The following is a 55,331-nucleotide window of genomic DNA, read 5'->3' on the forward strand; positions in this document are numbered from 1 at the left end:
CAGGACATGCGCGAGCAGGTGCTGGCGCTGTTGCAGCAACTGGGCATCCCGCTGATGCTGATCTCGCACGACGAGCGCGACCACCAGGCCTTCGACGCTCAACTGCTGCGCCTGGCCCAGGCCGATGACGGCCGCACCGTGCTGCTGCCTTCAGACTCTGAATGAACGCCCTGCTGAACGCCCAGCCGAACACCCAACGCCTGTAATGGCGCTGGGCTGTGGGCAGGCGCTGCGGCCCGCCCCCAGGCACTCATCCCCGCTGGCCAAGCGGGGCGATGGGCGAGAGCGGGGGCAAAGGCCTGCAAAGGCCTTGAGCAGGCGCTCAGGCCGTGGGCAGCTTGTAGTCGACCAACAGCTCGCGGATCTTGGTCTTGAGCATCTTGCCGGTGGCGCCCAGCGGGATGCTGTCGACGAACACCACGTCATCGGGGATCTGCCACTTGGCCAGCTTGCCTTCGTAGAACTTCAGCAGCTCTTCCTTGCTCACTTGCTGCTCGGGCTTGAGGGCCACGACGACGATGGGGCGCTCGTCCCACTTGGGGTGCGGCATGCCGATGGAGGCGGCCATGGCCACGGCCGGGTGGGCCATGGCGATGTTCTCGATGTCGATGGAGCTGATCCACTCGCCGCCGGACTTGATCACGTCCTTGCTGCGGTCGGTGATCTGCATGAAGCCATCGGCGTCGATGGTGGCCACGTCCCCGGTGGGGAACCAGCCCTGGCCCTGCTCGTCGTAGATCAGCGGGTCGTTGCCCTCGAGCTTGTAGTACTTGGACAGAATCCAGGGCCCGCGCACCAGCAGGTCGCCATAGGTCTTGCCGTCCCAGGGCAGCTCCTCGCCTTTTTCGTTGACGATCTTCATGTCCACGCCGAACACCGCGCGGCCCTGCTTTTGCAGCACCTTGAACTGCTCCTCTTGCGGCAGCTGCAGGTGCTTGTTCTTGAGCTTGCCCAGCGTGCCCAGCGGGCTCATCTCCGTCATGCCCCAGGCGTGCAGCACCTGCACGTCCAGCTGCTTCTCGAAGGTCTCGATCATGGCCGGCGGGCAAGCCGAGCCGCCGATGATGGTGCGCGTGAGCGTGCTGAACTTGAGCTGGTTGGGCAGCATGTGGCCCAGCAGCATCTGCCAGACGGTGGGCACGCCGGCGGCCATGGTCACGCCTTCGCTCTCGATGAGCTCATAGACGGATTTGCCGTCCAGCGCCGGGCCTGGGAAGACGATCTTGCAGCCGGTGGCCGCCGCCGCGTAGGGCGTGCCCCAGGCATTGACGTGGAACATGGGCACCACCGGCAAGATGGCGTCGCTGGCCGAGAGGCACATCACATCGGGCATGCAAATGCCGTAGGTGTGCAAGGTGGTGGAGCGGTGGCTGTAGACGGCGGCCTTGGGGTTGCCGGTGGTGCCGCTGGTGTAGCACATGCTGGAGGCGGTGTTCTCATCGAGCTGCGGCCAGCGGTACTGGCTGCTTTGCCCGGCCAGCCAAGCCTCGTAGCTGACCAGGTTGGGGATGCCGGTGTCGACCGGCAGCTTGTCGGCGTCGCACATGGCCACCCACTTCTTCACGCCGGGGCACTTGCTGTGCACGGCCTGGATCAGCGGCGTGAAGGTGGTGTCAAAGCACAGGATCACGTCCTCGGCGTGGTTGATGATCCAGGCAATCTGCTCGGGGTGCAGGCGCGGGTTGATGGTGTGCAGCACCCGGCCCGAGCCGCTGACGCCGAAGTACAGCTCCATGTGGCGGTAGCCATTCCAGGCCAGCGTGGCCACGCGCTCGCCCTGCGCGCACTGCTCGGCATCGAGCACATTGGCGATCTGGCGCGCACGCGCGGCCAGGTCTTTGTAGGTGTAGCGGTGGATGTCGCCCTCGACGCGGCGCGAGACGATCTGGCCGTCGCCGTGGTGGCGCTCGGCGTGTTCGAGCATGGCCGAAATCAAAAGCGGTTGGTGCTGCATCAGGCCCAGCATGGTTTTTCTCCTTGGAAATATCTTGGGAATGTCGTTGGGGAATGCGGGATGGCCCGCCCGGGCTTGGCGCTGGCACAACTGGCGCAGCAGACGCTCAGGCGGGCGGGGGCAAATCCAGCGCGCATTGTCGCCCAGCTTGGCAGCGGCGCAGGCCTTCGCAGGGCGGGTTAGGGACAAGGCGCTCATGGCAGGCCGTGGATAGAATCGCCCGCTGGAGCCCGCCGCCGGCGGGCGCTTCTTTTCCCCCTGCCACGGCAGGCGGCGGGCCATGCCGCCGCCTGGCCCTTGCGCCATGAAATTCTTTTTCGACGTCCTGCCCTTCGTGCTGTTTTATGTCTCCTATGTGAAATGGGACATTTTTGTTGCCACTGCCGTGGCCATCGGCGTCTCGGCGCTGCAGATCGTGCTGACCCTGCTGGGCGGGCGCAAGGTTGAGCCCATGCAGTGGGTGGGCATGGGCTTGATCGGCGTCTTTGGCGGCCTGACCTTGGCATTGCGCGACCCTATATTCGTAATGTGGCGCTCCTCCATCGTCAACTGGCTGCTGGCGGCCGTGTTGCTGGTGTCTCTGCATGTGCTGGGCCGCAACCCGCTCAAGCTGCTGCTGGGCGGGCAGATGCGCATGCCTGAATTGGCTTGGCGTCAGCTGGTCTGGGGGCTAAGTGCGTTGTTCACCACCATGGGAGTAATCAATATCATCGTGGCAAAAAATTTTAGTCAGTCCGTTTGGATCAATTACAAAACCTTTGGTAGCACGACGATCAGTTTTCTGGCCATTGCGGCGCTGTTCATGCTGCTGGGCCGGCACATCGAGATCGTCGGCGCGCCCGGCAGCCAGGCATCGCCTGCCACGCCGCCTGGCGATGCGCCGCCGCCCAGCGCAGCGACAGGCGATGCCGCCGCCGTGCAGCGCCCAGAGCAGCGCTGAAAGAGCGCTCCTCAACACCCCATCCCAATACGCCATGAACCCTTCGCCCGACACCCCAGGCGCTGATGCCGCATCTCATGCAGCCAATGCCGCCAATGCCGTCACCGCCGCCGCCATCGAGGCGCGGCTGCGCCAGCGGCTGCAGCCCACGGAACTTCTGGTCATCGACGAGAGTCATCAGCACGCCGGCCACGCCGGGGCCAATGGCACGGGCTTTGGCACCCATTTCCGGGTGCACATTGCCTCACCATTGTTTCTGGGGGCCAGCCGCGTGAGCGCGCATCGCCTTGTGTATGATGCGCTGCGCGATTTTTTCGATGCCGGCCTGCATGCCCTGGCCATCGAGCTCAAGCAGTCTTGAACCCGGATCGGGTGCGGCGCGGGGGGCTTTCCAGCCCCCGCTGTGTTTTGCAGCCTTGGCTGCCCGCTGCCTGAGCGCAATGGCCCGGTGCCTGTGGCGCCGTGTTTTCTTTTCTCCACGCCCTGAAAGGCTTTGATCTCAATGAAAAAACAATTGCTGTGCGCCGCTCTGGCCGGCGCCCTGGCTGCAACTGTGCTGCCCGCCTCGGCCAAGGATTTGGCGGTCGTCAACGGCGAGGCCATCCCGCAGGCGCGCTACGACTTCTTCATCAAGCAGTTCGAAGAAGCCGGCCGCCCCAAGACCCCTGAGCTGGAGGCCCAGGTCAAGGAGGAGCTGATCCGCCGCGCGGTGTTCGAGCAGGAAGCCAAGAAGCTCAAGCTTGAAGACAGCCAGGCGTTCAAGGAAGAAATGGCCCTGGCGCGCCAGACTTTTCTGATCCGCGCGCTGTTCCAAAAGCACCAGAAGGACAACCCCATCACCGACAAGGCCATCAAGGCCGAGTACGACAAATTCGTCGAGCAGCAAAAAGGCTTTGAATACCAGTCGGCGCACATCCTGGTCGAGAAAGAGGAAGAAGCCAAGGCCATCATTGCCGATCTGAAGAAGGACTTCAGCAAGTTCGAGGCCATCGCCAAGGAAAAATCCAAGGACCCAGGCTCGGGCGCCAAGGGCGGTGATCTGGGCTGGTCGCGCGCAGAAACCTACGTGCCCGAATTTGCCGAGGCCCTGACCAAGCTGGAAAAAGGCAAGTTCACCCAGGAGCCCGTCAAAACCCAGTACGGCTGGCACATCCTGCACCTGAAGGACAAGCGCGAGAGCAAGCCGCCCGCGCTGGATGCGCTCAAGCCGCAGATCGAGCAGCACTTGGCCGAGCGGCAGCTGGCCGAGTTCCAGGAAAAGCTCTACAAGGCCGCCAAGATCGAGCAGTAAGCCATTTTCGGCCGCTGCCCGCAGATCGCGAATGATCGGCTGCACGCAAAGCCCGCTGCCTGGCATCGCCAGGGGCGGGCTTTGTGCCGTGTAGGGCTGCGCCCATTCGCCCATGACCTATTCCTCCTGTAGCCCCTGTCGCCGCACGCCACTTCCTGCCCGCTGGCGCCAGGCGGCAGCGCTGCTGTTGCTGCTGTGGGCGGCCTGGATGTACCTGCCCGATCTGGGGCGCAACTCCCTGTGGGAGGACGAGCTGTTCTCGGCCGACATCGCGCTGCAGCGGCCCTTGTGGCCCCACGATCAGCCCTGGCTGGAGCGCGTGCGCCTGACGGAACTGGGCGCGCAGGAGAGCTTCTGGACGGTCAAGGCCGCCGACCAATCGCCGCCGTTGTATGAGTTGCTCAACAAGCTGGTGACCGCCCTGCTGGGCGATGGCGAGGCGCAGCTGCGCCTGCTCAGCGCCCTGGCCGTGCTGATGCTGCTGGGCTGGCTGGGGTGGCGCGCCTGGCGGCAGGCGTGCCAGCCTGAGGGTATGGCGTATCTGGCCATGATGGGGCTGCTGGCCAGCTCCGGCTTCGTCCATGTGTATGCGCAGGAGGCGCGCGCCTACGGCCTGGGCATGGCGCTTTCGGCCGTGCTCTGGGTGCTGTTCTGGCAGCGTTGGCTGCAGGGCTGGCGCAGCGCGCCGCTGCCGGGCTGGGCGGAGGTTGCGCTGTTTGCCGCAGCGGCCTTGACGCACTACCACGCCACGGCCCTGGCCGCGCTGCTGCTGGGCCTGTACGGGCTGGAAGGCTTGCGCCGTCGCGATGGCTGGGCGCTGCTGCGCATGGCCTGCGTGCTGGCCGTGGTGCTGGCCTGGCTGGCGCTGAGCTACCACTCGTTGTGGCTGACGGCGCAGGGGCAGATGGGCTTTGTGCAGAAGATGTCCTACGGCCAGGCACTGCTGGCCGGGCTGCGCACGCTGCACGCCCAGGTGCTGGGGCCTTGGGCCACTGCGGGCATGGCGCTGTGCGCTGGGCTGTATGGCATTGCGCTGCTGCGCCAGGCTGGGGCCGGTGCAGCAAGGCCGCCACTGACGCCCATGCAGCGCCGCTGGGCCTGGGCCAGCCTGGCCGTGCTGTTGGCGCTGCTGGCCTATGGCGCCTTGATCACCGCCATCATGCGCCAAAGCCAGATCGTGGCGCCGCGCCACTATGTGTTTTTGCTGCCGCCGCTGTATCTGCTGCTGGCCTGTGCCCTGGCCCATGCCTTGGCTTGGCAGCAGCAGGGCCGCCAGCCCTGGTTGGGCGCGCTGGCCCCGTTGATGCTGGTGGGGCTGATGGGGTTGCAATGGCCCATGCTGCAGCACTACCGGCACATTGCGAAGCACGATTTCCGCGCTGCGGCGCAGTTCGCGCTGCAGCATCTGCAGCCGGGCGATGCGGTGTACACGGGCTTCATGCTCAACCCGGCAGGCTACCGCTACTACCTGCAGCGCAAGGCCGGCAAGCCGGTGCGCATCCTGCCGCTTTACAGCGCCGAGGATGCACAGGCGCTGTGCCGGCAAGCGCCGCTGCCGCAGCGCTTTGCGCACCTGCACATGGCCTACCACCCGCAGGTGGCCCAGGCGCTGCAGCAGGCCTGCGGCGCGCACTTTGAAGTGCAGCGCCACGAGCGGCACAACGTCAGCGTCGGTCTCTGGCGCCAAAAGCCATGAGGCCAGCGCGGCAGGCGTGGGCTTTGAACAGGCTCTAAAATCGCGCCCTTTGCCCCGAAAAGGCGCCATCTGCGCGCCGTTCTGGAATCTTCATGACCTTGCTGCTGCAACAGATGCTTCCGCGCGTGGCGCTCACGCGCCTGGCTGGCCAGCTGGCGGCGGCGCGCCAGCCCTGGCTGGCGCAGCCGCTGATCCGCTGGTTCATCCGGCACTATCAGGTGAACATGCAGGAGGCGCTGCACAGCGATGCGGCGCAGTACGCCTGCTTCAACGATTTCTTCACGCGCGCGCTGCGCCCCGATGCCAGGCCCCTGGCCGAGAGCGACTGGATCTGCCCGGTCGATGGCGCCATCAGCCAGTGCGGGCGCATCGAGCAGGGGCGCATCGTGCAGGCCAAGGGGCGCGACTACACCGTGGCCGAGCTGCTGGCCGATGCCCAGCGCGCCGCGCCGTTTCACCAGGGCGACTTCGCCACGCTCTACCTCAGCCCGCGCGATTACCACCGCATCCACATGCCCTGCGCCGGGCGCCTGCTGCGCATGAGCCATGTGCCCGGCGATCTGTATTCGGTCAACCCGGCCACGGCCCAGGCGCTCGATGGCCTGTTTGCGCGCAACGAGCGCCTGGTGTGCTGGTTCGAAGGGCCTTGGGGGCCATTCGTGCTGGTGTTGGTGGGCGCGACCATCGTCGGCAGCATTGCCACCAGCTGGCATGGCGTGGTCACGCCGCCACGCACGGGCGCTGTGCGCCATTGGGAGTACGCCAGCGGCGCGCCCGTGGATTTGCGCCAGGGCCAGGAAATGGGGCGCTTTTTGCTGGGCTCGACCGTGATCGTGCTCACGCCCCCCGAGGCGCGGCTGCGCTGGGGCCCGCAGTGGCAGCTCGGCGCAGCCGTGCGCATGGGCCAGGCCATGGCCAGCAGCGGCGCGGCCCAGCCCGCTGCGGCCCATGCCTGAGGGCCAGGGCCGCAGCCATCCCAACCCATCCCGCATATCCTTCATTGATTCATTGCCATCGAATTTCTTCATGCAAGCCACGCCACCGCAAATTCACAACACCCTGACCCGCTCGATCGACGAGATCGACGCCCAGACCCTCAACCCCCAGGCCCTGCAGCCCGAGTCCTACCGCCTGGCCTTTGACGACCCGGAGTTCATGAGCCGCAAGGAAACGCGCGGCCTGCGCTTTCAGCTGGAGCTGCTCAAGCCCGAGCTGGAGCAGGAGGCGCGCGGCATCCACCAGACGGTGGTGGTGTTTGGTGGCGCGCGCGTGGCCGATGCCAAGACGGCGCAGGCCGAGCTTGAAGCGGCGCAGCGCAGCGGCGATGCCGCCGCCCTGGCGCGTGCGCAGCGCATGGTGCGCAACGCGCGCTACTACGAAAGCGCGCGCGCCTTTGCGCACCTGGTCTCGCGCGCCTGCGAATCCGAGCCGGTGCCCCAGCGCTTTGTCATCTGCACCGGCGGCGGCCCCGGCATCATGGAGGCGGCCAACCGCGGCGCCTACGAGGCCGGCGCGCTGAACGTGGGGCTGAACATCACATTGCCGCACGAGCAAAGCGGCAACCGCTTCATCACGCCGGGGCTGAGCTTCAAGTTCCATTACTTCGCGCTGCGCAAGATGCACCTGCTGATGCGCGCCAAGGCGCTGGTGGTGTTCCCCGGCGGCTTTGGCACGCTCGATGAGCTGTTCGAGGTGCTGACGCTGGTGCAAACGGGCAAGGCCAAGCGCGTGCCCATCATCCTCTTTGGCAGCGAGTACTGGAAGCGCCTGGTGCACTTTGAGGTGCTGGTCGAGGAGGGCATGATCTCGCCCGAGGATCTGGAGCTGTTTCACTATTGCGACGAGCCCCAGCAGGCCTGGGAGCTGATCCGTCGCTTCTACGCCAACGGGCGCGCAGCCTGAGGCCCTGGGCGCAGCCGTGCAGCTGGCCGACATTCTGTACTCGCAAGGCTTTGGCACGCGCCGCGTGTGCCATGGCCTGGTGCAAGCTGCCCTGGTGGAGTTCGCCTGGGGCGATGGCCCCTGGCAGCGCGCCGATGACGCGGCGCAATGGCTGCCCGTCGATGAGGCGGCGCAGCCGCCGCTGCGGCTGCGCGTGCAGGGCCAAATCTGGCCCTACCACGCCAAGGCCTATGTGATGCTGCACAAGCCCGCCGGCACGGAGTGCTCGCAAAAGCCCTCGGCCTACCCCAGCATCTACACCCTGTTGCCCGGCCCCTTGCGCCAGCGGCCCGTCAAGGGCGGGCAGCCGGGGGTGCAGGCCATCGGCCGGCTTGACCAGGACACCACCGGCTTGCTGCTGCTCTCGGACGATGGCGCCTTCATCCACCGCATGAGCTCGCCGCGTCACCACGTGCCCAAGGTCTATGAGGTGCACGCGCGCCACGCCGTCACGCCCGCGCAGATCGAGCAGCTGCGCCAGGGCGTGGTGCTGCACGATGCCCGCGCCGGGCAAACCGTGCGCGCCGACGCCATCGAGCAGCACAGCCCCACCCACATCAGCCTGACGCTGCACGCGGGCAAGTACCACCAGGTCAAGCGCATGATCGCGGCCGTGGGCAACCGCGTCGAGGCGCTGCACCGCAGCCGCATCGGCGCGCTGCAACTGCCCGAAGACCTGGCCCCGGGCCAGTGGCGCTGGCTGCAGCCCGAGCAACTGGCGCTGCTGCTGCACAAGGCCTGAGCGCAGGCGCGCATGGCCTGCTCAAAAGGCCAGGCCGCTCACGGCTTGGCCGTGGGTTTTGCTTGGTCTTCCTTGGGCTGGTCTTTGGGGCTGCCCTTGGCGTTGGCGGCCGTTTGATCTGAGCCAGTCTGCGGCGCTTGGGCTGGCGCGGTGCTGGCCGGGTGCAGCGAGAGAATCCACTGCGCCAGCGCCTGGGCCTCGGCCTCGTTGACGCGCGTGTTGGGCGGCATGGGCACGGGCCCCCATTGCCCCTTGCTGCCTTTGCGGATGCGCTCGGCCATGGCCGCGGCCGCGCCGTCCTCGGCGTGGCGCTTGGCGGCGATGTCCTTGAAGGACGGGCCGACGATCTTGCGCTCCACGCTGTGGCAGGCAATGCAGGCCTTGCTTTTGATCAGCTGCTCGCTGGCGGCGGCGGCCAGCGGCAGGCCCAGGGCGCAGCACAGCAGCGCCAGGCGGCGAAAGGTCGAGAAAATCATGGTGCAGACCATCGTGGGTGCTTGAATGCCGTGCGCCCCCATTTCCCCATTTCTCCGATTGACCATCATGGCCATCGGCCGGCATGGATGAACAGGCCCGATGCCAAGCCGGCGCGGGCGGCGTATCTTGGTGGTAGGGCGGTGGGGCGGCGCAGGGCGGTGAGCCTAACACAGCCAGCGCCGCGCTCTCATGGCGTGCGGCGCTGGCGTGCGCGTGAGGAGGGTGCGGGTGCGGGTGCGGGTGCGGGTGCGGGTGCGGGTGCGGGCGGCGGCGCTGGCGCAACGGCCAGGGCGCTCAGCTCGGGCATGGCCTGCGCCTGCTGCTGCAGGAATTCGAGCAAGGCCTTGAGCGCGGCGCTGTTGTGACGCCGCTGGGCGTAGGCGGCGTAGAGGTAGAGCTCACTGGGGACGAACTCCTGCAGCAGAGCCTGCAGCGCCCCGCTGGCCAGGTGCGGCTCGAGCATCAGGCGCGGCAGATAGACCACGCCCAGCCCTTGCAGCGCCAGCGTGGTCAGCGGCAGGGCGTCGGTGCTTTCGACCAGCGGCTGCAGCGCCACCTCCAGCCGCCGCCCCTGCTCGCTGAACAGCCACTGCGGCGCCTGGCCCAGCGGCGTGACGCACAGCGTGCGGTGCCCGGCCAGCTCGCGCGGATGGCTGGGGCGGCCGTGCGCCTGCCAGTAGCCGGGCGTGGCGGCGAGCGCGAAGTGCATGGGCAGCAGGCGGCGCACGATCAGGTTGGCATCGGGGATGGGGCCCACGCGCAGCGCGATGTCCACGCCTTCTTCGACCAGGTCGATGTGCTGGTTGCTCACGCGCAGGTGCAGCGAGACCTGCGGATGGCGCTCGAGAAATTGCCCCAGCAACTGCGACAGGCGCGACTGCATCACGCCGTGCGGCGCGGTCAGGTACAGCCTGCCGCTGGGGACGCTGGCGCGCGTGAGCAGCTCGTCTCGGGTCAGGTGCAGCATCTCCAGCATTGGGCCGCTGCGCTCGTAGAGCAGCTGGCCGGCATCGGTGGGGGTCACGCGGCGCGTGGTGCGGTGAAACAGCCGCAGGCCAAAGCGCTGCTCCAGCGCGGCGACGTATTTGCTGACGTTGGCCGGTGACATGCCCAGCGAGCGCGCCGCGGCCGAGAAGCCGCCGCGGCGCACGACTTCGCGAAAGGTCTCGATCAGTTCCAGCGAATCCATTGTTTCCAGATTGGAATAAGTTCTGTGCTTTTTGCCGGCTTTTTAACACGACGCGGCGTGCGCACAATGCGTTTCATGCAGCCACCGATGGCTTTTGCCACAGGCTCTTTGCAGCGCAACGTCTGCGCTGCATGGACTTTGAAAGTGAAAGGAATCACGACCATGAACCGCCGTCTCATCTCCGCCGCCCCCGCCCTGGCCGCTGTACTGCTGGCAGGCCAGGCGTTTGCCGCCCAGCCCATGCCTGCCGCTGGCGAAGCCCCGCTCTTCTGGCCGCAGCAGCAGTCGCATCAGGCCGTGGAGCGCGCGGCCGTGCAGGCCGAGGCGCTGGCCCAGCGCCCAGCCGCCGGCGAGGCTTCGGCCCGCGCCGCGCAGCCGCAGCCGGCCAGCGGCCTGACGCGCGCCCAGGTGCGCAGCGCCACGCGCGATGCGCTGGCCCATGGCCACCACCTGCGCGTGGGCGATGCCAGCTGATCGCGCCTGCAGGCCCTTGATGCCCGCGCTGCCTTTGAGGCCTGCGCGGCATCCATGAAAAAACCCCGCCAGCTCAGTCACGGCGGGGTTTTTTCATGCTGCGCGCAGGCGGCGCTGCGCTGCGATCACTTGCTGCCGGGCACCTGGCCTTCGACGCCCTTGACGTAGAACTTGATGCCCAGCAGGAAGGCATCGTCGGCCACCTGGCCATCGGCCAGCACGGCCTGGCCGCTTTGGTCCAGGATCGGGCCTTTCCAGATGTGGAAGCTGCCGTCCTTGAGGCCTTGCTTGACCTGGTTGACCTTGTCCTTGGTTTCCTGCGGGATGTCATCGGCCAGGCCGACCAGGTCGATCGCGCCTTCCTTGACGCCCCACCAGCTTTGCTTGCTGCTCCAGTTGCCCTCCAGCGCGGCCTGCACGGTCTGGGTGTAGTAGGGGCCCCAGTTGATGACGGCCGAGGCCAGGTGCGCCTGCGGGCCGTAGGCGGTCATGTCCGAATCCCAGCCGAAGGCGCGCTTGCCCTTTTCCTGCGCAGTCTTGATGACGGCGGCCGAGTCGGTGTTCTGGAACAGGATGTCCGCGCCGCTGTGGATCAGCGAGGTGGCCGCCTCGGTCTCCTTCGGGGGGCTGAACCATTCATTGACCCAGACGACCTTGGTGGTGATGGCCGGATTGACCGACTGCGCGCCCAGCGTGAAGCTGTTGATGTTGCGGATCACCTCGGGGATGGGCACGGAGCCGACCACGCCCAGCACGTTGGATTTGGTCATTGCGCCAGCGACGATGCCCGCCAGGTAGGCGCCCTCATAGGTGCGGCTGTCGTAGGTGCTGAGGTTGGGGCCAGTCTTGTAGCCGGTGGCGTGCTCGAACTTGACGTTGGGGAAGTCCTGCGCCAGGCGCGCCATGTAGTCCATGTAGCCGAAGGTGGTGCCGAAGATGACGTCGTGGCCCTCGGCGGCAAAGCCGCGCAGGATGCGCTCGGCATCGGCCGACTCGGGCACGCTTTCGACGAACTTGGTCTGCACCTTGTCGCCCAGGGCCTGCACCATGGCCTTGCGGCCGTTGTCGTGCGCAAAAGTCCAGCCGCCGTCACCGACCGGGCCGATGTAGGCAAAGGCCACTTTGAGCGGCTTTTTCTCGGCCGCGGCCTGCTCGCCCGATGGTGCGGCGGCGCTGGGCGCAGCCGCCGGTGCGCTGGCTGGCGCTGCAGCCGGTGCAGGGCTGGCGCTGCTGCTTGTCGGTGCAGGCGCGGGGGCGGGCGCTGGCGCGGGGGCCGGGGCGTCCTGCTGGCCGCAGGCGGCCAGCGTGGCGGCGCACAACGCAAGGGCGGCGCTGCGCAGGCTCAGGCGATGGGGCAGGGGGCTCATGGGGCGTTCTCCAAAGTGGGTGAAAAAACGAAAGAGGGCGGCCGCGCCAGGCGGGCGCTCAGGGAGAGAAGGGCTTGCCCAGCGAGGCGGGCATGTTGGTGCGGATCCACACCGGGTTGCGCGAGATCAGCACCAGCACGGCGATGCTGGCCAGGTAGGGCAGCATGCTGAGCAACTGGCTGGGCACCTGGATGCCGCCGGCCTGCAGGCTCAGCTGCAGCATGGTCATGCTGCCGAACAAATAAGCGCCCAGCAGAATGCGCAGCGGCCGCCAGGTGGCAAAGGCCGTCAGCGCCAGGGCAATCCAGCCGCGGCCGGAGACCATGCCCTCGGCCCACAGCGGCGCGTAGGCGGTCGAAAGATAAGCGCCGGCCAGCCCGCACAGCGCGCCGCCCAGGGCCACGCACAGCAGCCGGATGGCGCGCACCTTGTAGCCCAGGGCGTGGGCCGACTCGGGCGACTCGCCGATGGCGCGCAGCACCAGGCCGGTGCGCGTGCGCCCATACAGCCAGGCCAGGGCCAGGGCCAGGGCGATGGCCGCGTACACCAGCGCATGGTGCTGCAGCAGCGCCGGGCCGATGAAGGGCAGATCCGACAGCGGCGCCAGCGCCAGCTTGGGCGTGGCGGCGATGCTGGCCTGCACGTAGCCCACACCGACGTAGGCGGAAAAGCCCATGCCGAACAGGCTCAGCGCCAGGCCGGTGGCGTATTGGTTGGTGTGCAGGAAGATCACCAGCAGGCCCAGCACGGCCGCCAGCGCCGCGCCCGCGCCCGCGCCGGCCAGCAGGCCCAGCGTGTGGCTGCCACTGTGCACCACAGTGGCATAGGCGGCAATGGCCGCGCACAGCATCATGCCCTCGGCGCCGAGGTTGACGATGCCGACCTTCTCGTTGATCAGCAGCCCCAGCGCAGCCAGGGCCAACACCGTGCCGGTGCTCAGGGTGGAGGCAATGAACAGGTCCATCACAGTCCTTGGTGGGCGCTGGCTGCCGCGCCGGGCGTTGCACCGGGCGCGGCGGCGGCCGGCGCGGCCGCGACATTGGCCGGCGCATGCTTGAGGCGCAGGCGGTAGTTGATCAGCGTGTCGCAGGCCAGCAGGCAAAACAGCAGCAGGCCCTGGAAGACGTTGGAGAGCGACTTGGGCAGGCCCAGCTGCGATTGCGAGAGTTCGCCGCCGATGACCAGCATGCTCAGCAGCACGCTGGAGAACACCATGCCCACCGGGTGCAGCCGCCCGACGAAGGCCACGATGATGGCCGTGAAGCCATAGCCGACGGGAATTTGCGGGTTGAGCTGGCCGACCGGGCCGATCACGTCCAGCGCGCCGGCCAGCCCGGCCAGCGCGCCCGAGAGCAGCAGCGCCGTCCACAGCGCACGCCGCGCCGGGAAGCCGGCGTAGCGCGCCGCCGCGGGCGCCAGGCCGCCCACTTGCTGGGCAAAGCCAGCGCGGGTGCGGAACATGAACAGCCACATCAGCGCGCAGGCCGCCAGCGCCAGCCACAGCCCGGCATTGGCGCGTGCGCCACTCATCAGGCGCGGCAGCTGCGTGGCGACATCGAACGAGGCCGTGCGCGGGAAGTTGTAGCCCGCAGGATCCTTCCAGGGGCCATAGACCAGGTAGTTCAGCAGTTGGATGGCCACGTACACCAGCATCAGGCTGACCAGGATTTCATTGGTGTTGAAGCGGTCGCGCAGCAGCGCCACGATGGCTGCCCAGGCCATGCCGCCCAGGCTGCCGGCCAGCAGGATCAGCGCGATGAAGCCCGCGCCGCTGCCCGGCTGCGCCTGCAGCGCCACCCAGCCGCTGGCGATGGCGCCCAGCACGAACTGGCCCTCGGCGCCGATGTTCCAGATGTTGGAGCGAAAGCACAGCCCCAGGCCCAGCGCGATCAGCAGCAGCGGCGTGGCCTTCAGGGCAATCTCGCCCCAGGCGTAGGCGTTTTTGAGCGGCTCGACGAAAAACACCGCCAGCCCCTGCAGCGGCGAGGTGCCCGAGAGACCAAAGAGCACGGCGCCGAGCAGCATGGTCAGCAGCAGCGCCAGCAGCGGGGAGAGGGCCGACCACAGCCGCGAGGGCTGGGGCCTGGGTTCGAGAACGAGTTTCATGCCGGGCAGGTTGCTGGGGCGGGAAAGGGCAGGGGGATGAAAGAAAGGGGGCGGCTGCGGCGCATTCTGCGCTGGCTGCCGCGCCGGGGCTTGCTGGGCTGGGCCAGATCGGGTCGGGCGGTGGCGCGAGCCGCTTTCAGCGCATCAGCGCCACAAGGGGGGGCATCACACCATCGTGGCGATCTCCTGCTGGGCATCGCGCCGATGGCGCTGGTCGGTGGCCTGGCCGGCCTGGCCCTGCTCGGGCGTCTCCCACAGGCCGCTCATCCACAGGCCGATCAACTCCACGCTGGCCTGCGCGCGCGGCAGCGAGGGCGAGAGTGTACCTTTGGCCATGACGTAGAGGCGGTCGCAGATCTCGAACAGCTCTTCGAGCTCCTCGCTGACCACCAGCACCGCGCAGCCGGCCTCGGCCAGCGCCAGCAGCTGCGAGCGGATCTGCGCGGCCGCGCCCACGTCCACGCCCCAGGTCGGCTGCGCCAGCAGCAGGATGCGCGGCGCGGCGTCCATCTCGCGCCCGACGATGTACTTTTGCAGATTGCCGCCCGAGAGCGAGCGCGCCGCGGCGTGGCTGCCGGCGGCCTTGACGCCAAAGCGCTCGATCAGCGCGCTGGCCTTGGCGTGCAGGCGGCGCGGGCTGAGCCAGCCCAGCGGGCCATGCTCCAGGCGTCGCGTCAGCAGCAGGTTTTGCGCCAGGCTCATGCTGGGCACCGTGGCGCGGCCCAGGCGCTCCTCGGGCACGAAGTGCAGGCCGTGCTCGCGGCGGCGCTGCTGCACGCCGGCGCGCCCCGCGTCCTGGCCGAACAGCAGCACCTGGCCGGGCGCGGCGCGCGCGTCCTCGCCGCTGAGCGCCTGCAGCAGCTCGTTCTGGCCGTTGCCGGAGATGCCGGCGATGCCCACGACCTCGCCGGCCTGCAGCTGCAGCTGCACATCGTGCAAATCCACGCCAAAGCGGTTCGCCCTGGGCAGTTGCAGGCCGCGCACCTCCAGCACCGTGGCCCCTGGCCGGTGGTGGCGGCTCAGCAGGCGCGGCGGCTCGATGCCGATCATCAGCCGCGCCAGCGAGGCATCGCTTTGCTCCTTGGGGTTGACCACGCCGCGCACCTTGCCCTGGCGGATCACCGTGCAGACGTCGCACAGCGCGCGGATCTCGTGCAGCTTGTGGCTGATGTAGAGGATGCTGCAGCCCGAATCGGCCAGGCGCCGCAGCACGCCAAACAGGCTGTGCACGGCCTGCGGCGTGAGCACCGAGGTCGGCTCGTCCAGGATCAGCAGCTTGGGCTTGGCCACCAGGCTGCGCAGGATCTCGATCTTCTGGCGCTCGCCCACGCTCAGCGCATGCACCGGGCGGCTGACGTCCAGGTCCAGGCCGAACACCGTGGCGATCTCGTCCAGGTGCACGTCCAGCATGTCGCGGCGCATCTGGCGCTCCTGGCCCAGCCAGATGTTCTCGGCCACCGTCAGCGACTCGAACAGATTGAAGTGCTGGAACACCATCGCCACGCCCAGCTGGCGTGCGTGGTGCGGCGAGCGCATGCGCACCGGCTGGCCGTCAAAGTGCATGCTGCCCGCATCGGGCTGCACGGCGCCGTAGATGATCTTCATCAGCGTGGACTTGCCCGCGCCGTTCTCCCCCAGGATGGCGTGGATCTGGCCGCGCTCGACCGTCAGGTCGATGCCGTCGTTGGCCACCACGCCGGGATAGCGTTTGGTGATGCCCGCCAGTTGCAGGCGCGGCGCAGGCGGCAGGCTCAGTTGCGAGAGCTCAAGCGACTCGGCATCGGGCTGGGGCAGGTAGGACATGGGGCGGGCGCTGTAGGCGCTGTGGGCGTGGGGCGGGCAGCTCAGCCGCAGGCCAGCGGCATGGGGCCGACTGCGCGACAGGCCAATGGGCAAACGCTGCGTATTATCTTGGCGTTCGAGGTTTCCTGATGCGCCAGGAAACAATTTTCAGAAGATTGAGCCAACAGGAGACACCCCCATGCGAGAGCGCTTCCCATTGATGGAACTGCACGACTTGCCCGCCGACATCCGCGAGCGCATCGTGCAGGTGCAGGAGAAAAGCGGCTTCATTCCCAACGTTTTTCTGGCCCTGGCGCGGCGCCCGGCCGAGTGGCGCGCCTTTTTTGCCTACCACGACGCGCTGATGCTGCGCGAGGGCGGCTCGCTGACCAAGGGCGAGCGCGAGATGATCGTCACCGCCACCAGCGCGCTCAACCAATGCCTGTACTGCGTCGTGGCCCACGGCGCGCTGCTGCGCGTCTACGAGAAAAAGCCGCGCCTGGCAGACCAAGTGACCATCAACTACCGCAAGGCCGATCTGCCGCCGCGCCAGCGCGCCATGCTGGACTTTGCCGTCAAGGTCAGCCAGCACTCGGCCCAGGTCGAGGACGCCGACTGCCAGGCGCTGCAGGCGCACGGCTTCGACGATGAGGACATCTGGGACATCATCGCCATCACGGCCTTTTTCGGCATGTCCAACCGCATCGCCAACGCCACGGGCCTGCTGCCCAACCCGGAGTTTTATCTGCTCGGGCGCATTCCCCGTCAGCCCAGGGCGGATTGAAGGCTTGAGGGCTTGGGCCGCCAAGCCCGGCGGCAGCCGGCGGCGGTGGCGCTCAGCTCGACGAGGCCGGGCCGCCGCGGCCGGGCAGGTGGCGGAAGATGATGCGGCCCTTGCTCAGATCGTAGGGCGACATCTCCAGCGTCACCTTGTCGCCCGCCAGAATGCGGATGTGGTGCTTGCGCATCTTGCCGCCGGTGTAGGCAATCAGCTCGTGGCCGTTGTCCAGCGTGACGCGAAAGCGCGAATCGGGCAGCACCTCGGTGACGGAGCCCTGCATCTCGATGAGTTCTTCTTTGGCCATAAAGACAATTCAAAAATGGGCGGCCCAGGCAGGCCCTGGGCCGTATCCTGCGCCGCATGCCAGCCATGCCGCGCTGGGGTGAAAAAACAAAAACCCGCGATTTTATCCCCCTTTCGCCAGCCACGCCCGCGCTGTGTGGGTCTGCGCGCCATTGGCGATAGACTGGCGCTTTTTCCTCATCCTTGCCGTTGCATTGCCATGCCCACTGCCGCCATTCACCGCTCCTTCGGCCGCCCCTTTGCCCAGATCGACGTCTTCACCGCCCAGCCTGGCTGGGGCAACCCCGTGGCCGTGGTGCTCGATGGCGCGGGCCTGACGGACGAGGCCATGCAGCGCTTTGCAAGCTGGACCAATCTGTCGGAAACCACCTTCGTGCTGCCGCCCACCGAGGCCGGGGCCGACTACCGCGTGCGCATCTTCACCCCGGCCGAGGAGCTGCCCTTTGCCGGCCACCCCACGCTGGGCAGCTGCTTTGCCTGGTTGGCCGCCGGCGGCCAGCCCAAGGATCCGGCCTGCATCGTGCAGCAGTGCGCCAAGGGGCTGATCCCCATCCGCCGCGAGGCGCAGCTTGGCGGCGGCGCCCGCCTGGCCTTTGCCGCCCCGCCCATGCAGGCCACGGCGGTGGACGAGGCGCTGCTGGCCCAGGTGGCCCGCGCGCTGGGCCTGCCCGATGTGAGTGCCATCGGCCAGGCCCGCTGGCTGGACAATGGCCCGCGCTGGCTGGGCCTGTGGCTGGCCGATGCCGACACCGTGCTGGCTTTGCAGCCCGACCACGCCGCGCTGGCCGCCTTGGGCGTGTACACCGGCGTGGCCGGGCCCTATCCAGCACAGTTGGCAGCCCAGTTGGCGGCCCAGGCAGTGGGGGAGGATGAGGCCGAAGCAGGCGCGCCGCTGATTGCCCGCGCCAGCCGCGAGGCACGCGCCTTCGCTGCCCCGGCCGCGCGTCTGGCGCAGGCGGCACAAGCCGCGCAGCCTGCACAGGCTGAGGCCGAACCGCTGATTGAAGTGCGCGCCTTCGTCTCCGTCATCGGCGTGCCCGAAGACCCGGTCACCGGCAGCCTCAACGCCAGCCTGGCGCAGTGGCTGATGGCCCAAGGCCAGCTGCCCGCCGCCTACGTGGCCGCGCAAGGCAGTCGCATGGGCCGCGCCGGGCGCGTGCACGTGGCGCGCGATGCGCAAGGCCAGGTCTGGGTGGGCGGCGATTGCGTGGCCGTGGTGCAGGGCGAGGTGCAGCTGTGAGCGCCGCTGGCGAGACCGCAGCGGCAACGACAGCCGCCGCGCAGGCCCGGCTCGACCACCTGGTGATCATGGCCGACACGCTGGAGCAGGGCGCGGCCTGGTGCCAGGCCACGCTGGGCATCGCGCCCGGCCCTGGCGGCGCACACCCGCTGTTTGGCACGCACAACCGCCTGCTGTCCATCGCCACGCAGGCCGGGCCATTTGCCCAGGCCTATCTGGAAATCATCGCCATCGACCCGGCCGCCAGCCCCGCCGCCGGGCCCGATGGCCGCGCGCGGCGGCGCTGGTTCGACATGGACGATGCCGCCCTGCGCGCCCAGGTGCGCGCGCAAGGCCCGCGCCTGATTCACTGGGTGGCGCGCGTGCCCGATTTGGCCCGCGCCTGCGCCGCCCTGGCCGCGAAAGGCATCGAGCGCGGCGACATCCTGCCAGCCAGCCGCCAGACGCCGCGCGGCCTGCTGCAATGGCAAATCGCTGTACGCCCCGATGGCCAGCGCCTGTTCGATGGCTGCCTGCCCACCCTCATCCAATGGGGCCAGACGCACCCGAGCGACGCCCTGCCCGACAGTGGCTTGGCGCTGCACAGCCTGCACTTGCAGCACCCCCAAGCCGAGGCGCTGCGCGCCGCACTCAAGGCCCTGGGCCTGAGCGGGCAGCTGCAGCTGAGCGCCGGCCCAGCGCGCTTGAGCGCGCAACTGCACACGCCGCGCGGCCTGGTGACTGTGGCGTGACGGCGTTGAAAACCTGTTCAAAATCCGTTCCCGCCCTCACCAAGATCGTGAACAGGTTCCAAGAACCAGTTGGCGCCCTGGATGGTCAAGACAACCCCTGAAGACCATGCCCCAACGCCTGCTCATCGCCGCCGATATCCACGGCCTGCATGCGCCCTTGCGCGCCTGGCTCTCGCCCTTGCTGACCCTGGCGCACAGCGTGCAGCTGCTCTCGCCCTGGCCGGGCGATGGCGAGAGGCCGCCCCACGCCAGCGAAGCAGAAGCCGTGGCCGCCTTTCATGCGCACCAGGGCTTGCCCCGCTATGCGCAGCGCATCGCGCAGGCCATGGGCGATGCGCCGGTGTTTCTCGTGGCCTTCAGCGTTGGCGCGGCCAGCGCCTGGCATGCCCTGGCCGGCCCGGCCTGCCACCCGCACAGCCGTGCCGTGCTGTACTACGGCTCGCGCATTCGCGATGCCCTCACGCTCACGCCGCGCTGCCCGGTGCAGCTGGTGTTTGCCGAGCACGAAGCGGGCTTTGAGCCCCAGGCCATCGCCCCGGCGCTGGCCGCCAGCGGCGCGCACTGTGCCATCTTGCCGGGTACGCGACACGGCTTCATGAACCCGCTCTCGCCCCACTTCCAGCCTGCGCTGGCCCAGGCCCAGCGGGCCTGGCTCTGCCAGAGCCTGCGCCGTCATGGCCAGGGCCTGCCGTTCGATCCACTGCCATCAACCTTCCATTGCCCACCTACGCCATGAACCATGCCCCTGCTGCCTTGCCCAGCCTGGCCGCCATCGAAGCGGCCGCGCGCACCGTTTACCGTGAATTCCCGCCCACGCCGCAATACCGCTGGGCGCTGCTGTCCGAGCGTCTGGGCACCGAATGCTGGCTCAAGCACGAGAACCACACGCCTGTGGGCGCGTTCAAGATCCGTGGCGGGCTGGCCTACTTCCAACAACTGAAAGATGAGGGCGCACTGCCGCGCGCCGTCATCAGCGCCACGCGCGGCAACCACGGCCAAAGCATCGGCTGGGCTGCGCGCGCCCACGGCGTGGCCTGCACCATCGTCGTGCCGCGCGGCAATTCGGTGGAAAAGAACGCCGCCATGCGCGCCCTGGGCGTGGAGTTGATCGAGCACGGCGATGACTTCACCGAAAGCGCTGAACATGCCCAGCGCCTGGCCGCCGAGCGCGGCGCGCACATGGTGCCCAGCTACCATCCGGCGCTGGTGGCCGGCGTGGCCAGCTACTGGCTGGAGTTTTTGCGCGCCGTGCCGCAACTGCAAGTGGCCTATGTGCCCATTGGCATGGGCAGCGGCGCCTGCGCGGCCATTGCCGCCAAACAGGCGCTGGGCCATGGCGTGCGCATTGTCGGCGTGGTCAGCCGGCACGCCACCACCTATGCCGACTCACTGGCTGCCGGCCACGTGGTGCCTGCGCCGGCCACCACGCGCCTGGCCGACGGCATGGCCGTGCGCCGCGCCCACCCCGATGCGCTGGCCGTGCTGCAAGCCGGGCTGGACCATCTGGTGCAAGTCAGCGACGACGAAGTGGCCGCCGCCATGCGCGCCCTGCATGCCGACACCCACAATCTGGCCGAAGGCGCGGGGGCGGCCGCGCTGGCTGCCGCCTTGCAGGAGCGCGCCTCGCTGCAAGGCCAGTGCGTGGGCCTGGCGCTGACCGGCGCCAATGTGGATGCGGAGGTGCTGGCGCAGGTGCTGTCGGCCTGAGCCCTTGAGCCCTTGAGCCCTTGAGCCCTTGAGCCCTTGAGCGGCTTGCGCTTTGCGGCCTGCCTCAAGCCCCAGGCAGCAACTGGTAATGCGCCTGCCATTGCTCGGCCAGGGTGCGCATGCGGCCCAGGCGGATGCGGGCGCGTTCGCAGTCGATCAGCACCAGCTGCTGGGCGTGGGCCGGGCGCTGGGGCAGGCTCTGGCTGCGGCCGTCGCTGAGCAGCCAGAGGCTGTGGCCGGCAGGGCCGTTGGGGCCGGCGTGGCGGCGCAGCAGCAGGTCGGCCTGGGCCACGGCCTGGGCCAGCGGCGTGCCGCCGCCGCCGGGGATGGGGGCGATCCAGTCCTGGCTCCAGGCGGGCGGGCGCTGTGGCGGCAGGCGCAGTTGCACGCCCTGGCCGCCAAAGCACAGCAGGGCGATGTGCTGGCGCTGCTGGTAAGCCTGTTGCATCAGCGCCAGCAGCAGCCCCTTGGCCTGCGCCAGCGCGCCGCTGCGCAGCATGGAGGCCGAGCAGTCCAGCACGATGCAGTGCAGCTGCGGCGGCTGGCTCAGCGCGCTTTGGCGGCGCAGGTGCTGGGGCTGCAGCGCGGCATTGCCGCGCGCGATGAGCGTGCGCACCCAATCCCAAGGGCCGGCTGCGGCGTTGCCGCTGGCCGCGGTGGCCTGGGTGGCCAGGCTGGGCGTTGGCGTGGGCGGCCTTGCGCCGGCAGGCCGGCGCGGCGCAAGGCCTAGGCTTTTTTTGCCGCAGGGCGCGGCTGGCCGGGCGCGCCCGCTTGGCCGTGCAGGTGTGGGGGCAGGGCGTTCAGGCCCGGCGCCTGGCCTGGGCCCAGCGGCTGCAGGCCGGCGGGCTCGGGCGGCAGCGCGCCCCAGTCGGCCTCACTGGCGGGGCGGGCGCTGCCAGCGCCGCCGCCATGGGCGTCGGCATGGTGACTGTGCCCGCTATGCCCGTTGCGCGGCTGGTTTGGGCCTTGATGCGGTGCGTTGCTGCCGTGTGCGGGCGCGCCTTCTGGCGCGGCGGCCCGCGGTGTGCCCTGAGCCTGGGGGGCGGGCTGGGGCGGGCTGTCGGCCTGGGCGGCGTGGGCGATCTGGGCGGCTTGGTGGGCGCTGGCGGGGCGGCGGCGGTGCGCCAGCACCAGCTCGGCCACCTGCTCGACGTGCTGCGTGCCGATGTGGGCCGCGCTTTCCCAGGCGGCCAGTGCGCGCGCGGCGCGCAGCAGCACCATGTCGGCGCGCAGGCTGTGCACCTGGGCGGCCAGGCAGTGCTCGGCGGCGGCGGCGTGCACGGCGTCGCTCCAGGGCAGGGCGTCGGCGCTGTGCAGGCGCTGGCGCGCGGCCTGCAGCTGCGCGGCCAGGGCCTGCTGGGCCGCTGCGTGCCGGGCGCGAAAGCCGATGGGGTCGGCGTCGAAGGCCAGCCGCGCCTTGACGATGTGCTGGCGCTGCGCGGCATCGTGCAGGCCGTCCAGCCGCACGCACAGGCCCAGGCGGTCGAGCAGTTGCGGGCGCAGTGCGCCTTCTTCGGGGTTCATGGTGCCGATGAGCACGAAGCGCGCCGCGTGGCTGTGGGAGATGCCGTCGCGCTCGACGCGGTGCACGCCGCTGGCGGCGGCGTCGAGCAGCACGTCCACCAGCGCATCGGGCAGCAGGTTGATTTCGTCCACGTAGAGCACGCCGCCGTGCGCGCGCGCCAGCAGGCCGGGGGCGAATTGCACGCTGTGGCCGGCCAGGGCGCGGCCCAGGTCCAGCGAGCCGGCCAGGTGCTCCAGGCTGGCGCCCAGCGGCAGGGTGACGAAGGGCGCATCGGGTTCGAGCAGCTCGGCCAGGCCGCGCGCGGCGGTGCTCTTGGCCGTGCCGCTGGGGCCTTCGATGAGCACGCCGCCGATGGCCGGGTCGATGGCCGCCAGCAGCAGCGCCTGCTGCAGCGCGGGCTGGCCCTGCAGCGCGGCGAAGGGGTAGAGCGGCAGCAGCGCGGCGCTGGCCTCTGGTGGCGGGGCGGGGCTGTGGGGCATGTCAGTGCTCCAGCTGGTCTTCGAGTTCGAGCAGGTGCTGCTGCACCAGCTCCTGGTAGGGGCCGGGCTGGCGCCACAGGCCGCGTTGCATGGCTTCGAGCAGGCGCTCGAGCAGGTCGCGCAGCGCGGCGCTGTTGTGCTCGGCCAGGAATTGGCGCACGGCGGCATCGCCGGCGTAGGCATCGGTCAGCAGCGCCCAGTGGTGGTCGCTGACGGCATCGGTGGTGGCGGCAAAGCCGAACAAATAGTCCACGGTGGCGGCGATGTCGAAAGCGCCCTTGTAGCCGTGGCGCATGGCGCCGGCGATCCACTTGGGGTTGGTGGCGCGCGCGCGCACGACGCGGCCGATTTCTTCCTTGAGGCTGCGCACGCGCGCCTGCTGCGGCTGGCCCAGGTCGCCGTGGTAGAGCGCCGGCTGGCGGCCGCTGAGCAGGCGCGCGGCGCTGGCCATGCCGCCCTGGAACTCGGCGTAGTCGCTGGCGCTGAGCAGGTCGCTTTCGTGCTGGTCCTGGTTGTGCAGCACGATGTTCAGTTGCGCCAGGCGGCGGCGCAGCGCATCGTGCGCGGGCAGGCCATCGGCATCTTGGCCGTAGGCGTAGGCGCTGGCCTGCAGATAGGCCTGGGCGAGCTGGGCTTGGCCTTGCCATTGGCCGCTGTGCAGCAGCTGGCCCAGGCCGCTGCCGTAGCGCCCGGCGGCGCTGCCGAAGACGCGCCAGCCGGCCTGGGCGCGGGCCTGCTGCGCGCCCAGGCCCTGGGCCTGCAGCGCGGCGCTTTCGCGCAGGATGCGGGCGCGGATGGGGTTTTGCGCCTCGTCCTCGCCGTCCAGCGCGGCCACGGCCTGCACGGCGGCGTCGAACATTTGCACGACGTTGGCAAAGGCGTCGCGGAAGAAGCCGGAGATGCGCAGCGTCACGTCCACGCGCGGGCGGCCCAGGCCAACCTGGGGCAGGACCTCGAAATCGACCACGCGCTGGCTGCCTTCGGCCCAGCGCGGGCGCACGCCGATCAGCGCGAAGGCCTGGGCGATGTCATCGCCGCCGCTGCGCATGGTGGCCGTGCCCCAGACGGACAGGCCCAGCGCCTGCGGGTAGTCGCCGTGCTCTTGCAGGTAGCGCTCGATCAGGCGCTGCGCGGCCTGCTGGCCCAGCGCCCAGGCGGTGCGCGTGGGGATGGCGCGGGTGTCCAGGGTGTAGAAGTTGCGCCCGCTGGGCAGCACGTCGGGGCGCCCGCGCGAGGGCGCGCCGCTGGGTCCGGGCGGCACGAAGCGGCCTTGCAGGCCGTCGCACAGGCTTTGCAGCTCGCGCGGGCCGCAGGCGTCCAGCGCCGGGGCCAGTTGCGTGCGCAGGCGCGCCAGCACGGCCTGCGTCTGCGGCCAGTGCGGCAGGGCCTGGCGCAGCGCCTGCCAGTGCTGGGCGTCGTGGCGGGCATCGTGCTGGGCGTTGTCACTGGCCTGGCCAGCAGCGCCGCAGCCCGTGGGCGCATCGTCCAGCGCCAGCTGCAGCACCTGCTGGGCCAGCAGCTGCAGGCGCTCGCGCGTGTCGCCGTGGTGGCGCCATGGGGCGGCGCTTTGGGCCTGCAGCAGCGCCGGGCGCGGGCCCTGCCAGGCGGCGGTGCTGGGCCAGTGCGCGGGCTCGGGCGGCAGGGGCTGGGCCGCGGCCTGCGCTGAGCGCTGGAGCAGCTGCAGGTCGGCCGCCAGGGCCTGGGGCAGGCTGGGCTGCTCGGGCGTACCCTGGCGCAGCAGCGCCAGCAGCAGCTCGCTGCGCTGCGCGCCTTGCGGGCTGTGGCCGAAGGTGTGCAGGCCGTCGCGGATTTGGGTTTCCTTGAGCTCGCACAGGTAGGCGTCGATGCGTTCGAGCACGGCATCGTCCTGGCCGGCGGCCAGGGCCTGGCCCAAATCCAGCTCCTCGGCCAGTTGCTGCTGACGCACGGCCTGCAGGATGTGCTGGCGCAGCGCCTTGGCGCGACGCGCATCGACCAGCAGGGCGTCGTAGTACTCGTCGATGAGTTGCTCCAGCGCCTGCATCGGGCCGTGGCTGCCGGCCTGCGTCAGCGGCGGGGTGAGGTGGCCGATGAGCACGGCCTGGCTGCGGCGCTTGGCCTGCGCGCCTTCGCCGGGGTTGTTGACGATGAAGGGGTACAGGTGCGGCAGCGGGCCGAGGATGGCGTCGGGCCAGCAGTGCGCGCCCAGCGCCAGGCTTTTGCCGGGCAGCCATTCGAGGTTGCCGTGCGTGCCCACGTGCACCACGGCGTCGATGGCGAACACGTCGCGCAGCCAGAAGTAGAACGCCAGGTAGTGGTGCGGCGGCACGAGCTCGGCGTCGTGGTAGCCGGCCCAGTCCTGCGTGGCCGCGCCGGGCTGCGCCGGCAGGTGCGCGCGCGCGGGCTGGATGCCGATGAAGACGCGGCCCAGGCGCAGCCCGGCGATCATGAAGCGGCCCTGGCGCAGCATGGGGTCGGCCTCGGGCGGGCCCCAGCGCGCGTCGATGGCGGCGGCCATGCCCGCGGGCAGGCGCGCCAGGCGCTGGCGGTAATCGGCCAGGGCGTAGCTTTGCAGCGCCGGGCGCTGCGGCCATTGCGCCGGGTCGTTGGCAATGCCTTGCAGCAGCTGCTGCATGAGCTGCGCGCCGTCGCGCGGCAGTTGCTCGCTCGCGCCCAGCGCATGGCCCTGGGCGCGCAGCGCCTCGAGGATGGCCAGCACGGAGGCGGGCGTGTCCAGCCCGATGCCGCTGCCGATGCGGCCCTCGCTGCCGGGGTAGTTGGCCAGCACCAGGGCGATGTTTTTCTCGGCCGCGGGCAGCTGGCGCAGGCGGCACCAGCGCGCGGCCAGCTCGGCGGTGAAGGCGATGCGCTCGGGCTCGGGCTGGTAGCCGACCACGTCGGTCTGCGTCAGCGCGCAGCGGCGCAGTAGGCCCTTGAAGCTGATGGGCCGGCCGATGATGCGCCCGTCCAGCTCGGGCAACACGATTTGCATGGCGATGTCGCGCGGGCGCAGGCCCTGGCTGTCGCCTTGCCAGTCCTCGCGGTTGCTGCCGCTGATGAGCACCTGCAGCACGGGCGCGTCGCCGGCCAGCGGGGTGAAGGCATCTGGCCCGCTGGCGGGCTGGGCCGCGCCGGCCTGGCTGGGGTTGAGCGCGGCAAAGGCGGTGGTGTTGAGCACCAGCTGCACCTGGTGCTGCCGGCACAGGCTGCGCAGGGCCTGCAGGCACAGCGGATCCTTGAGCGAGTCCAGCGCCAGCACCAGCGGGTTCAGGCCCTGCTGCAGCAAGGCCAGCGCCAGGGCATCGAAGGGCCGGGTGTTGCCCGCCAGCAGGTGGGCGCGGTAGAACAGCAGCGCCACCACGGGCGCGCCGTGCCGCCAGTGGCGCTGCCAGTCGTCGATGCCGGCCACGGCGTGGGCCGGGCCCAGCGCTGCGGGCAGGTGGATGGCCAGCTGCGGCAGTGGGCGCGGCGGCGGCGCAGCCTGGCCGTGGCCCAGGCCGGCGTGCGCAGCGGCGCGCAGAAAGCCTGCGGCATTGGCCGCGCCGCCAAAGCGCAGGTATTGCCACAGCTGCTGGCAGGTGGCCGCTGGCAGGGTGCTGCGCGCCAGCAGGGCCGGGTCTTGCTGCAGATCGCCGGAGAACATGGCCAGCGCCAGGCCGCGCTGGCGCGCCAGCGCGCTGATTTGCCCGATGCCGTAGGGCCAGGTGGATTCGGAGCCGAGGTGATCGACGACGATCAGGCGCGCGTGCTGCAGCACTTCGTCCAGGTACAGATCCAGCGAGGCGTTCTGGCGCAGGTGCAGCAGGTTGGCCAGGCGCAGCGAGGGCCATTGCGCATCCTGCGCGGCCAGCTGGGCCTGGGCATCGGCCAGCAGCGCCAGCGTGGTGTCGGCGCTGCTGAGCACGACCATGTCCGCCGGGCTTTGCTCCAGGCGGGTGACGATGCCCTCGTCTTCGACGAAGCCGCCGGGGCGGGCGCTGAGCAGGTGCATGGGCGCGCCGAGCCTCTCAGGCCGCGCCGCTGGCCGGCGCCGGTGTCTGGGCCGGGGCGGCGCTGGCCGTGGCATCGGTGCCGGCATCGGCGCTGCGCTGTGCGGCGCGCGCCTGGCGCAGCGTGTGCGCGCTTTGGCGCAGCAGGGCCTCGGTGGTGGGCCAGTCGATGCAGCCGTCGGTGATGGACTGGCCATAGGCCAGCTTTGAGGGGTCATCGCCCAGCGGCTGGCTGCCGCCTTGCAGGTGGCTCTCGAGCATCAGGCCGATGATGGACTGGTTGCCGTGGGCGATTTGCTCGATGACGTTCTGGAACACCAGCGGCTGGCGCTGCGGATCCTTGCTGGAGTTGGCGTGCGAGCAATCGACCACCAGGCTGGGGGTGAGGCCGCGCGCGCGCAGCGCCTGCTCGCACAGCGCGATGCTGACGCTGTCGTAATTGGGGCCGCGGTGGCCGCCGCGCAGCACCACGTGGCCGTAGGGGTTGCCGGTGCTGCGCGTGATGGCCGTCATGCCGCTGGCGTCGATGCCCAGGAAGCTGTGCGGGCGCGAGGCGCTTTCGATGGCGTTGATGGCCACCTCCAGCGAGCCGTCGGTGCCGTTCTTGAAGCCCACGGCGGTGGACAGGCCCGAGGACATTTCGCGGTGCGTCTGGCTCTCGGTGGTGCGCGCGCCGATGGCCGTCCAGCTCACCAGATCGCCGATGTACTGCGGCGAGATCGGATCCAGCGCCTCGGTGCCCACCGGCAGGCCCAGCGCGTTGATGTCCAGCAGCAGCTGACGCGCGATGTGCAGGCCTTTTTCGATGTCGAAGGAGCCGTTGAGGTCCGGGTCGTTGATCAGGCCCTTCCAGCCCACGCTGGTGCGCGGCTTCTCGAAGTACACGCGCATGACGATGCAGAACACGTCCTGCAGCTCATCGGCCAGGGACTTGAGGCGCCGGGCGTAGTCCATCGCGGCGGTCGGATCGTGGATGGAGCAGGGGCCCACGACCAGCAGGACGCGCGGCTCGCGGCGCTCGAGAATGGCCTCGACGCTGTGGCGGCCCTGGGTCACGGTGGCGCGCGCGGCCTCGCTCAAGGGGTGGGCGGCCAGCAGCTCCCGGGGGCTGAGCAGGCGCGTTTGCGCGCCGATGTGGCGGTTGTTCAGGGGCGGGGTGTGGGCGGCGGTGGACATGGCGTGCTTGACGGAGTGGGTGCCACGGGCGGGCAAATCAAAAGGGTGGGGCGGAGCAAAAAGGCGGGTCTGCGGGCCTGCCAGCCGGGCAGGGCATCAGCTCGGGGGCAGGCGGCGATCCGGGCGCACCAGCAGGAACAGGCCCAGCGCCGTCAGCGCGCCCAGGGTGTCGGCCAGGATGTCTTTTTGCGCATCCCAGACATCGCCTTGCGAGCCGAGGAATTCGATGCCGGCATCGCCGCCTTCGATCACGGCGTACTGCCACTCGATGATTTCGTAGGCAGCGGCCACGCTCATGATGAAAAACAGCGCGAAGAAGCAGGCCAGCACAGGCCCGCACAGGCGGCGGCGCAGCAGCCATTCGGCCATGGGGTAGCTGTAAAAGCCGATGATGAAGTGCGCCAGGCGGTCGAAGTGGTTGCGCCCCTCGCCCAGCAGCGGCGCCAGCAGGCGGTTGCCCCATTCAAAGGGCACGTTGGCAAAGGTGTAGTGCGCGCCCACCAGGTGCATGGCCATCCACAGGCTCATGAGCAAATAGGCCAGGTTGCTGAAGCGAAACCAGCGCTGGCCGATCACCAGCGCCGCCAGCACGGCCAGCACCGGCAGGGCTTCGGCGTACCAAACGGCGCGCGAGGCCGGCGCGATGGCCGACCAGCAGGCCAGCAGGCCCAGCGCCACGGCCAGCAGCGGCGCAAAGGCCCGGTTCAGCGCGCTGCGCGGCTGCGGCGCGGCCTGCATGGCGCTGGCAGGCGGGCGTGGTGTGGACGGATGTGGTGCGGGCATGGCCCTCACAGCCCCAGCAGGCCAAGCAGCTCGGCGCGCAGCTGCGCGGCATCGAGCTGCTGGCCAATGAACACCAGGCGCGTGCTGCGCGCCTGCCCGGCCGGCCAGGGGCGATCGAAGTGGGCGTCAAAGCGCTTGCCCACGCCCTGCACCAGCAGGCGCATGGGCTTGCCGGGCACGGCCACGAAGCCCTTGATGCGCAAGATGGCGTGGCGCTGCACCAGCTCGGCCAGCGCGGCCAGCAGGGGCTCGCGCTGCAGCTCGGGCAGCTCCAGCTGCAGGGCATCGAACTCGTCGTGGTCGTGGTCCTCGTCGTGGTCGTGGTGGCTGGGGCGCGCGTCGATGTGCGCCTCGGCGGCCTTGCCCAGGCCCAGCAGCACCTGCAGCGGCAGCTGGCCTTGGCGGGCGTGCACGATCTTCACCTCGGCGGGCACTTCGGCGCGCACCAGCGCCTCGACGGCGGCCACCTCGGCCGCGGCGCTCAGGTCGGTTTTGTTGAGCACCACCAGATCGGCCGCGCCGAGCTGGTCTTCGAAGAGTTCGTGCAGCGGCGATTCGTGGTCCAGGTTCGGGTCGGCCTGGCGCTGGGCATCGACGGCGCCGGGGTTGGCGGCGAACTGCCCGGCCGCCGCAGCCGGGGTGTCCACCACGGTGATCACGGCATCGACGGTGAAGGCGTTGGCGATCTCCGGCCATTGGAAGGCCTGCACCAGCGGCTTGGGCAGCGCCAGGCCGCTGGTCTCGATCAGCACGGCGTCGATGTCCTGGCGGCGCGCGGCCAGCTGCTGCATCACCGGAAAGAACTCCTCCTGCACCGTGCAGCACATGCAGCCATTGGCCAGCTCGTAGAGCTGGCCCTCGCGCTCGTTGCCGGCCTCATCGCAGCCGATGCCGCAGCCCTTGAGGATGTCGCCATCGATGCCCAGCTCGCCAAACTCATTGACGATCACGGCAATGCGCTGGCCGTTGGCGTTGTCCAGGATGTGGCGCAGCAGCGTGGTCTTGCCGCTGCCGAGAAAGCCAGTGACGATGGTTGCGGGGATTTTGGCGGTGTGCATGCGTGTGAGAGGCTTCAATGGTCAAGAGCAGCGGCAGCTTGCGGCCCCTATGCGGGCCCAAGGCGACAGGCCCGGACATTGGCTGCGCGCCTGCCTGGGCAGGGGCATGGCTGCGGCACTGGCGCCTGCTGGCCAGGCCGATATGGAAAAGGGGCTTGGGAAACTGCGCCGCACGGCCCACTGCACTGCTTGGGGCGGGCCTGGGCGGCGCCGATTATAGAGAGCGCAGCGGGCCCCATGCGCCTGCCGGCCGCCAGTGGCGATGGCCGACGATTGCCAGCGCCTCGGCACTGGCGGGCGCGTTGCCGATCAGGGTTGCAGGGCGTGTGCGCAATCCACGCAAACGGCGTTGAGACAACAAAAAACCCCTGTTGCCAAGGCAACAGGGGTTTTGCTGTCTGGGGTGGCTGATGGGACTCGAACCCACGACAACCAGGATCACAACCTGGGACTCTACCAACTGAGCTACAGCCACCAAATGAAAAACGAGATTATAGGGGAAATTTTTCTCAGTTTGGCCTTGGTACGCGAATTTGCACGTCGTAGGCCTGTTTGAGCACTTCGTAGTAGGCCTCGACCTCGGCGTTGCTCAGGCTTTGGGCCAGTTGCAGGCGCATGCCTTCGAGCATGGTCTCGCGTGCATCGGCGGGCTGGCTTTCGTCGAGCAGGGGGGCGATTTCCTTGATGCGGGCCAGCAGGTAGCCGCCGTCTGCCTGTTCAAAGCCTTTGATGCTGGGCAGCTGGGCCTGGGGCACGGCCAGGATGTGCTCGACGTCGGCCGGGCTCAGGCCTTGCAGGTGCTGGCGCGAGACGGTCAGGTCCTGCTCGATGTCGATGCTGGCGGCGTCGGCCTGCCAGCGCGCCAGTGCGGCTTCGCCGGCCTGGCGTGCGAGCTTGGCCGATTCGCGCTCGACATACAGGCGCTGCACCTGGTCGCGGACCTGCTCGAAGGGCTGCACTTGCGCCTCGTGCACCTTGGTCACGCGGGCCGTGACCATCTTGTTGTTGCCGATGTCGATGACTTCGGTGTTCTCGCGCGCCTGCTTGGCCTGTTCACCAAACAGGGCGTTGAGCACGGCGGGCGCCTGCAGGGCGGCAGGGTTTTTCTCGTCCGGGCTTTGGGCGATGTTCTGCGCGGTCTCGATGCGCAGGCCCAGCTCATCGGCGATGGGTTGCAGGCTGTCGGGCTGCTCGTGGGCCAGGTTGCGCAGCTGGTCGGCGCGCTCGATGTAGCGGTTGCGCGCCAGGTTGTTTTTCACATCCTTTTCCAGGCGCTCGCGCGCTTGTTCGAAGCTGGGGATGACGGCGGGTTTGATGTCGGTGAGCTGGATGATGTGAAAGCCGTATTCGGTGGCGATGACGTCGCTGATGGCGTCCTTGTCCAGACCGAAGACTGCGGCATCGAAATCGGCCACCATGGCGCCGCGCGCAAAAAAGCCCAGGTCGCCGCCCTTGTCCTTGGAGCCGGGGTCGTCCGATTGCTCCTTGGCGATGGCCTCGAAGCGGCTGGGATCCTGGCGCAGCTGGGCCAGCGCCGCATCGGCCTTGGCGCGCGCCTGCTCGCGCTGCGCGCTGGACATGCTGCTGTCGGTGGCAAAAAGAATGTGGCGCGCGCGCCGCTGCTCCTGCGACTGGGCGTAGGCGGGCTTGTTGTTTTCGTAATAGCTGCGCAGCTCTTGCTCGGGCACGTCGATGCCTTCCATGAGGCTGTCCAGATCCAGCACGACGTACTCCACGTCCAGCAACTCCGGGCGCTGGAACTGCGCCGAATGGCTGTCGTAGTAGGCTTTCAAGGCGGCGTCATCGACGGCCACCTGGGCGGTAAAGTCGCTGGGGCTGAAGCGCTTGATGCCCACCAGGCGGCGCTGGAACACGGCGTCAACGGCGGGCTGGGCCTGGCGCGGCGTCAAGGTGGTGGCGTTTTGCACCACGCCCAGCACTTGCTGCAAGGCCAGTTGCCGGCGCACGCTGGCTTCGTACATTTCCGGCGTCATGCCGTGGCGGCGCAGCAGGTCGCGGTAGGCATTGGTGTCCAGGCGGCCGTCGCTGCCGCGCAGCTGCATGATTTCGGGCTGGTTCTGCAGCTCGCGCGCCAGCTGTGCATCGCTGATCGTGTAGTGGCGGTCGGCGGCGGCGGCGGCGAAGACTTCGTCGCGCACCAGGTTCTCCAGCACCAGGTAGCGCTGCATGGGGGCATCGAGCATCTCGGCGGGCAGGCCTGGGTTCTCGATGCGCATCCGGTCGGCGTATTGGCGGTGGGCGAAGTCCCAATCGCTTTGGGTGATGTCCTTGCCGGCAACGCGCGCCACGACGGGGCTGCGGTCGCCCAGCATGGAGGCATCGATGCCCACGAGAACGAATGCAAAAAACACCAGTGGGAAAAACACGATCATGACCACTTTGAGGTGCTTGCGAATGAATTCAAACATGCTTGTCCAATGAGGTGTCTGTCTAAATAGACTTGGCTGAGAAGAGCCAAGAACTGCAAGGCCGCGCTGGCGGCGCACTGCTTGGCGCGCCCCAGGGCCCATGGGCGCGTTCGCGCCGAATGTCGCCAGGCCTTGCAGGCCAAAGACCGGCAAGGCAAACCGCGCATTTTATAGGAGCAAAACACTGCCAGGCCCAGAGCCTTTGGCGGGGCAGGGGGAGGCGGGCGGGGTGAAAGGGCGCGCGTGGCGCAGCGGCCGCTTGTCCGCATGCGCCCGCCGCTGGTCACGGGTGATGGGGCCAGGGCGCAGGGGCTGCCTAGCATGGTCGCACCATGACACATGCCGCACCTTTCCCCCAAGCAGCCCATCCGGCCCGCTGGGCGAATGCCCGCCACCGGCTGAGGCAGCCCGGCTTCACCATGGTGGAGCTGATGGTCGTGATGCTGCTGTTGGCCATTCTGGCCGCGCTGGCCGTGCCCAGTTTCAAGCCGCTCATCGAGAGCTGGCGCGTCAGGCAGGTGGTGGACAGCCTGCTCTCCACCATTTATCTGGCGCGCTCCGAGGCCTACAAGCATGGCGGGAGGATCGTTGTGCAAAAGCTGCCCAACCGGGATGGCTGCAGCCTGGCCTCAGGCAATGCGGACTGGGGCTGTGGCTGGCAAGTGTTTCTCGATGGCAATGACAACAAAGTCAGGGACGATGAGGAGCAGATCCTGCGCACCGTCACCACGCCAGGCTCGACCCGGGTGGTGGTTTCGGGCAGCGCCAACGGCTCTTTGAGCTTCGATCGCTGGGGGCAGGTCGGTGGGCTTGGCGTCTTGGGAATTTCAGTGTTTCCTGGCTCTGCCGCTGCGGGCTCGGCCGCGAGCCGCCGCATTTGCGTCAGCGCTGGCGGGCGCATCAGAGTCGTGCAGGGCAACGCTTGCTGAGGTGCCGCCTTTGCACGTTGCAGGCAATGGGGGCGTTCGGCTCGCGCTGCAGCCCTGCTGACCCACACGCAGAGGCTGGCAGTCCTGATGCAGAATGACGCGTTGCCCACTCGAACCTGCCAAGCTGCCGTGCGCTTTGATCTGATCACTTTATTCCCTGAGCTGATTGCCCCTTACCTGGAGCATGGCGTGAACCGGCGCGCCACGCAGCAGGCGGGGGTGCAGGTGCAGTTTTGGAATCCGCGTGACTTTTCCGACGGCGGCTATCGGCGCATCGACGATCGGCCCTTTGGGGGCGGGCCTGGCATGGTCATGCTGGCTGAGCCGCTGGCGCGCTGCATGGATGCCATCCGCCAGGCGCGCGGCGAGCCGCAGGGGCCGTCGCAGGGGGCGGGCGCCGTGGATGCGGCCGCGCTGGAGCAGCGCGCGCCATTGGTTTTCTTCACCCCCGCAGGGCAGCCATTGCGCCATGCCACGGTGGCTGAGTTTGCCGCCAGCGCCCATGGCGCGGTGCTGTTGTGCGGGCGTTATGAGGGGGTCGATCAGCGCTTTGTCGATGCCTACGTCGATGCCCAGCTGAGCCTGGGCGATTTCGTGCTCTCTGGCGGGGAAGTGGCCGCAGCGGCATTTCTGGATGCCGTGCTGCGCCTGCAGCCGGCGGTGCTGCACGACGCCCAAAGCCACGCGCAGGACAGCTTCCACCCCCAGCTCGATGGCCTGCTGGACTGCCCGCACTACACGCGGCCAGTGACTTGGCGCGGGCAGGTCGTGCCCGAGGTGCTGCTCAGCGGCGACCACGCGCGCATCGCCCGCTGGCGGCGCCAGCAAAGCCTGCTGATCAGCGCCCGCCTGCGCCCTGATCTGTTGGCCCAGGCCCGCCGCGAAGGCCGGCTGAGCCAAGGCGACGAGCAGTGCTTGCAGGCTGGCGATGAGTGAGGGGTTGTGCGTGCAAGAGCGGCCTGAATTCCAGGTGCTATAATCGCGCGTTTTTGATCCTCTACCTGGCTACTTCATCACTGGCATCTGATGCGCATGTTGCAGACGCAGCGGCGAGCAGCGGCCCAATTCATCAATCTCAAGCCAGGCACGATCGAGAAGGACTGAAATGAACCTGATCCAAACGCTGGAAGCCGAAGAAATTGCGCGGCTGAACAAGCAAATCCCTGATTTCTCCCCCGGCGACACCGTGGTTGTCAGCGTCAATGTGGTGGAAGGCAACCGCAAGCGCGTGCAGGCCTATGAAGGCGTGGTCATTGCCAAGCGCAATCGCGGCCTGAACAGCAGCTTTACCGTGCGCAAGATCTCCAGCGGTGAAGGCGTCGAGCGTACTTTCCAGACGTACAGCCCCTTGATCGCCAGCATCCAGGTCAAGCGCCGTGGTGATGTGCGCCGTGCCAAGCTGTACTACCTGCGTGAGCGCAGCGGCAAGTCTGCACGCATCAAGGAAAAGCTGCCCTCGCGCGTCAAGACCAGCGACGCAGCATAACTGCCTCGTGCGTGTTGAAACAGCAGCTTTTCAGCTGCTGTTTTCACATATGGGCGCCCGCCATGGGGAGCCTGTGAGGCGCTTTGCTTGCTATGCCTGTGCATAATTTTTCGATGCGAACTGCCGCCTGCCCCCCGCTGCGAGGGGTAGGCGGCAGTTTTTTCATGGTGCTCGTGTCAGGGCATGGCGTTTGCGGCGCCGGTATGGGCCCATGCCAAGGGTGGCGTGTGCATGGGCACTAAGAAAACTTCGGCGCCCGCCGCTGCTGGGGCCGCTGCAACCACTTCTGCCGCTGCGGGGCGCATTCAGCTTCCCAAGGGATTCAGGCCGCAAGACGTGCCGGTTCTGGCCGTGGACCATGCGCTGCCCAAAGTGCCCGATGCCGCGCAGACGATCGCCGCCATGCGCGAGCGCTTCGAGCGCCAGCCGGTTTGGGTGCCCGAGTGGGTTCGGGAGTCGCCGCTGCTGGGCGGCACTGAGCGCACGCCGATCCAGGCGGCGGTGCTGATCCCCATCGTGGCGCGCGCCGAACCCACCGTGCTGTTGACGCGGCGCTCGGCACAGCTCAAGACCCATTCAGGTCAGATCGCGTTTCCGGGCGGGCGCATCGATCCCCAGGATGCGGATGCCGTGGCTGCGGCCCTGCGCGAGGCCCAGGAGGAAGTGGCATTGTTGACGCAATGGGTCGAGGTGATCGGGCAGCTGCCCGCTTACGTCACGGGCACGGGCTTTCATGTGGTGCCCGTCGTTGGCGTCATCGCGCCTGATCTGCCCCTGCGGGCCAATCCGCATGAAGTCGATGAGATTTTCGAAGTGCCCTTGCGCTTCGTGCTCGACCCGGCCAACCATCGCCACCATGCCTACACGCTGGGCCAGGTGCAGCGCAAATGGCTGTCCATGCCCTACATGGCGCAGGGGCGCGAGTATTTCATCTGGGGCGTGACGGCCAGCATCCTGCGCAACTTCTACCGCTTCATGCAGGCGCCCTGGCGCTGATTGCCCAGGCGCGCGCATTCGCTGCAAAGCAGCAAGGGCTGCCGATATACTGCCGCGCCCATTCCCATCTTGAATTTGCATGAACCTGCTTGCCTTCGACACCAGTACCGACATGCTGTCCATCGCCGTGCAAGCGGGCGATCAAGTCTGGCAAGTGCAGCAGGCAGGGGGGGCGCAGTCCTCCAAAACGCTGCTGCCCCAGGTGCTGGAGCTGTTGCGCCAGGCCGGGCTGGCGCTGACGCAGCTCGATGCCATCGTTTACGGCTGTGGGCCCGGTGCCTTCACCGGCCTGCGCACCAGCTGTGCGGCCGCCCAGGGTTTGGCCTGGGGCAGTGGCGTGCCGACCTTGCCGGTGGATTCTCTGCAGGCGATTGCCGAACAGGCCCGGGCCGAGCATGGCGCCGAGCGTGTCATGGCCGTGCTCGACGCGCGCATGCAGGAGGTCTATGCCGCGCCCTACCGCTGGCATGCCGCCAAGCCGGGGCAGGCCGACGCGGGCCATTGGCAGCGCGAGGCCGACATCCTGGCCTTGCCGCCGCAGGCGCTGCAACTGCCGTCAGGCTATGTGCTGGCAGGCAATGCCCAGGCCGCTTACCCTGAAGCATTTGCGCACCATGCGGCGGCGCATTACCAGGCGCGGCCCACGGCGCAGGCGATGCTGCGCCTGGCCCCCGCGCTGATGGCCCGCCATGGCTTGCAAACGGCCATGGAAGTCGCGCCGCTGTACATCCGCAACAAGGTGGCGCAAACGACGCAGGAGCGCCTGCTGGCACGCCAGCGTGAGTCTTCATCCTGATGGGCGCGCCTTGGCTGGCGCCCAGATTGCAGGCGGCCGATGGCTGCTGGCCGCTGGATGCCCATTATTGAGAATCGAACTGCAATAATTACTAAATATTGATGTTTTAAATCATTTGATTTGAATATGTTTTGTTGATTTTTTGATTCCTTGATTTGATTCATGTTGCTTAATGTTTGAGATTTTGTCTCATTTTGAATTTTGACCATTAATTGACATTAATTTTTGTATTTTGCATCTTTCATTACAATTGGTCGCACTAAAATCCGCCTCAAGTCAAATAAACAGACGTGCCCATACTGCGCAGGCCGTCGAATTCAGCTGAGGAGGACTCATTCATGAAAAACGGAGCAAGGCATGGCGATGCTGTGCGCCTGGCGGGGCTGAAGCGGATGGCGCCCGTGCTGGCAACAGTGGTGGCACTGGCAGGCTGTTTGGGGGAGGAGATTCCAAAGTGCGATGCGGCGTCGGCATTGCAGCGGGTAGAAGGGATGCTCAATGAGACCTTCGCGCAGAACGCTTTTGGCAAGGAGCTGCAGGCCGGCGTGCGCTATGAGCTGCGCCAGGTTCGGCAAATCGAGCACCACGCCAGCGGCCGCTACACCTGCCAGGCCATGGTGGCCATACATGGCAAAGAGTCGCAAAAAGCCTATGAGGCCGACATTTTCTACACCATCCTGGCGCGAGGCAGCGGTTTTGAGGTCAATGTGAATGGCCTGGATGCCGTGGTGCTGGGCGCCGCCCGCGCCAAGGGGCAAGGCATTCTGTAAAAGCCTGTTCTCAAACCCCACGCCATGGGGGGCGTGAGGCCTGAACTCTCAAAGCCTGCAAGCTTCGGTTTGCAGGCTTTTTGCCGCGGGCTGCCAGGGCAGCCGGGCAGGGGCAAGGTCTGCACGAATGGCAGCGCCGCATGTGGCCGGTTGTGCGTCTGCCCATGCGCCCTGCGGGTGCTTGCGATATGCGTGCTGTCGCGCGCTTGAAGACTTCCCATGTCCAGCGCAGCACAGCCAGGGGGCACCCCATCGTGCACACTCGGGCTGCGCGGCGTTTTCATTCATCCATTGCTCAGGGATGCTGAAATTCCTGGCAGCGCAGGCGCGCATCACACCACTTTTTTGCATCGCACCATGTCTGGAGCTTCTTCCCATCCCCCCACCTCTACCGAGCCGCCAGCGGCAGCAGGCCCGCTGGCGGGCGTGCGCATTCTCAGCCTGGCGCTGAACCTGCCTGGCCCTGCGGCATTGATGCGCCTGGCCGGCATGGGCGCGCATTGCACCAAGCTGGAAGCCCCGGCCCCAGCCGGGGCCAGCACCAGCGACCCCATGGGGCAATACGATCCTGCGGCCTACGCACAAATGCATGCCGGCGTGCAGCGCGTGCAGGCCGATCTGAAGTCGCCCGCCGGCCAGGCGCAGCTGCAGGCCTTGCTGGAGCGCAGCGATGTGCTGCTGACTTCTTTCCGGCCTGCGGCGATGAAAAAGCTGGGCGTGGATTGGGCCACTTTGCAGGCGCGCTACCCTGGGCTGTCGCTGGTGCAAATCTTCGGCGCTGCTGGCGAGCGCGCCAATGAGGCAGGCCACGATCTGAGCTACCAGGCCGAGGCCGGCCTGGTGCCCGGCCTGCACATGCCGCCGTCGCTGCTGGCCGACATGGCCGGCGCGCTGATGGCTTGCGAGGCGGTGCTGCAGGCCTTGCTGGCGCGACGGGCCGATGGCCGGGGGCACTGCATCGAGGTGTCCCTGCTCGATGCGGCCCACTGGCTGGCGCTGCCGAGGACCTGGGGGCTGTGCGCCCCGCAGGGCATGACGGGCGGCGCGCATGCGGGCTATCGCCTCTACCCCTGCGCCGATGGCCGTGTGGCCCTGGCGGCGCTGGAGCCGCATTTCGCCCAGCGCCTGTGGCAGCAGGTGTGCGCTGCGGGCGAGGGCACGCAAACTGCCGACGCGCCAGGGGCTGCTGCGGGTGACATGCTGGCTGAGGGCACGCACGAGGCCGTGGCTGCGTTCTGCGCCGCGCGCAGCTGCGCCGAGCTCGACGCACTGGCCCAGGCGCACGACATCCCCTTGCTGACCATGCCGGACTGAGGCCATGGCCAGCACTGGCATGAAGCACATCGGCATTCTGGCCACGACGGCAGAGGGCGCGGCGCTGGTTTACCGGCAGATTTGCGCGCTGAGCATGGCGCGGCTGGGCGGGCATCGCCACCCGGAAATCTCCCTGCACGCCTTTTCGTTTTCGGACTATGCGGGCAGTTGGGCGCAGCGCGAGCAGCATTGGCCGCAGCTGGTGCTGCGCTCGGCCGCCAAGCTCCAGGCCTGCGGCGCGGATTTCCTCATCTGCCCCGCCAACACGACCCACGAAGCCTATACCCAGGTGGCGCCGCAGCTGCCCATCCCCTGGCTGCACATTGCCGACCCCGTGCGGCGCGCGGCGCAGCAGCAGGGACTGCAGCGCCTGCTGCTGCTGGGCACGCAGGCGACCATGCAAGGGCGGGTGTATGAGCCGCGATTGGCAGGCAGCGGCATTGAGTTGCTCAAGCCCGATGCGCAGGAGATCGAGCAGGTGCACCGCTTCATCATGGAAGAACTGGTGGCCGGCGTGGTCACGCAGGCCGCGCGCGGCTACTTTTGCGCGCTGGCTGCCAAGTACCACCGCGAGCAGGGCGCGCAGGCCGTGGTGCTGGGTTGTACGGAATTGCCGCTGGTGCTCGATGCCCAGGCGGGGGTGCCGCTTTTGGACTCCACCGCCTTGCTGGCCCAGGCGGCGGTGGAATACGCGCTGGGTGAGGGCTGAGCCGCTCGCCAGGAGCAATGCCCGCGCCCGCGCGACAAATCAAATCCTGCGAGCAGACCGCGCAAGGGCGTGCAAGGGGCGCTCAGCCTCAGCCTCAGCCCATTTGCGTTTGCAGGTAGTTGGGCAGGCCGATTTTCTCGATCAGCGCCAACTGCTGCTCCAGCCAGTAGGCGTGGTCTTCCTCGGTGTCGCGCAGCTGCTTGAGCAGCATGTCGCGCGAGACGTAATCGCCTTGCTCTTCGCACAGCTGCATGGCCGCGCGCAGCCGATCGCGCACTTCCAGCTCCGTGTCCAGGTCTTTTTGCAGCATTTGCGGCACGGTGTCGCCGGGTGTGAACTCCAGCGGGCGCATGTCGGGCTTGCCCTCGAGCATGAAGATGCGGCGCATGATGTCGTCGGCGTGCTGGGTTTCCTCTTCCATTTCGTGGTTCAGGCGCTCATAGAGCTTTTTCAGCCCCAGGTCCTCATAGCGGCGCGAATGGTAGAAGTACTGGTCGCGCGCGGCGAGCTCGCCGCGCAGCAGTTGCACCAGGGTGTCGATGACTTTGGGATTGCCTTGCATGGGGGGGATTCCTTGGAAAAAAGTGTGAGGGTGCCTGCCAAGACTGCTGTGTGGCGGCGCCCATGGCTTGTGCGGTATTCGAAAAGGCGCTTTGCGCGCCCTGAATTGGAGCGCAGTATCGGTCTTCGTGCAGCGGCTGTGAAGACAAGCCCCCAACCCGCCGGTATGCATACGGATAGGTATGCAAAAGCGCGTGAGATGCGTTCTTGTTCGTCGGCGTCTTGCCAGGGGGGCATGTGCTGTCGGCCAGTGTGCTGCCCCGCAAATACCTACACATCCAACCGATGCCTGCCCCGCCATGGCCGCCTTGCCAATGCGCGCGATGCCGCCTGCCATCGCTGTGCTTTGCGCCTTGCCCTGACACGACATGCAGCGGCTTGATTCGTGCAGTGATCTGTGCGAGGACAGCACACTGGCGCGGCCTTTGGGGCCTGGCAATCTCCCTATAATTTTTCCTTTTTTCAGGCGCAGACGGCGCCAGCTGCCGCCGGGCTTTTTTGCAATGACTCGCAACGACCAAGATTTGACCTTGATCTCCCAGGACATGGAAGCCGTGGATGCCGTGATCGCTGCACGGCTGAGCACCAATGTTGCACTCATCGGCCAGGTGGCGCATTACATCATTTCCGCAGGCGGCAAGCGCCTGCGCCCGGCCATGCTGCTGCTGGTGGCCAAGGCCCTGGGCTACCAGGGGCGGCAGCACCACGAGATGGCAGCGGTGATGGAGTTCATCCACACGGCCACCTTGCTGCACGACGACGTGGTCGATGAATCGACGATGCGGCGCGGGCGCCCCACGGCCAACCAGAACTTTGGCAACCCCGCCAGCGTGCTGGTGGGCGATTTCCTGCACTCGCGCGCCTTCGAGATGATGGTGGCCACGGGCAACATCCGCGTCATGCAGGTCGTGGCCGCGGCCACCAACATCATTGCCGAGGGCGAGGTGCAGCAGCTCATCAACATGCACGATGCCTCGCTGGACGAGGGCGGGTATTTGCAGGTGATCCGCTCCAAGACCGCCAAGCTGTTCGAGGCCAGCACCCAGGTCGGCGCGATCCTGGCCAGCGCCGATGCGGCGCTGGAGCAGGCCGCCGCGGTGTACGGGCAGGCGCTGGGCACGGCCTTTCAGATCATCGACGACGTGCTGGACTACGACGGCAGCGCCCAGGAAATGGGCAAGAACGTGGGCGACGACCTGCGCGAGGGCAAGGCCACGCTGCCGCTGATCGTGGCCATGCAGCGCGGCGATGCGCAGCAGGCGCGCACCGTGCGCGAGGCCATCGAGCAAGGCTCGGTCGAGCAGCTCGCAGAAGTGATCGCCATCGTGCGCAGCACCGGGGCCTTGCAGGTGGCGCGTGAATGCGCCCAGGCCGAGGCGCAGCGCGCCCTGCAGGCCCTGGCCGCCTTCCCGGACAACGCCTGCACCGCCGCCCTGAAGGCCCTGCCCGAGCGCCTGCAGGCGCGCCGCAACTGAAACCGAACCCTCTTGCAGGAGCGCAGCATGCAGCTCTACAACTACTTCTACAGCTCGACCTCGTACCGGGTGCGCATTGCGCTGGCCCTCAAGCAGCTGCCCTTCGATTACCTGCCCATCAACCTGCGCACGCAGCAGCAGCGCACGCCCGAGTACCTGGCGCGCAATCCGGCCGGTGGCGTGCCGCTGCTGATCGACGACGATGGTTTTTCGCTGACGCAGTCGCTGGCCATTCTCGACTACCTGGAGCAGCGCCACCCGCAGCCGGCGCTGCTGCCACACGAGCCGCACCAGCGGGCGCGCGTGCTTGAGCTGTGCCATGCCATTGCCTGCGACATCCACCCGGTGAACAACCAGCGCGTGCTGCGCTATCTGCAGCAAGAGCTGGGGCTGGACGAGGCGCGCAAGAATGCCTGGTACGCGCACTGGATCGCCCAGGGGCTGCAGGTGGTGGAGCACCTGCTGGCGCAACTGCGCAGCCAGGGCCATGCCGGCCCCTATTGCTTGGGCGCGCAACCCAGCTGGGCCGATTGCTGTCTGGTGCCGCAAGTGGCCAATGCGCTGCGCATGCAGTGCGAGACGGATGCTTACCCATTGACCATGGCGGTGTACCAGCACTGCCTGGCGCAGCCGGCCTTCCAGCAGGCCGCGCCCATGGCCCAGCCTGACGCGCCCGCGCAAGCCTGAGGCTGCCTGCAGCGCCCGCTGGCAACTGGCCATTGATAACTGGCCATTGGCAGAGCCGGGCAGGGCGCATCTCTATCTACAATCGCCCGTTTCTTTTCTTGAGAGATCGGAGACGGGCATGCCATTCATTGGGCTGGGGCTGCATTTGCTGGTGGCGCTGTTCTTTGCCGTGCACGCGGTGCGCACGCGCCAGCAGAACTACTGGCTGTTCATCCTGTTCTCGTTCCCGCTGCTGGGCAGCCTGGCCTACTTCTTCAGCATCTACCTGCCCAGCAACCAGCGCATGCAGCGCCAGGGGCGCAAGCTGATCGCCGCTGCAGGCCAGGTGCTGGACCCAGGTCGCGAGTTGCGCGAGGCGCGCCAGGCCTGGGAGTACACGCCCACCGCGCAGAACCGCATGCGCCTGGCTGCGGCCCTGCTCGCCGCCGGCCAGGCCGAGGAGGCGGCCAGCGAATATGCGCAATGCCTCAGCGGCCCCTTCGCCAACGATGCCGACATCCGCCTGGGCGCGGCGCAGGCCTTTGCGCTGACCGGGCAGCCGGCGCGCGCCCTGGAGCATCTGCAATTCCTGCAGCGCGAGCAGCCAGGCTTTCGCCCCGAGGAAGTGGGCATCCTGCTGGCGCAGACGCTGGCGGCCAGCGGCGATGTGCCAGCGGCTTACGATTTGTTCGAGCAACTGGCGCAGCGCCATGGCGGCTTTCATGTGCATGCCGAATACGCCATCGTCGCGGCCCAGCAGGGCGACTGGGCCAGGGCCGAGCGCCTCAAGCCCATCATCGAGCAGGCCACCTCGCAATGGCAAAGGGCGCAGCGCGAGCTCAACGCCAGCACCATGCAGCGCCTCAATGCGGCCTACCGCAGCCTGGAGCAGCCGCCGGCGCAAGGTTGAACAGGCCCTTGGTTTTTTCACCAGGCGCGTCTGCGGAGTTTGGAGCGAAAACACCGCCGCAACACTGAATTTCAACAGCCCCTACACACACCGAACCCAACCATGAACTTCTGCAGCGATGGCCTGCAGGCGCTGGAGCCCTACATCCCGGGCGAGCAGCCGCAGGTGGCCGATCTCGTCAAACTCAACACCAACGAAAACCCCTATGGCCCCTCGCCCCAGGTGATCGCCGCCATTGCGCAGGCCGCCCAGCAGGGGCTGCAGCTCTACCCCGACCCCTTGTCGCTGCGCCTGCGCCAGGCCATCGCGCAGCACCACGCCAGCGCCGGCATCGATGCCGCGCAGGTCTTCGTCGGCAACGGCTCGGACGAGGTGCTGGGCCATGCCTTCCGGGCCCTGTTCGTGCGCCCTGGGCGCAAGCTGCTGATGCCCGACATCAGCTACAGCTTCTACAAGGTCTATTGCCAGCTGCACGGCATCGAGATGCAGCAAGTGCCGCTGCGCGAGGACTGGCGCATCGCCGTCGAGGACTATCTGGCCATCGACCCGGCCAGCTGCGCCGGCGTGGTGCTGGCCAACCCCAATGCGCCCACGGGCATGGCCTTGCCGCTGCAAGACATCGAACGCCTGGCGGCGCATTTCACGCAATCGGCCGTGCTGATCGACGAGGCCTATGTGGACTTTGGCGCGCAGTCGGCCGTGCAATTGGTGGCGCGCTACCCCAATTTGCTGGTGGTGCACACCCTCTCCAAATCCTGGGCGCTGGCGGGCCTGCGGGTGGGCTTTGCCATGGCCCAGGCGCCACTCATCGAGGCGCTGGTGCGCGTCAAGGACAGCTTCAACTCCTACCCGCTGGGGCGCCTGGCCCAGGTCGGCGCCCAGGCGGCGCTGCAGGATTGGGCCTACTACCGCGATTGCACGGCCCGCATCGTCGCCACGCGCCAGGCCTTGGCGCAGGCCCTGCAGCAGCGCGGCTTTGAAGTCCTGCCCTCGTGCGCGAACTTTCTCTTCGTGCGCCACCGGCAGCATGCGGGCGCGCAGCTCTACGCCGGGCTGCGCGAGCGCCAGGTGCTGGTGCGCCACTTCGACAAGCCCCGCCTGGGCGAGCACCTGCGCATCAGCATCGGCACGCCCGAGCAAAGCCAGGCCTTGCTGGCCGCGCTGGATGCCTTGCTGTAGGGGCAGCGCATCCACAGGCAGCCGCTGCACTGTGTGGCTCTGCATTGCCTGCCTGGGCGCGCAGGGGCAAGGCATAGGAAACATTCTTAATCTCACGTGCAACAAAACCGCGCGCAAGGGGGCTTGCATTGCCAGGCGCGGCGCGGCTTGGAACAATGGCGCCCGTTGCATGCAGGCCCGATGGCCTGTGTGCCTGGCGAAGCGGCCTTGGCGGCCACAGTTCGCCAGTTTTCACGGACACGAACAGGAACCCCCGATGACCGGCGATCCCCAAGTCATGCGCCATTTGCAGGCGCAACTCAAAGTCTTGCTGACCAACATCAACCAGACTTTCGTTCACTACCGCATGCTGCAGCACTGGGGCTTTGGCGTGCTGGGCAGGGCGGAGTACAAGGCCTCGATCAAGGCCATGAAGCAGTCCGACGAGTTGATGGCGCGCATCTTCTTGCTCGACGGCCTGCCCAACCTGCAGGACTTGGGCAAGCTGCGCATCGGTGAGGACGTGGCCGAGCTGCTCGAATGCGATCTGGCGCTGGAGCTTGAATCGCAGGCTACGCTCAAGGCCGGCATCGCGCACTGCGAGCAGGTGGCCGATTTCGTCTCGCGCGATCTGCTGCAGGGCATGCTCGATGAGGTGGAAGAGCGCATCGACTTTCTGGAAACCCAGCAGTCGCTGATCGAGCAAACAGGCCTGCCCAACTATCTGCAATCGCAAATGGACGAAGGCGCAGGGCATTGAGCCGCTGGCCTGCCCCAAGGCCTTGGCAGGGGCAGGCGGGCAAACCACAACGGTCGACCCACGATCGAAATCAAAGAAAAAACTCCAAAAATCCTTGCATGGGCCATCGCTGCGATGGCCCATTTTTTTGCCTTGTGCCTATGCCTATGCCTGTGTTTGTGCCTGTGCCGCTATGCCTGGGCGCACAGTGGCCGGGCGGCATCAGCCGCCGGGCAAGGGGGCCTGCCCCGCCAGCAGCGCGCGCATGCCGTCCTCGTCCAGCACCGGCACGCCCAAGGCCTGGGCTTTTTCCAGCTTGCTGCCGGCCTCGGCGCCGGCCACCAGGTAGTGGGTTTTCTTGCTCACGCTGCCGGCCACCTTGGCGCCAGCGGCTTCGAGCATCTCCTTGGCCTGCTCGCGGCTCAGGCTGGGCAGGGTGCCGGTGATGACGAAGGTCTTGCCCGTCAGCGGCAGCAGGGCGTGGGCGGCCGGTTCGCCCTCGGGCCAGGTGATGCCCACGGCGCGCAGCTGGGCCACCACTTCGCGGTTGTGCGGCTGGGCGAAGAAGGTGTGGATGCTGCCAGCCACGACGGGGCCGACGTCGGGCACTTGCAGCAGCTGGTCGGGGTTGGCGTCCATCACCGCGTCCAGCCGGCCGAAGTGGCGCGCCAAATCCTTGGCCGTGGTTTCGCCCACGTGGCGTATGCCCAGGGCGTAGAGAAAGCGCGCCAGCGTGGTGTGCTTGGATGCTTGCAGCGCGTCCAGCAGGTTTTGCGCCGATTTCTCGGCCATGCGCTCCAGCGCGGCCAGCGGGGCCAGGCCCAGGCGGTAGAGGTCGGGCAGGCTGCGCACCACGTTGCCGTCCACCAACTGCTCGACCAGCTTGTCGCCCAGGCCTTCGATGTCCATGGCCTTGCGGCTGGCAAAGTGCAGCAGCGCCTGCTTGCGCTGCGCCGGGCAGGAGATGCCGCCGGTGCAGCGGTGGTCGGCCTCGCCTTCTTCGCGCAGCACGGCGCTGCCGCAGACGGGGCAGTGCGCGGGCATGGTGAATTCCAGCGCGCCGGGCAGGCGCTTGTCGGGCAGCACGGCCACGACTTCGGGGATCACGTCGCCAGCGCGGCGCACGATGACGGTGTCGCCCACGCGCACGTCCTTGCGGCGCGCCTCCAGCTCGTTGTGCAGCGTGGCGTTGGTGACGGTGACGCCGCCGACGAACACGGGCGCGAGCTTGGCCACGGGCGTGAGCTTGCCGGTGCGGCCCACCTGCACGTCGATGGCCTGCACGCGGGTGAGCTGCTCCTGCGCCGGGTATTTGTGCGCCACGGCCCAGCGCGGCTCGCGCGTGACGAAGCCCAGCTCGCGCTGCAGGGCCAGCGCGTCCACCTTGTAGACCACGCCGTCGATGTCAAAGGGCAGCGCGTCGCGCTGCGCGGCCACCTCGGCGTGAAAGGCGATCAGCTCAGCCGCGCCGCTGGCCTGGCGCGCCAGCGCCGAGACGGGAAAGCCCCAGGCCTTGAGCGCTTGCAGCACCTGCCAGTGGCTGGCCCAGTCCGGCCCGCCCTCGGCCGGCGGCGTGACTTCGCCCAGGCCGTAGGCAAAAAAGCTCAGCGGCCGGCTGGCGGCGATGGCCGGGTCGAGCTGGCGCACCGCGCCAGCGGCGGCGTTGCGCGGGTTGACGAAGGTCTTGGCGGCTTTGTCGCCGGCGGCCATTTTCTGGCGTTGCGTTTCGTTCAGGGCCTCGAAATCGTCGCGCCGCATGTAAACCTCGCCGCGCACTTCCAGCACGGGCGGGGCGGGCGGCACGGGCAAGGTGGGCGATGCGCCGCCCTCGGTGTGCAGGCGCAGCGGCACCTGGCCGATGGTGCGGATGTTCTGCGTCACGTCCTCGCCGGTTTCGCCATCGCCGCGCGTGGCCGCCTGCACCAGTACGCCCCGCTCGTAGCGCAGGCTGATGGCCAGGCCGTCGAACTTGGGCTCGGCCACGTAGGCGATGGGCTGGCCAGCCAGCGCGGCCAGGGCCAGCGCGTGCAGCGGCTCGGCGCGGTGGCGTGGGTCGCTGGCCTTGAGCTCACAGCGGCGCTGCTCGCCCGCCAGGTGGTTGCGCACCTGCTCGTCGAAACGCTCGGCGCCGGCGGGGCTGGTGTCGGTTTCGGTGCGGATGCTGAGCATGGGCACGCTGTGGCGCACGGGGGCGAAGCCCTCCAACACGGCGCCACCCACGCGCTGCGTGGGCGAGTCGGGCGTGCGCAGCTCGGGGTGGGCGGTCTCCAGCGCCTGCAACTCTTGGAACAGGCGGTCGTACTCGGCGTCGGGGATTTCGGGCGCGTCCAGCGTGTAGTACTGGTGGGCGGCGCGGTTGAGCTGGGCGCGCAGGGCGGCGGCCTGCTGCTGCAGTTCGGTATGGGCGGGCATGGTGTGTGGCAGCCTCAACTGAAGAGCTGCATCGCAGAGGGGCTGCCGGCGGGGAAGCCGCGCGCTTCCAGCGCGTCGTACAGGCGCTCGATGTCGCTGCCGATCGAATCCATGGCCATGGCCGGCAGCTTGCGGCCATCGGCGTCGGTGACATGGGCCTCCATGGTTTCGGCCAGCTCATCGAGAATGCCGCGCAGGCGCTCGAAAGCGTTTTCCGTGCGGTCGACGTTGGGCAGATCCAGGGTGATGAGCAGCTCTTGCACCGGCACGTGGTCCAGGTCGTCGGCCATGGCCGCCTGGGCGTCGTAGCTGAGCACCAGCACGGGCGGGGCGTGGGGGGCGACGGCAGGCAGCACCAGGCGCCCGGGCGTGACCGAGGGCTTGAAGCCGTGGCGGGCGGCGCATTGCTGCACGTAGCCGGGGCTCCAGGTGGCGCGCCGGGCCAGCAGCATCAGGTTGAGCACGGCGTCGTTCTGGGCCGCGAAGTGGTCGATCTCGCGCCCGCGCGCCACCTCGTGCAGCATGTCGGGGAAGTCCGGCGCGGCGCCGATGGCGTCGGCAAACTCCTGCGTCTTGAGCACGAACTCGGAAAACTCGATTTCGTTGAGCGCCCCTTGCCGGTTGGCCAGCTGGATGGCGGCCTGGAACTGGCTGTACCTGGAGCCCGCGTGCGGCGCCTCCCATTGCCGGGTCTGCGTGTTCAGGCCCTGGATCAGAAACTGTTTCTTGCCGATGCGCCGCGTCGGCGGCTGCGCAGCCAGCGCGGCATCGCCGGAGATGGGCTTGTCCAGCGCGAGCTCGACCACGCTGAACACCAGGCTGTCGAATTCCAGGCCCGGGCTGCCCGGCGGCAAGGGCAGGGCAGGCGCAGCGGCCGGGGCGGCAGCGTCCACCGCAGCCGCTGAGGGTGATGTGGGTGGGGTGACGGGGGCCGCGCCGCCGGGCTCGGGCGCGGCCGCCGTAGTTGGGGGGGCGGTTGGGGTGGCCGCAGCGAGCGCGTCGCTTGCGGCGGCCGGGGCGGTGCCCAGGCCCTTGCCCAGGCCGAACAGGCCGGTGCCCGGCGCGTGTGCGGCGGGGGCGGCAGGGGCAGTGGGCCCCAGCGATGGCTCACGCTGATCGGTGGCGCCGGGCTGGGGCGCAGGGCTGGCATCGAGGCCGGGCTCCTTGCGCTGCTGGGCGCCGGGCTGGGCATCCTTGGCGGGCCGGCGGGCCTTGCGCGGCGCGTGCCGGATGTGGTGCCATTGGTTGTAGGCCACCACCGCCAGCACGACGACGATGCCCAGAACGATCAAAGTGGTTTGCAAGGAGCTCATAGTGGGCGCTATTTTATGGAAGGCGCCCAGCCGCGCCGAGCGTTTGAGCAGGTTCTCAAGCGTTGCGCACAGGCGTGTTGCCGCCAGGCGTTTCTTCGCCACTGGCAGGGGCAGCCAACAGCAGCTGGGCCTGGCGCGCGACCTGCACGCATTCGCGCAGGTGTTGCTCGCCCAGGTAGCGCAGCGCAGCATAGCCAATGCTGGCGGAGATGGCCTGCCCGGCCAGGGGCACGAACTTGGCGGCCTGCTTGCTGCTCATGCGCAGGCCGATGCGCGTGGCCAGTTTGACGATCATCTCCCGCGTGACCAGCTTGCCGATCAGCACCGAGCCGACCATGGCAATGGCTTTTTGCACCTGCTCGCGCTTTTCCGGGTGCAGGGCGTCGATTTGCTCGGGGCTCAGGCCGAATTCGCGATTGATTTGCGGAATCAATTTGCTCAGGAGCGCTGCATCGGCGGCCCAATCCAGCCCAGGCACGGGCACGGAACTGGCCACGGCGGCCATCAGGGCCTTGCGGTGCAGGATTTTCCGGCTGCGACGCACGGCCTCTTCCAACTGGGGATGGCCTTGGGCCAGCTCCAGGGCGGAGGGCGGGGTGTTCAGGCGAGGGGTTTTCATCATGGGCCACTCCAACTCCAATGCGTGCCGTGGGGGCACTATCGAGAAAAAGACAGAGGAGAAAAAGACAGAGGCCCGTGCGGGCCTCTTGAGGATAGGCGCTGAGAACGCGAGAGGCTTACTTCTTTGCCACGACGCCCCAGATGACCAACAAAATGATGGCGCCAATTACCGAAGCGATAAAGCCAGCGGGCTCGTCGGCGCGGTAGAAGCCGACTTGCGCGCCCAGAAAGCGGGCCAGGAAAGAGCCGGCAATGCCCAGCAGCGCGGTCATGATCCAGCCCATGGGGTCGCGGCCTGGCTTGAGGGCGCGGGCAACCAGGCCCACGATCAGGCCGATGAACAAAGTACCGATGATGGCTGTAATACCCATTTGATTTTTCCTTTTTGAAAATCCGCAGAGGCGGGGGTTAATGACAGAAAGCCTGAATTGGGCATAAGGCCCTGGTTTTTCAAGCTTGGTTTTGTAAGCCAATGTTTGAAAACCCAGGCCAATGCCCGATTCGGATTGGCCAGCGCGCGGCAGTTTAGTGGGCATGAAAAAAAGCCCATGGCTTGTAGGCCATGGGCTGGGGGGCAACGGTTTTCAGAATGGCCGCCGCGCTGCGGCCAGGAAGTTCTTCAGGCCGCTCTCGAATGCCAGGTCCAGGCGGCCGTAGAAATCGGGCTCGTCGGGGGCCGAGCAACTGGCCGTGCCGCCATGCAGGGTGCCGATGACGTGGCCCGATTGCGTGAACAGGGCCGAGCCGCTGCTGCCGGCCTCGGTCGTGCCATCGCCCCAACGCACTTCATAGTAGCGACCGCGCCCGTCAGTGGCGGCCCGGCAGTGGCGCCCGTCGCAGTTGGCGTAGTTCTGGGTCTCGCCGCCGGAGATCTTGCCCAGCGCGCCGTTGGGGTGGTGCAGCGAGAGGACTTTCTGGATGGAGTTGTTCAGGCGGGCATCCCAGCCGGCCAGGTAAGTGCCGGGCGGCGCGGCGTCGTTGAGCGCCAACAGCGTGGCGTCAAAGCCCTGGCCGACATTGCTGGTGTACAGCAGGCGCGCGCCGCGCGTGCGGGTGGTGCGGCGCGCATCAAGGTAGGGGCTGCCGCAGCTGGCGGTGCGGAAGAACCAGTCGGTCTGCAGGCTGCCGGCCACCGTTTGCGAGCTGATGCAGTGGTGGGCGGTGATGAAGTAGGGGATGTCCGACTGGATGGCGTCGTTGAGCAGCGTGCCGGTGCAGAAGTAGCCCTTGCCATCCTTGACGAAGGACATGCGGGCCACGGCATCGCGCTCGGCGCTGCCGTTGGAGTAGCAGCTCATGTCCAGGTTGCAGCTGCCTGCGCTGGGGATGCGCTCCTTGCTCAGGCTGGCGCGCTGGGGTTGCGCGGCTTGCAGCGCGGCGTCGTCGCCGGCATCGACGAAGCGGTGCGAGATGCTGGGCAGCGCCAGTTGCAGGGCCTCGGCGGTGGCGCCGGCGGGCAGGACGATCTCCAGCGTGACGGAATCGCCGCCCAGGTCGGGCGACCACCAGGTGCGCGCGGCCTCGCCTTGCTCGCCGGCCTGGGCGTTCAGGCGCAGCACGGCGTTGATCTCCGCGCCCGTGGTTTCATAGCCTTGCGCCGTCTGGCTGTCTGGATAAAAGCGCAGCAGCGCGGCATCGGGCAGCGCCTGCACCAGCAGGCCCAGGCGGATGCCCAGGGCATCGGCGGCCTGCACGCGCAGCGCGGCCACTTGCCGGCCCTGTGTGTCCTGGCCCCAGCGCAGCAGGCTGGCCAGTTGCTCGGCGGTCTGGGCCTGGGCCACGGTTTGCGGCAGGGCGATCAGCACGGGGCCGCCCAGGCTGTCGCCCTGGGCTTGGGCCTTGGCCTGGGCCTGGGCATCCAGGGCCGGCAGCGCGATCTCTGCGGCCTCGCTGGCGCCGGGGGCCATGTCGGCCCTGGCGCGAAAGCCCGAGTCCTGGTGGCTTTTGTTGTGGTGGTAGCGGCCGTCAACCTTGGTGATGTTCAGCAAGGGCGTTTGCGGGGGCGGTGGCGGCGGTGTGTAGCCGTTGTCGTGGTCGTCGCTGCCGCCACAGGCGGCCAGCACGGCGGCGCTGGCGAGCGCGATGAGCGAGATACGGAGTGTGTTGTTGGACATGAAGCAGCTCTTTCTCAAGTGAGTGGGGGCGGCAGCGCCTGGGTCTGAGCCTGGGCCGGGCAGCGTGTGGCTTGGAGCCTGGCATTCAGAGCCTGGTATTCAAAGCCTGGCATTCACCGCCGAGGGGCACCTTGCGTGGCAGGAAGGTGCTTTGAGTGTGGCCGCGATTATGTCCCACAGCCTTTGCCTGCGCCGGGGGCAAGGTCGCCCGCCTGGGTGTAATGCCAGCGCAAAAGATGTGAGTGCCTGTTCAAAGGCCCTGACATCTGTTTGCGCTTTTGCTTGGGGCGCCAGGCTTTGAGAAAGCGCAAGGGTTGTCAAACCTCCAGCCATTCCTTGCGGATGGCGGCGTCGGCGCGCAGCTGCTCGGGCGTGCCGTCGAAGACGATGCTGCCGTGGCCCATGAGCAGGCAGCGGTCGGCGATTTCCAGGGCGATGGTGAGCTTTTGCTCGATCAGCAGCACCGAGACGCCGCGCTCGCGCAAGGTGGTGAGGAATTGGCCGACCTGCTCGACGATCTTGGGCGCCAGGCCCTCGGTGGGCTCGTCGATCAGCACCAGGTCCGGCTCGCCCATGAGGGCGCGGCACAGCGCGAGCATTTGCTGCTCGCCGCCCGAGAGTACGCCGGCCTCGGTGTGCTGGCGCTCGCGCAGGCGCGGGAACAGGCGGTAGGAGTCCTCAAAACTCCAGCGGCTGCTGCCCTTGTGCCCGCTTTTCTCGCCCAGCGTGAGGTTTTGATGCACGGTGAGCTTGGGGAAGATGTCGCGGTTTTCGGGCACGTAGCCCACGCCCAGGTGGGCGATTTCATAGGGCTTCTTGCCCACCAGATTGACGCTGCTGCCATCTGGGCGCTGCAGCAGGATCTGGCCCGTGCAATCGACCAGGCCCATGATGGCCTTGGCGGTGGTGGAGCGCCCCGAGCCGTTGCGCCCGAGCAGGGCCAGGATCTCGCCGCGGCGCACGTCGAATTGCACGCCGTGCAGGATGTGGCTTTTGCCGTAATAGGCATGCAGTTGGTCAATGCGCAGCATGCTCGCGCTCTCCTTGTGCGGGTTGGGGGGCTGTGCCCTGCAGGGCGGCGCTGGCCTGGTTTTGCGCCAGCACCGAGCCCAGGTAGGCCTCCTGCACGGCCGGATTGGCGCGCACGTTCTCGGGCGTGTCAAAAGCGATGACCTGGCCATAGACGACCACGGCGATCTTGTCGGCCAGGCCGAAGACCACGCCCATGTCGTGCTCCACGGTCAGCAAGGTCTTGCCTTCGGTGACTTCCTTGATGAGCTCGATGAAGTGCGCGGTCTCGGTCTTGCTCATGCCGGCGGTGGGCTCATCGAGCAGGATCACCTCGGCGCCGCCGGCGATGGTGATGCCGATCTCCAGCGCGCGCTGCTCGGCATAGGTCAGGTTCATGGCCAGCTCGTTGCGGCGCTTTTCCAGGTGCAGCCGGTGCAGCAGCGCCTCGGTGCGGGCATTGGCATCGTGCAGGTTGGCCAGAAAGCGCAAAAAGGTGTAGCGGTAACCAGTGTGCCACAGCAGGCCGCAGCGCAGGTTCTCGAACACGCTGAGCTTGGGAAAGAGGTTGCTGACCTGAAAGCTGCGCGCCAGCCCCAGGCGGTTGATCTCATAGGGTGTCTTGCCGTCGATGCGCTGCCCGCCCAGCCAGACTTCGCCGCTGCTGGGCTGCAGCCGGCCGCTGATGAGGTTGAACAGCGTGGACTTGCCCGCGCCGTTGGGGCCGATGATGGCCACGCGCTCGCCGCGCTGCACGGCCAGATCGACGCCGCGGATGATCTCGGTCTTGCCGAAGTGTTTGGTCAGGCCGCGCAGTTGCAGCGCATACGGAGTGTGGGTGTTCATGTGCTGGCTCCTGTTGGCCCGGCTCCTGTTGGCGCCTCCCCGCGCTGGGCGCGCAAGTCGGCTTCGATCAGCTCTTGCTGGCGGTGCCAGACTTTGATGAAGCCGCGGCGCACCCAGGCGAAAACGATGGCGCCCAGCACGGCCGCAGCCACTGTCAGCGCCCAGTGGGTCTTGTCCTGCACGTTGAGCGTCAGGCCCATGAACTTCAACTCGGGGCTCATGATGGCGTTCATTTGCAGGTGGTAGACCATTTCGATCAGCGCGGCCAAGGCCAGGAAAGCGGCAATGCCGGCCAGCGCCAGCGCCACATAGGGCAGCAGCAGCGGCCCGAAGCGGCCAAACTGCATGACGCGCACGTTGTGCATGACGATGCTGGCCACGCCGCCGGGGGCGAACATCACCATGAACAAAAAGGCCATGCCCAGATACAGCATCCAGGCCTGCGTCAGCTCAGAGAGCAGCACGGTGGCCAGCACCATCAGCACGGCGCCGATGATGGGGCCGAAGAACAGCGTGGCGCCGCCCAGGAAGGTGAACAGCAGGTAAGCGCCCGAGCGCACGGCGTTGAGGCTGTCCATGGCGGTGATGATCTCGAAGTTCAGAATCATCAGCCCGCCGCCGATGCCGGCGAAAAAGCCCGAGATGATGAACGAGAGGTAGCGCACGCGCTGGGCGCTGTAGCCGATGAACTCCACGCGCTCGGGGTTGTCGCGCACGGCGTTGAGCATGCGCCCCAGTGGCGTGCGCGTGAAGGCGAACATCAGCGCGGTGCAGACCAAGCAATAGGCCGCGATCAGGTAGTACATCTGGATCGAGGGGCCGAAGGTGATGCCCAAAAAGGGCTGGCCCACCACGCGGTCGGTGGAGATGCCGCCCTCGCCGCCGAAGAACTCGGGGAACATCAGCGACATGGAGGCCACCAGCTCGCCAATGCCCAGCGTGATCATGGCGAAGGTCGTGCCGGCTTTCTTGGTCGTGACGTAGCCAAACAGCGCGGCAAAGAAGGCCCCGGCCAGGCCGCCCACCAGCGGGATCAGCGTCACCGGCACGAAGAAGGCGCCATCGCCGACTTTGTTGAGCACGTGGATGGCAATGAACGCGCCCAGGCCGACGTACACGGCGTGGCCGAAGCTGAGCATGCCGCCCTGGCCCAGCAGCATGTTGTAGCTCAGGCAAATGATGATGAGGTAGCCCATCTGCGAGAGCATGCTCAGCGCCAGCCCGCTGGTGAAGATCTTGGGCGCCAGCAGCAGCGCCAGCGCAAAGCCGCCCCAGATGATGATGCGCCACTTGTTGAGCATGGGCGCGTGCGCCGGCGCGGGCAGGGGCGCGCGTGCGTCGCCGGTCTTGGCAGTGGGGGTGTGGGTGGTGGTGTTCATGGTGTCTCAGCCCTCTCGTTTGCCCATCAGCCCGCGCGGGCGCAGGATCAGCATCAGCACCAGCAGCAGGTACGGCAGGATGGGCGCGACCTGGGCAATCGTCAGGCGCAGCACCGGGTAGCCGAAGGTTTCGGGGCCGGCCTGCACGCCCAGGCCCTGCAACAGGCCCAGCAGCGAATGGTCCATGGCCACGGCAAAGGTTTGCATGATGCCGATCAGCAGCGAGGCGATGAAGGCCCCGCCCAGCGAGCCCATGCCGCCAACGACCACGACCACGAAGATGATGGGCCCCACGGCCAGCGCCATGGCCGGCTCGGTGATGTAGGTGTTGCCGCCGATCACGCCGGCCAGGCCGGCCAGCGCCGCGCCGCCGCCGAAGACCAGCATGAACACGCGCGGCACGTTGTGGCCCAGGGCCTCGACCGTCTCCGGGTGCGTCAGCGCCGCCTGAATCACCAGGCCGATGCGCGTGCGCGTGAGCAGCAGCCAGATCGACACCAGCATCAGCACCGCCACCAGCATGATGAAGGCGCGCGAGCGCGGGAATTGGGTGTCAAACAGCGTGAACAGCGGCCCCTGCAGAAACGGCGGCAGGCCATAGGGCACGGCCGCGCGGCCCCAGATCAGCTGCACGACCTCCAGCACCAGGTAGGACAGGCCGAACGTCACCAGCAGCTCGGGCACGTGGCCGAACTTGTGCACGCGCCGCAGGCTGAAGCGCTCGAACGCCGCGCCCAGCGCGCCCACCAGCAGCGGCGCAATCAGCAGCGCAGCCCAGAAGCCCACAGCGCTGGAGATGACGTAGGCAAAGTACGCGCCCAGCATGTAGAAGCTCGCGTGCGCAAAATTGAGCACGCCCATCATGCTGAAAATCAGGGTCAGGCCCGAGCTGAGCATGAACAGCAGCAGCCCATAGCTCAGCCCGTTGAGCAGCGATATGACGAAGAATTCAAAACTCATGGCTGGTCATCGGTGCGGGGGAGAGGGAAG

General features: G+C 68.0%; 53 protein-coding genes and 1 tRNA gene (1 of these 54 cut by a window edge). 27 read left to right on the forward strand and 27 right to left on the reverse strand.

The window, feature by feature from the left end; genetic code table 11:
• Positions 1 to 165, forward strand: partial view of an ABC transporter ATP-binding protein gene (locus CK625_RS01480; RefSeq protein ID WP_095538487.1) — the 3' end only. Its footprint begins 618 nt before the window's first position; the window shows 165 of its 783 coding nt (coding positions 619-783); its start codon lies off the left edge, out of view; the stop codon is at positions 163 to 165.
• 157 nt (positions 166 to 322) lie between these two features.
• On the opposite strand, the gene CK625_RS01485 is transcribed toward CK625_RS01480, so the two are convergent.
• Positions 323 to 1,966: a 3-(methylthio)propionyl-CoA ligase gene (locus tag CK625_RS01485; protein WP_095538488.1), complete on the reverse strand. Its 1,644-nt coding sequence runs from the start codon at positions 1,964 to 1,966 to the stop codon at positions 323 to 325.
• 292 nt (positions 1,967 to 2,258) lie between these two features.
• Between CK625_RS01485 and CK625_RS01490 the strand changes: the two genes are divergently transcribed.
• The 7 genes from CK625_RS01490 to CK625_RS01520 all read left to right on the forward strand — a co-directional run bounded on the left by CK625_RS01490 (position 2,259) and on the right by CK625_RS01520 (position 8,564).
• On the forward strand, positions 2,259 to 2,894 hold the full coding sequence (locus tag CK625_RS01490; RefSeq protein WP_172425050.1) for an inner membrane-spanning protein YciB: 636 nt from the start codon (positions 2,259 to 2,261) through the stop codon (positions 2,892 to 2,894).
• Between the two features lie 34 nt (positions 2,895 to 2,928).
• Complete coding sequence (locus CK625_RS01495; protein WP_095538490.1) at positions 2,929 to 3,255, forward strand: BolA family protein; 327 nt, start codon at positions 2,929 to 2,931, stop codon at positions 3,253 to 3,255.
• Positions 3,256 to 3,396: 141 nt separating this feature from the next.
• Positions 3,397 to 4,185 (forward strand): peptidylprolyl isomerase, encoded by a 789-nt coding sequence (locus CK625_RS01500; protein WP_095538491.1) that lies wholly within the window; start codon positions 3,397 to 3,399, stop codon positions 4,183 to 4,185.
• A gap of 112 nt (positions 4,186 to 4,297) precedes the next feature.
• Positions 4,298 to 5,881 (forward strand): hypothetical protein, encoded by a 1,584-nt coding sequence (locus CK625_RS01505; protein WP_143326134.1) that lies wholly within the window; start codon positions 4,298 to 4,300, stop codon positions 5,879 to 5,881.
• 92 nt (positions 5,882 to 5,973) lie between these two features.
• The gene (gene asd / locus CK625_RS01510; RefSeq protein WP_095538493.1) at positions 5,974 to 6,837 is read left to right on the forward strand and encodes an archaetidylserine decarboxylase; all 864 of its coding nucleotides are present in this window, start codon (positions 5,974 to 5,976) and stop codon (positions 6,835 to 6,837) included.
• Between the two features lie 70 nt (positions 6,838 to 6,907).
• Positions 6,908 to 7,783, forward strand: a complete 876-nt coding sequence (locus tag CK625_RS01515) for a TIGR00730 family Rossman fold protein (RefSeq protein WP_095538494.1) — start codon at positions 6,908 to 6,910, stop codon at positions 7,781 to 7,783.
• Positions 7,784 to 7,799: 16 nt separating this feature from the next.
• Positions 7,800 to 8,564, forward strand: coding sequence for a 16S rRNA pseudouridine(516) synthase (locus CK625_RS01520; protein WP_095538495.1), 765 nt, complete (start codon positions 7,800 to 7,802; stop codon positions 8,562 to 8,564).
• 38 nt (positions 8,565 to 8,602) lie between these two features.
• On the opposite strand, the gene CK625_RS01525 is transcribed toward CK625_RS01520, so the two are convergent.
• The 3 genes from CK625_RS01525 to CK625_RS13495 all read right to left on the reverse strand — a co-directional run bounded on the left by CK625_RS01525 (position 8,603) and on the right by CK625_RS13495 (position 10,394).
• Positions 8,603 to 9,040 (reverse strand): c-type cytochrome, encoded by a 438-nt coding sequence (locus tag CK625_RS01525; protein ID WP_095539016.1) that lies wholly within the window; start codon positions 9,038 to 9,040, stop codon positions 8,603 to 8,605.
• Between the two features lie 188 nt (positions 9,041 to 9,228).
• Positions 9,229 to 10,230: a LysR family transcriptional regulator gene (locus CK625_RS01530; RefSeq protein WP_095538496.1), complete on the reverse strand. Its 1,002-nt coding sequence runs from the start codon at positions 10,228 to 10,230 to the stop codon at positions 9,229 to 9,231.
• On the reverse strand, positions 10,212 to 10,394 hold the full coding sequence (locus tag CK625_RS13495) for a hypothetical protein (RefSeq protein ID WP_143326135.1): 183 nt from the start codon (positions 10,392 to 10,394) through the stop codon (positions 10,212 to 10,214). The genes CK625_RS01530 and CK625_RS13495 overlap by 19 nt, the downstream gene beginning before the upstream one ends.
• On the opposite strand from CK625_RS13495, the gene CK625_RS01535 reads away from it, so the two are divergent.
• Complete coding sequence (locus CK625_RS01535; protein WP_095538497.1) at positions 10,393 to 10,704, forward strand: hypothetical protein; 312 nt, start codon at positions 10,393 to 10,395, stop codon at positions 10,702 to 10,704. The genes CK625_RS13495 and CK625_RS01535 overlap by 2 nt on opposite strands.
• A gap of 125 nt (positions 10,705 to 10,829) precedes the next feature.
• On the opposite strand, the gene CK625_RS01540 is transcribed toward CK625_RS01535, so the two are convergent.
• The 4 genes from CK625_RS01540 to CK625_RS01555 form a co-directional block, all read right to left on the reverse strand.
• The gene (locus tag CK625_RS01540; RefSeq protein WP_095538498.1) at positions 10,830 to 12,071 is read right to left on the reverse strand and encodes a BMP family ABC transporter substrate-binding protein; all 1,242 of its coding nucleotides are present in this window, start codon (positions 12,069 to 12,071) and stop codon (positions 10,830 to 10,832) included.
• 58 nt (positions 12,072 to 12,129) lie between these two features.
• Positions 12,130 to 13,035, reverse strand: coding sequence for an ABC transporter permease (locus CK625_RS01545; RefSeq protein ID WP_095538499.1), 906 nt, complete (start codon positions 13,033 to 13,035; stop codon positions 12,130 to 12,132).
• Complete coding sequence (locus CK625_RS01550) at positions 13,035 to 14,177, reverse strand: ABC transporter permease (RefSeq protein ID WP_095538500.1); 1,143 nt, start codon at positions 14,175 to 14,177, stop codon at positions 13,035 to 13,037. The genes CK625_RS01545 and CK625_RS01550 overlap by 1 nt, the downstream gene beginning before the upstream one ends.
• 165 nt (positions 14,178 to 14,342) lie before the next feature.
• Positions 14,343 to 15,980 carry an ABC transporter ATP-binding protein gene (locus tag CK625_RS01555; RefSeq protein WP_095539017.1) on the reverse strand — a complete coding sequence of 546 codons (1,638 nt, stop codon included), beginning with the start codon at positions 15,978 to 15,980 and terminating at the stop codon, positions 14,343 to 14,345.
• A gap of 178 nt (positions 15,981 to 16,158) precedes the next feature.
• Between CK625_RS01555 and CK625_RS01560 the strand changes: the two genes are divergently transcribed.
• Positions 16,159 to 16,743 (forward strand): peroxidase-related enzyme, encoded by a 585-nt coding sequence (locus tag CK625_RS01560; protein ID WP_095538501.1) that lies wholly within the window; start codon positions 16,159 to 16,161, stop codon positions 16,741 to 16,743.
• Between the two features lie 52 nt (positions 16,744 to 16,795).
• On the opposite strand, the gene infA is transcribed toward CK625_RS01560, so the two are convergent.
• Complete coding sequence (gene infA / locus CK625_RS01565) at positions 16,796 to 17,044, reverse strand: translation initiation factor IF-1 (protein ID WP_095538502.1); 249 nt, start codon at positions 17,042 to 17,044, stop codon at positions 16,796 to 16,798.
• Between the two features lie 198 nt (positions 17,045 to 17,242).
• On the opposite strand from infA, the gene CK625_RS01570 reads away from it, so the two are divergent.
• From CK625_RS01570 to CK625_RS01585, 4 genes are all read left to right on the forward strand, one after another.
• The gene (locus tag CK625_RS01570) at positions 17,243 to 18,283 is read left to right on the forward strand and encodes a PhzF family phenazine biosynthesis protein (protein ID WP_095538503.1); all 1,041 of its coding nucleotides are present in this window, start codon (positions 17,243 to 17,245) and stop codon (positions 18,281 to 18,283) included.
• Complete coding sequence (locus tag CK625_RS01575; protein ID WP_275250224.1) at positions 18,280 to 19,014, forward strand: VOC family protein; 735 nt, start codon at positions 18,280 to 18,282, stop codon at positions 19,012 to 19,014. The genes CK625_RS01570 and CK625_RS01575 overlap by 4 nt, the downstream gene beginning before the upstream one ends.
• A gap of 106 nt (positions 19,015 to 19,120) precedes the next feature.
• The gene (locus CK625_RS01580; RefSeq protein WP_238945448.1) at positions 19,121 to 19,750 is read left to right on the forward strand and encodes a hypothetical protein; all 630 of its coding nucleotides are present in this window, start codon (positions 19,121 to 19,123) and stop codon (positions 19,748 to 19,750) included.
• Positions 19,747 to 20,721 (forward strand): threonine dehydratase, encoded by a 975-nt coding sequence (locus CK625_RS01585; RefSeq protein WP_095538504.1) that lies wholly within the window; start codon positions 19,747 to 19,749, stop codon positions 20,719 to 20,721. Before CK625_RS01580 ends, CK625_RS01585 begins: the two co-directional genes overlap by 4 nt.
• A gap of 64 nt (positions 20,722 to 20,785) precedes the next feature.
• Here the strand turns inward: CK625_RS01585 and CK625_RS01590 are convergent, their stop codons facing one another.
• The 8 genes from CK625_RS01590 to CK625_RS01625 form a co-directional block, all read right to left on the reverse strand.
• Positions 20,786 to 21,337, reverse strand: a complete 552-nt coding sequence (locus tag CK625_RS01590; protein ID WP_095538505.1) for a vWA domain-containing protein — start codon at positions 21,335 to 21,337, stop codon at positions 20,786 to 20,788.
• A 110-nt stretch (positions 21,338 to 21,447) separates the two neighbouring features.
• Positions 21,448 to 22,725: an ATP-binding protein gene (locus CK625_RS01595; RefSeq protein WP_095538506.1), complete on the reverse strand. Its 1,278-nt coding sequence runs from the start codon at positions 22,723 to 22,725 to the stop codon at positions 21,448 to 21,450.
• Position 22,726: 1 nt separating this feature from the next.
• Positions 22,727 to 26,695: a cobaltochelatase subunit CobN gene (gene cobN / locus CK625_RS01600; RefSeq protein ID WP_095538507.1), complete on the reverse strand. Its 3,969-nt coding sequence runs from the start codon at positions 26,693 to 26,695 to the stop codon at positions 22,727 to 22,729.
• Positions 26,696 to 26,711: 16 nt separating this feature from the next.
• A complete protein-coding gene (locus CK625_RS01605; RefSeq protein ID WP_095539019.1) occupies positions 26,712 to 27,869 on the reverse strand; it encodes a 3-deoxy-7-phosphoheptulonate synthase in 1,158 nt (385 codons plus the stop codon).
• 96 nt (positions 27,870 to 27,965) lie between these two features.
• Positions 27,966 to 28,652, reverse strand: coding sequence for a DUF2238 domain-containing protein (locus tag CK625_RS01610; protein WP_238945449.1), 687 nt, complete (start codon positions 28,650 to 28,652; stop codon positions 27,966 to 27,968).
• A 5-nt stretch (positions 28,653 to 28,657) separates the two neighbouring features.
• Positions 28,658 to 29,710, reverse strand: coding sequence for a cobalamin biosynthesis protein CobW (gene cobW, locus CK625_RS01615; protein ID WP_095538509.1), 1,053 nt, complete (start codon positions 29,708 to 29,710; stop codon positions 28,658 to 28,660).
• 399 nt (positions 29,711 to 30,109) lie between these two features.
• Positions 30,110 to 30,185 (reverse strand) — tRNA-His (locus tag CK625_RS01620).
• 34 nt (positions 30,186 to 30,219) lie between these two features.
• Entirely contained in the window at positions 30,220 to 32,139 is a 1,920-nt protein-coding gene (locus CK625_RS01625; RefSeq protein WP_172425051.1) for a SurA N-terminal domain-containing protein, read from the reverse strand.
• 332 nt (positions 32,140 to 32,471) lie between these two features.
• Between CK625_RS01625 and CK625_RS01630 the strand changes: the two genes are divergently transcribed.
• The 8 genes from CK625_RS01630 to CK625_RS01665 all read left to right on the forward strand — a co-directional run bounded on the left by CK625_RS01630 (position 32,472) and on the right by CK625_RS01665 (position 39,139).
• On the forward strand, positions 32,472 to 33,068 hold the full coding sequence (locus tag CK625_RS01630; protein WP_095538511.1) for a GspH/FimT family pseudopilin: 597 nt from the start codon (positions 32,472 to 32,474) through the stop codon (positions 33,066 to 33,068).
• Between the two features lie 129 nt (positions 33,069 to 33,197).
• A complete protein-coding gene (gene trmD / locus CK625_RS01635; protein WP_095538512.1) occupies positions 33,198 to 34,004 on the forward strand; it encodes a tRNA (guanosine(37)-N1)-methyltransferase TrmD in 807 nt (268 codons plus the stop codon).
• A 169-nt stretch (positions 34,005 to 34,173) separates the two neighbouring features.
• Complete coding sequence (gene rplS, locus CK625_RS01640; protein WP_095538513.1) at positions 34,174 to 34,554, forward strand: 50S ribosomal protein L19; 381 nt, start codon at positions 34,174 to 34,176, stop codon at positions 34,552 to 34,554.
• A gap of 336 nt (positions 34,555 to 34,890) precedes the next feature.
• Positions 34,891 to 35,550, forward strand: a complete 660-nt coding sequence (locus CK625_RS01645; RefSeq protein WP_238945450.1) for a CoA pyrophosphatase — start codon at positions 34,891 to 34,893, stop codon at positions 35,548 to 35,550.
• A gap of 79 nt (positions 35,551 to 35,629) precedes the next feature.
• A complete protein-coding gene (gene tsaB / locus CK625_RS01650; protein WP_095538514.1) occupies positions 35,630 to 36,346 on the forward strand; it encodes a tRNA (adenosine(37)-N6)-threonylcarbamoyltransferase complex dimerization subunit type 1 TsaB in 717 nt (238 codons plus the stop codon).
• 290 nt (positions 36,347 to 36,636) lie between these two features.
• Positions 36,637 to 37,116, forward strand: coding sequence for a hypothetical protein (locus CK625_RS13500; protein ID WP_143326136.1), 480 nt, complete (start codon positions 36,637 to 36,639; stop codon positions 37,114 to 37,116).
• Positions 37,117 to 37,473: 357 nt separating this feature from the next.
• Positions 37,474 to 38,430 carry a CoA transferase gene (locus CK625_RS01660; RefSeq protein ID WP_095538516.1) on the forward strand — a complete coding sequence of 319 codons (957 nt, stop codon included), beginning with the start codon at positions 37,474 to 37,476 and terminating at the stop codon, positions 38,428 to 38,430.
• 4 nt (positions 38,431 to 38,434) lie between these two features.
• Entirely contained in the window at positions 38,435 to 39,139 is a 705-nt protein-coding gene (locus CK625_RS01665) for an aspartate/glutamate racemase family protein (RefSeq protein ID WP_095538517.1), read from the forward strand.
• A gap of 94 nt (positions 39,140 to 39,233) precedes the next feature.
• Here CK625_RS01665 and bfr (CK625_RS01670) read toward each other — a convergent pair whose 3' ends face one another.
• Entirely contained in the window at positions 39,234 to 39,701 is a 468-nt protein-coding gene (gene bfr / locus CK625_RS01670; protein WP_095538518.1) for a bacterioferritin, read from the reverse strand.
• Between the two features lie 502 nt (positions 39,702 to 40,203).
• Here bfr (CK625_RS01670) and CK625_RS01675 point away from each other — a divergent pair.
• The 5 genes from CK625_RS01675 to bfr (CK625_RS01695) all read left to right on the forward strand — a co-directional run bounded on the left by CK625_RS01675 (position 40,204) and on the right by bfr (CK625_RS01695) (position 44,669).
• Positions 40,204 to 41,175 (forward strand): polyprenyl synthetase family protein, encoded by a 972-nt coding sequence (locus CK625_RS01675; RefSeq protein WP_238945451.1) that lies wholly within the window; start codon positions 40,204 to 40,206, stop codon positions 41,173 to 41,175.
• 27 nt (positions 41,176 to 41,202) lie between these two features.
• Positions 41,203 to 41,862 carry a maleylacetoacetate isomerase gene (gene maiA, locus CK625_RS01680; RefSeq protein ID WP_095538519.1) on the forward strand — a complete coding sequence of 220 codons (660 nt, stop codon included), beginning with the start codon at positions 41,203 to 41,205 and terminating at the stop codon, positions 41,860 to 41,862.
• A gap of 118 nt (positions 41,863 to 41,980) precedes the next feature.
• Positions 41,981 to 42,751 (forward strand): hypothetical protein, encoded by a 771-nt coding sequence (locus CK625_RS01685; protein WP_095538520.1) that lies wholly within the window; start codon positions 41,981 to 41,983, stop codon positions 42,749 to 42,751.
• 102 nt (positions 42,752 to 42,853) lie between these two features.
• Positions 42,854 to 43,930, forward strand: coding sequence for a histidinol-phosphate transaminase (gene hisC, locus CK625_RS01690; protein WP_095538521.1), 1,077 nt, complete (start codon positions 42,854 to 42,856; stop codon positions 43,928 to 43,930).
• Positions 43,931 to 44,186: 256 nt separating this feature from the next.
• Positions 44,187 to 44,669 carry a bacterioferritin gene (bfr, locus tag CK625_RS01695; protein WP_095538522.1) on the forward strand — a complete coding sequence of 161 codons (483 nt, stop codon included), beginning with the start codon at positions 44,187 to 44,189 and terminating at the stop codon, positions 44,667 to 44,669.
• A gap of 201 nt (positions 44,670 to 44,870) precedes the next feature.
• Here bfr (CK625_RS01695) and ligA read toward each other — a convergent pair whose 3' ends face one another.
• From ligA to CK625_RS01740, 9 genes are all read right to left on the reverse strand, one after another.
• Positions 44,871 to 47,060: an NAD-dependent DNA ligase LigA gene (ligA, locus tag CK625_RS01700; protein ID WP_095538523.1), complete on the reverse strand. Its 2,190-nt coding sequence runs from the start codon at positions 47,058 to 47,060 to the stop codon at positions 44,871 to 44,873.
• Between the two features lie 14 nt (positions 47,061 to 47,074).
• Entirely contained in the window at positions 47,075 to 48,373 is a 1,299-nt protein-coding gene (locus tag CK625_RS01705) for a cell division protein FtsZ (protein WP_095538524.1), read from the reverse strand.
• A gap of 55 nt (positions 48,374 to 48,428) precedes the next feature.
• Positions 48,429 to 48,995, reverse strand: a complete 567-nt coding sequence (locus CK625_RS01710; RefSeq protein WP_238945452.1) for a hypothetical protein — start codon at positions 48,993 to 48,995, stop codon at positions 48,429 to 48,431.
• Between the two features lie 115 nt (positions 48,996 to 49,110).
• Positions 49,111 to 49,359, reverse strand: coding sequence for a GlsB/YeaQ/YmgE family stress response membrane protein (locus CK625_RS01715; RefSeq protein WP_095539023.1), 249 nt, complete (start codon positions 49,357 to 49,359; stop codon positions 49,111 to 49,113).
• Between the two features lie 219 nt (positions 49,360 to 49,578).
• Positions 49,579 to 51,108, reverse strand: a complete 1,530-nt coding sequence (locus CK625_RS01720; RefSeq protein ID WP_095538525.1) for a trypsin-like serine peptidase — start codon at positions 51,106 to 51,108, stop codon at positions 49,579 to 49,581.
• Between the two features lie 317 nt (positions 51,109 to 51,425).
• The gene (locus CK625_RS01725) at positions 51,426 to 52,139 is read right to left on the reverse strand and encodes an ABC transporter ATP-binding protein (protein WP_095538526.1); all 714 of its coding nucleotides are present in this window, start codon (positions 52,137 to 52,139) and stop codon (positions 51,426 to 51,428) included.
• Entirely contained in the window at positions 52,126 to 52,962 is an 837-nt protein-coding gene (locus tag CK625_RS01730) for an ABC transporter ATP-binding protein (protein WP_095538527.1), read from the reverse strand. The genes CK625_RS01725 and CK625_RS01730 overlap by 14 nt, the downstream gene beginning before the upstream one ends.
• Positions 52,959 to 54,263 (reverse strand): branched-chain amino acid ABC transporter permease, encoded by a 1,305-nt coding sequence (locus CK625_RS01735; protein WP_238945505.1) that lies wholly within the window; start codon positions 54,261 to 54,263, stop codon positions 52,959 to 52,961. The genes CK625_RS01730 and CK625_RS01735 overlap by 4 nt, the downstream gene beginning before the upstream one ends.
• Before the next feature lie 84 nt (positions 54,264 to 54,347).
• Positions 54,348 to 55,301 (reverse strand): branched-chain amino acid ABC transporter permease, encoded by a 954-nt coding sequence (locus tag CK625_RS01740; protein WP_095538529.1) that lies wholly within the window; start codon positions 55,299 to 55,301, stop codon positions 54,348 to 54,350.
• Positions 55,302 to 55,331 lie beyond the last annotated feature (30 nt).

The sequence above is a fragment of the Vandammella animalimorsus genome, from assembly GCF_002285265.1.
Lineage (GTDB): Bacteria > Pseudomonadota > Gammaproteobacteria > Burkholderiales > Burkholderiaceae_C > Lampropedia.

Excerpts from the sequence above, each read along its gene's own strand:
- CK625_RS01485 (WP_095538488.1), bottom strand. The coding sequence starts at position 1,966 with ATGCTGGGCCTGATGCAGCACCAACCGCTTTTGATTTCGGCCATGCTC.
- CK625_RS01490 (WP_172425050.1), top strand. The coding sequence starts at position 2,259 with ATGAAATTCTTTTTCGACGTCCTGCCCTTCGTGCTGTTTTATGTCTCC.
- CK625_RS01495 (WP_095538490.1), top strand. The coding sequence starts at position 2,929 with ATGAACCCTTCGCCCGACACCCCAGGCGCTGATGCCGCATCTCATGCA.
- CK625_RS01500 (WP_095538491.1), top strand. The coding sequence starts at position 3,397 with ATGAAAAAACAATTGCTGTGCGCCGCTCTGGCCGGCGCCCTGGCTGCA.
- CK625_RS01505 (WP_143326134.1), top strand. The coding sequence starts at position 4,298 with ATGACCTATTCCTCCTGTAGCCCCTGTCGCCGCACGCCACTTCCTGCC.
- asd (WP_095538493.1), top strand. The coding sequence starts at position 5,974 with ATGACCTTGCTGCTGCAACAGATGCTTCCGCGCGTGGCGCTCACGCGC.
- CK625_RS01515 (WP_095538494.1), top strand. The coding sequence starts at position 6,908 with ATGCAAGCCACGCCACCGCAAATTCACAACACCCTGACCCGCTCGATC.
- CK625_RS01525 (WP_095539016.1), bottom strand. The coding sequence starts at position 9,040 with ATGATTTTCTCGACCTTTCGCCGCCTGGCGCTGCTGTGCTGCGCCCTG.
- CK625_RS01530 (WP_095538496.1), bottom strand. The coding sequence starts at position 10,230 with ATGGATTCGCTGGAACTGATCGAGACCTTTCGCGAAGTCGTGCGCCGC.
- CK625_RS01535 (WP_095538497.1), top strand. The coding sequence starts at position 10,393 with ATGAACCGCCGTCTCATCTCCGCCGCCCCCGCCCTGGCCGCTGTACTG.
- CK625_RS13495 (WP_143326135.1), bottom strand. The coding sequence starts at position 10,394 with ATGGTCGTGATTCCTTTCACTTTCAAAGTCCATGCAGCGCAGACGTTG.
- CK625_RS01540 (WP_095538498.1), bottom strand. The coding sequence starts at position 12,071 with ATGAGCCCCCTGCCCCATCGCCTGAGCCTGCGCAGCGCCGCCCTTGCG.
- CK625_RS01545 (WP_095538499.1), bottom strand. The coding sequence starts at position 13,035 with ATGGACCTGTTCATTGCCTCCACCCTGAGCACCGGCACGGTGTTGGCC.
- CK625_RS01550 (WP_095538500.1), bottom strand. The coding sequence starts at position 14,177 with ATGAAACTCGTTCTCGAACCCAGGCCCCAGCCCTCGCGGCTGTGGTCG.
- CK625_RS01555 (WP_095539017.1), bottom strand. The coding sequence starts at position 15,980 with ATGTCCTACCTGCCCCAGCCCGATGCCGAGTCGCTTGAGCTCTCGCAA.
- CK625_RS01560 (WP_095538501.1), top strand. The coding sequence starts at position 16,159 with ATGCGAGAGCGCTTCCCATTGATGGAACTGCACGACTTGCCCGCCGAC.
- infA (WP_095538502.1), bottom strand. The coding sequence starts at position 17,044 with ATGGCCAAAGAAGAACTCATCGAGATGCAGGGCTCCGTCACCGAGGTG.
- CK625_RS01570 (WP_095538503.1), top strand. The coding sequence starts at position 17,243 with ATGCCCACTGCCGCCATTCACCGCTCCTTCGGCCGCCCCTTTGCCCAG.
- CK625_RS01580 (WP_238945448.1), top strand. The coding sequence starts at position 19,121 with ATGCCCCAACGCCTGCTCATCGCCGCCGATATCCACGGCCTGCATGCG.
- CK625_RS01585 (WP_095538504.1), top strand. The coding sequence starts at position 19,747 with ATGAACCATGCCCCTGCTGCCTTGCCCAGCCTGGCCGCCATCGAAGCG.
- CK625_RS01595 (WP_095538506.1), bottom strand. The coding sequence starts at position 22,725 with ATGCCCCACAGCCCCGCCCCGCCACCAGAGGCCAGCGCCGCGCTGCTG.
- cobN (WP_095538507.1), bottom strand. The coding sequence starts at position 26,695 with ATGCACCTGCTCAGCGCCCGCCCCGGCGGCTTCGTCGAAGACGAGGGC.
- CK625_RS01605 (WP_095539019.1), bottom strand. The coding sequence starts at position 27,869 with ATGTCCACCGCCGCCCACACCCCGCCCCTGAACAACCGCCACATCGGC.
- CK625_RS01610 (WP_238945449.1), bottom strand. The coding sequence starts at position 28,652 with ATGCCCGCACCACATCCGTCCACACCACGCCCGCCTGCCAGCGCCATG.
- cobW (WP_095538509.1), bottom strand. The coding sequence starts at position 29,710 with ATGCACACCGCCAAAATCCCCGCAACCATCGTCACTGGCTTTCTCGGC.
- CK625_RS01625 (WP_172425051.1), bottom strand. The coding sequence starts at position 32,139 with ATGTTTGAATTCATTCGCAAGCACCTCAAAGTGGTCATGATCGTGTTT.
- CK625_RS01630 (WP_095538511.1), top strand. The coding sequence starts at position 32,472 with ATGACACATGCCGCACCTTTCCCCCAAGCAGCCCATCCGGCCCGCTGG.
- rplS (WP_095538513.1), top strand. The coding sequence starts at position 34,174 with ATGAACCTGATCCAAACGCTGGAAGCCGAAGAAATTGCGCGGCTGAAC.
- tsaB (WP_095538514.1), top strand. The coding sequence starts at position 35,630 with ATGAACCTGCTTGCCTTCGACACCAGTACCGACATGCTGTCCATCGCC.
- CK625_RS01660 (WP_095538516.1), top strand. The coding sequence starts at position 37,474 with ATGTCTGGAGCTTCTTCCCATCCCCCCACCTCTACCGAGCCGCCAGCG.
- CK625_RS01665 (WP_095538517.1), top strand. The coding sequence starts at position 38,435 with ATGGCCAGCACTGGCATGAAGCACATCGGCATTCTGGCCACGACGGCA.
- bfr (WP_095538518.1), bottom strand. The coding sequence starts at position 39,701 with ATGCAAGGCAATCCCAAAGTCATCGACACCCTGGTGCAACTGCTGCGC.
- CK625_RS01675 (WP_238945451.1), top strand. The coding sequence starts at position 40,204 with ATGACTCGCAACGACCAAGATTTGACCTTGATCTCCCAGGACATGGAA.
- maiA (WP_095538519.1), top strand. The coding sequence starts at position 41,203 with ATGCAGCTCTACAACTACTTCTACAGCTCGACCTCGTACCGGGTGCGC.
- CK625_RS01685 (WP_095538520.1), top strand. The coding sequence starts at position 41,981 with ATGCCATTCATTGGGCTGGGGCTGCATTTGCTGGTGGCGCTGTTCTTT.
- hisC (WP_095538521.1), top strand. The coding sequence starts at position 42,854 with ATGAACTTCTGCAGCGATGGCCTGCAGGCGCTGGAGCCCTACATCCCG.
- bfr (WP_095538522.1), top strand. The coding sequence starts at position 44,187 with ATGACCGGCGATCCCCAAGTCATGCGCCATTTGCAGGCGCAACTCAAA.
- ligA (WP_095538523.1), bottom strand. The coding sequence starts at position 47,060 with ATGCCCGCCCATACCGAACTGCAGCAGCAGGCCGCCGCCCTGCGCGCC.
- CK625_RS01705 (WP_095538524.1), bottom strand. The coding sequence starts at position 48,373 with ATGAGCTCCTTGCAAACCACTTTGATCGTTCTGGGCATCGTCGTCGTG.
- CK625_RS01710 (WP_238945452.1), bottom strand. The coding sequence starts at position 48,995 with ATGATGAAAACCCCTCGCCTGAACACCCCGCCCTCCGCCCTGGAGCTG.
- CK625_RS01720 (WP_095538525.1), bottom strand. The coding sequence starts at position 51,108 with ATGTCCAACAACACACTCCGTATCTCGCTCATCGCGCTCGCCAGCGCC.
- CK625_RS01725 (WP_095538526.1), bottom strand. The coding sequence starts at position 52,139 with ATGCTGCGCATTGACCAACTGCATGCCTATTACGGCAAAAGCCACATC.
- CK625_RS01730 (WP_095538527.1), bottom strand. The coding sequence starts at position 52,962 with ATGAACACCCACACTCCGTATGCGCTGCAACTGCGCGGCCTGACCAAA.
- CK625_RS01735 (WP_238945505.1), bottom strand. The coding sequence starts at position 54,263 with ATGCTCAACAAGTGGCGCATCATCATCTGGGGCGGCTTTGCGCTGGCG.
- CK625_RS01740 (WP_095538529.1), bottom strand. The coding sequence starts at position 55,301 with ATGAGTTTTGAATTCTTCGTCATATCGCTGCTCAACGGGCTGAGCTAT.